This is a genomic window from Brevibacillus sp. MS2.2, from assembly GCF_013284345.1.
GTDB classification, from domain to species: domain Bacteria; phylum Bacillota; class Bacilli; order Brevibacillales; family Brevibacillaceae; genus Brevibacillus; species Brevibacillus brevis_C.
Genome location: NZ_JABSUZ010000033.1, coordinates 1 through 57,671 on the forward strand (window position 1 = coordinate 1; position 57,671 = coordinate 57,671).

General features: G+C 49.9%; 45 protein-coding genes, 2 pseudogenes and 1 riboswitch (1 of these 48 running past the window's edge). Of the genes and pseudogenes, 33 read left to right on the top strand and 14 right to left on the bottom strand.

Annotation, left to right across the window (positions count from 1 at the left end; translation table 11 throughout):
• Positions 1–441: pseudogene (locus HP568_RS23415) on the top strand (YjiH family protein); the annotation flags it as partial.
• A gap of 59 nt (positions 442–500) precedes the next feature.
• The gene (locus HP568_RS23420) at positions 501–1,139 is read left to right on the top strand and encodes a pyridoxamine 5'-phosphate oxidase family protein (protein ID WP_048034045.1); all 639 of its coding nucleotides are present in this window, start codon (positions 501–503) and stop codon (positions 1,137–1,139) included.
• Positions 1,140–1,194: 55 nt separating this feature from the next.
• Here HP568_RS23420 and HP568_RS23425 read toward each other — a convergent pair whose 3' ends face one another.
• The 3 genes from HP568_RS23425 to HP568_RS23435 are packed head-to-tail and all read right to left on the bottom strand — an operon-like array spanning position 1,195 to position 4,703.
• The gene (locus tag HP568_RS23425) at positions 1,195–2,622 is read right to left on the bottom strand and encodes an eCIS core domain-containing protein (protein WP_173630377.1); all 1,428 of its coding nucleotides are present in this window, start codon (positions 2,620–2,622) and stop codon (positions 1,195–1,197) included.
• A gap of 2 nt (positions 2,623–2,624) precedes the next feature.
• Positions 2,625–4,298 (bottom strand): MORN repeat-containing protein, encoded by a 1,674-nt coding sequence (locus tag HP568_RS23430; protein WP_173630378.1) that lies wholly within the window; start codon positions 4,296–4,298, stop codon positions 2,625–2,627.
• A gap of 18 nt (positions 4,299–4,316) precedes the next feature.
• The gene (locus tag HP568_RS23435) at positions 4,317–4,703 is read right to left on the bottom strand and encodes a DUF4280 domain-containing protein (protein WP_007721356.1); all 387 of its coding nucleotides are present in this window, start codon (positions 4,701–4,703) and stop codon (positions 4,317–4,319) included.
• A 170-nt stretch (positions 4,704–4,873) separates the two neighbouring features.
• Here HP568_RS23435 and HP568_RS23440 point away from each other — a divergent pair, with 170 nt between their 5' ends.
• The 20 genes from HP568_RS23440 to HP568_RS23535 all read left to right on the top strand — a co-directional run bounded on the left by HP568_RS23440 (position 4,874) and on the right by HP568_RS23535 (position 32,825).
• The gene (locus HP568_RS23440; RefSeq protein ID WP_173630379.1) at positions 4,874–7,630 is read left to right on the top strand and encodes an adenylate/guanylate cyclase domain-containing protein; all 2,757 of its coding nucleotides are present in this window, start codon (positions 4,874–4,876) and stop codon (positions 7,628–7,630) included.
• A gap of 18 nt (positions 7,631–7,648) precedes the next feature.
• Complete coding sequence (locus HP568_RS23445; protein ID WP_173630380.1) at positions 7,649–9,805, top strand: ATP-binding protein; 2,157 nt, start codon at positions 7,649–7,651, stop codon at positions 9,803–9,805.
• Positions 9,806–9,937: 132 nt separating this feature from the next.
• Positions 9,938–10,492, top strand: a complete 555-nt coding sequence (locus HP568_RS23450) for a Pvc16 family protein (RefSeq protein WP_375154944.1) — start codon at positions 9,938–9,940, stop codon at positions 10,490–10,492.
• Entirely contained in the window at positions 10,492–11,298 is an 807-nt protein-coding gene (locus tag HP568_RS23455) for a hypothetical protein (protein WP_048034040.1), read from the top strand. Before HP568_RS23450 ends, HP568_RS23455 begins: the two co-directional genes overlap by 1 nt.
• A gap of 181 nt (positions 11,299–11,479) precedes the next feature.
• Positions 11,480–13,237, top strand: coding sequence for a phage tail sheath subtilisin-like domain-containing protein (locus HP568_RS23460; RefSeq protein ID WP_048034039.1), 1,758 nt, complete (start codon positions 11,480–11,482; stop codon positions 13,235–13,237).
• Positions 13,238–13,277: 40 nt separating this feature from the next.
• Positions 13,278–13,709 (top strand): phage tail protein, encoded by a 432-nt coding sequence (locus HP568_RS23465; protein WP_007721341.1) that lies wholly within the window; start codon positions 13,278–13,280, stop codon positions 13,707–13,709.
• 86 nt (positions 13,710–13,795) lie between these two features.
• Positions 13,796–14,173: a hypothetical protein gene (locus HP568_RS23470; RefSeq protein WP_007721338.1), complete on the top strand. Its 378-nt coding sequence runs from the start codon at positions 13,796–13,798 to the stop codon at positions 14,171–14,173.
• Positions 14,170–14,361 carry a DUF6760 family protein gene (locus HP568_RS23475; RefSeq protein ID WP_007721336.1) on the top strand — a complete coding sequence of 64 codons (192 nt, stop codon included), beginning with the start codon at positions 14,170–14,172 and terminating at the stop codon, positions 14,359–14,361. Before HP568_RS23470 ends, HP568_RS23475 begins: the two co-directional genes overlap by 4 nt.
• A gap of 5 nt (positions 14,362–14,366) precedes the next feature.
• Positions 14,367–14,831: a phage tail protein gene (locus HP568_RS23480; RefSeq protein WP_048034038.1), complete on the top strand. Its 465-nt coding sequence runs from the start codon at positions 14,367–14,369 to the stop codon at positions 14,829–14,831.
• A gap of 33 nt (positions 14,832–14,864) precedes the next feature.
• Positions 14,865–18,842 (top strand): hypothetical protein, encoded by a 3,978-nt coding sequence (locus tag HP568_RS23485; protein ID WP_173630381.1) that lies wholly within the window; start codon positions 14,865–14,867, stop codon positions 18,840–18,842.
• A gap of 57 nt (positions 18,843–18,899) precedes the next feature.
• Positions 18,900–19,535: a CIS tube protein gene (locus tag HP568_RS23490; RefSeq protein WP_173630382.1), complete on the top strand. Its 636-nt coding sequence runs from the start codon at positions 18,900–18,902 to the stop codon at positions 19,533–19,535.
• Between the two features lie 7 nt (positions 19,536–19,542).
• A complete protein-coding gene (locus HP568_RS23495; protein ID WP_173630383.1) occupies positions 19,543–20,658 on the top strand; it encodes a phage late control D family protein in 1,116 nt (371 codons plus the stop codon).
• Positions 20,655–21,380, top strand: coding sequence for a phage baseplate assembly protein V (locus HP568_RS23500; protein WP_048034034.1), 726 nt, complete (start codon positions 20,655–20,657; stop codon positions 21,378–21,380). Before HP568_RS23495 ends, HP568_RS23500 begins: the two co-directional genes overlap by 4 nt.
• Before the next feature lie 16 nt (positions 21,381–21,396).
• Positions 21,397–21,798, top strand: coding sequence for a GPW/gp25 family protein (locus HP568_RS23505; RefSeq protein ID WP_048034033.1), 402 nt, complete (start codon positions 21,397–21,399; stop codon positions 21,796–21,798).
• A 48-nt stretch (positions 21,799–21,846) separates the two neighbouring features.
• The gene (locus HP568_RS23510) at positions 21,847–24,921 is read left to right on the top strand and encodes a putative baseplate assembly protein (RefSeq protein WP_173630384.1); all 3,075 of its coding nucleotides are present in this window, start codon (positions 21,847–21,849) and stop codon (positions 24,919–24,921) included.
• Between the two features lie 17 nt (positions 24,922–24,938).
• Entirely contained in the window at positions 24,939–27,182 is a 2,244-nt protein-coding gene (locus HP568_RS23515) for a putative baseplate assembly protein (protein ID WP_173630385.1), read from the top strand.
• 33 nt (positions 27,183–27,215) lie between these two features.
• On the top strand, positions 27,216–29,315 hold the full coding sequence (locus tag HP568_RS23520) for a phage tail protein I (RefSeq protein WP_217366741.1): 2,100 nt from the start codon (positions 27,216–27,218) through the stop codon (positions 29,313–29,315).
• 36 nt (positions 29,316–29,351) lie between these two features.
• A complete protein-coding gene (locus tag HP568_RS23525) occupies positions 29,352–30,989 on the top strand; it encodes a hypothetical protein (protein ID WP_173630387.1) in 1,638 nt (545 codons plus the stop codon).
• Between the two features lie 78 nt (positions 30,990–31,067).
• Positions 31,068–31,892, top strand: coding sequence for an aldo/keto reductase (locus HP568_RS23530; RefSeq protein WP_173630388.1), 825 nt, complete (start codon positions 31,068–31,070; stop codon positions 31,890–31,892).
• Positions 31,893–32,078: 186 nt separating this feature from the next.
• Positions 32,079–32,825, top strand: a complete 747-nt coding sequence (locus tag HP568_RS23535; RefSeq protein ID WP_017250488.1) for an IclR family transcriptional regulator — start codon at positions 32,079–32,081, stop codon at positions 32,823–32,825.
• Positions 32,826–32,896: 71 nt separating this feature from the next.
• Here the strand turns inward: HP568_RS23535 and HP568_RS23540 are convergent, their stop codons facing one another.
• Complete coding sequence (locus tag HP568_RS23540; protein ID WP_173630389.1) at positions 32,897–33,862, bottom strand: NAD(P)-dependent alcohol dehydrogenase; 966 nt, start codon at positions 33,860–33,862, stop codon at positions 32,897–32,899.
• Positions 33,863–34,040: 178 nt separating this feature from the next.
• Here HP568_RS23540 and HP568_RS23545 point away from each other — a divergent pair, with 178 nt between their 5' ends.
• From HP568_RS23545 to uvrA, 3 genes are all read left to right on the top strand, one after another.
• Entirely contained in the window at positions 34,041–34,673 is a 633-nt protein-coding gene (locus HP568_RS23545) for a TetR/AcrR family transcriptional regulator (protein WP_173630390.1), read from the top strand.
• A 9-nt stretch (positions 34,674–34,682) separates the two neighbouring features.
• Positions 34,683–35,186, top strand: a complete 504-nt coding sequence (locus HP568_RS23550; RefSeq protein ID WP_173630391.1) for a DUF4188 domain-containing protein — start codon at positions 34,683–34,685, stop codon at positions 35,184–35,186.
• Between the two features lie 301 nt (positions 35,187–35,487).
• Positions 35,488–37,929 (top strand): excinuclease ABC subunit UvrA, encoded by a 2,442-nt coding sequence (uvrA, locus tag HP568_RS23555; protein WP_173630392.1) that lies wholly within the window; start codon positions 35,488–35,490, stop codon positions 37,927–37,929.
• 60 nt (positions 37,930–37,989) lie between these two features.
• Here the strand turns inward: uvrA and HP568_RS23560 are convergent, their stop codons facing one another.
• From HP568_RS23560 to acnA, 4 genes and pseudogenes are all read right to left on the bottom strand, one after another.
• Positions 37,990–38,313 carry a DUF3892 domain-containing protein gene (locus tag HP568_RS23560; protein WP_048034023.1) on the bottom strand — a complete coding sequence of 108 codons (324 nt, stop codon included), beginning with the start codon at positions 38,311–38,313 and terminating at the stop codon, positions 37,990–37,992.
• Between the two features lie 36 nt (positions 38,314–38,349).
• A pseudogene (locus HP568_RS23565) lies at positions 38,350–39,941 on the bottom strand (alkaline phosphatase family protein).
• Positions 39,942–40,022: 81 nt separating this feature from the next.
• Entirely contained in the window at positions 40,023–41,207 is a 1,185-nt protein-coding gene (gene alr, locus HP568_RS23570) for an alanine racemase (protein WP_173630393.1), read from the bottom strand.
• Between the two features lie 248 nt (positions 41,208–41,455).
• Positions 41,456–44,185, bottom strand: coding sequence for an aconitate hydratase AcnA (gene acnA / locus HP568_RS23575; protein ID WP_048034021.1), 2,730 nt, complete (start codon positions 44,183–44,185; stop codon positions 41,456–41,458).
• A 287-nt stretch (positions 44,186–44,472) separates the two neighbouring features.
• Here acnA and HP568_RS23580 point away from each other — a divergent pair, with 287 nt between their 5' ends.
• From HP568_RS23580 to HP568_RS23590, 3 genes are read left to right on the top strand one after another with little or no spacing between them, the layout of a single operon-like run.
• Complete coding sequence (locus tag HP568_RS23580) at positions 44,473–46,230, top strand: ABC transporter ATP-binding protein (RefSeq protein WP_173630394.1); 1,758 nt, start codon at positions 44,473–44,475, stop codon at positions 46,228–46,230.
• A 3-nt stretch (positions 46,231–46,233) separates the two neighbouring features.
• A complete protein-coding gene (locus HP568_RS23585; RefSeq protein ID WP_173630395.1) occupies positions 46,234–46,908 on the top strand; it encodes a response regulator transcription factor in 675 nt (224 codons plus the stop codon).
• Positions 46,905–47,963, top strand: coding sequence for a sensor histidine kinase (locus HP568_RS23590; protein ID WP_173630396.1), 1,059 nt, complete (start codon positions 46,905–46,907; stop codon positions 47,961–47,963). The genes HP568_RS23585 and HP568_RS23590 overlap by 4 nt, the downstream gene beginning before the upstream one ends.
• Positions 47,964–48,025: 62 nt before the next feature.
• Here HP568_RS23590 and HP568_RS23595 read toward each other — a convergent pair whose 3' ends face one another.
• The 5 genes from HP568_RS23595 to HP568_RS23615 form a co-directional block, all read right to left on the bottom strand.
• A complete protein-coding gene (locus HP568_RS23595) occupies positions 48,026–49,051 on the bottom strand; it encodes a ThiF family adenylyltransferase (protein WP_173630397.1) in 1,026 nt (341 codons plus the stop codon).
• Positions 49,052–49,055: 4 nt separating this feature from the next.
• Positions 49,056–49,763, bottom strand: coding sequence for a molybdopterin converting factor subunit 1 (gene moaD, locus HP568_RS23600; protein WP_173630398.1), 708 nt, complete (start codon positions 49,761–49,763; stop codon positions 49,056–49,058).
• Positions 49,764–49,866: 103 nt separating this feature from the next.
• Positions 49,867–50,685, bottom strand: coding sequence for an SPL family radical SAM protein (locus tag HP568_RS23605; RefSeq protein ID WP_048034016.1), 819 nt, complete (start codon positions 50,683–50,685; stop codon positions 49,867–49,869).
• A gap of 12 nt (positions 50,686–50,697) precedes the next feature.
• On the bottom strand, positions 50,698–51,411 hold the full coding sequence (locus HP568_RS23610) for a 2OG-Fe(II) oxygenase (RefSeq protein WP_173630399.1): 714 nt from the start codon (positions 51,409–51,411) through the stop codon (positions 50,698–50,700).
• The gene (locus tag HP568_RS23615) at positions 51,404–51,943 is read right to left on the bottom strand and encodes a methylated-DNA--[protein]-cysteine S-methyltransferase (RefSeq protein WP_173630400.1); all 540 of its coding nucleotides are present in this window, start codon (positions 51,941–51,943) and stop codon (positions 51,404–51,406) included. The genes HP568_RS23610 and HP568_RS23615 overlap by 8 nt, the downstream gene beginning before the upstream one ends.
• A 172-nt stretch (positions 51,944–52,115) precedes the next feature.
• On the opposite strand from HP568_RS23615, the gene moaC reads away from it, so the two are divergent.
• The 5 genes from moaC (at position 52,116) to HP568_RS23640 (ending at position 57,328) form a co-directional block, all read left to right on the top strand.
• A complete protein-coding gene (gene moaC, locus HP568_RS23620; protein WP_173630401.1) occupies positions 52,116–52,598 on the top strand; it encodes a cyclic pyranopterin monophosphate synthase MoaC in 483 nt (160 codons plus the stop codon).
• 3 nt (positions 52,599–52,601) lie between these two features.
• Positions 52,602–53,858, top strand: a complete 1,257-nt coding sequence (locus HP568_RS23625; RefSeq protein WP_173630402.1) for an MFS transporter — start codon at positions 52,602–52,604, stop codon at positions 53,856–53,858.
• Positions 53,859–53,918: 60 nt separating this feature from the next.
• Positions 53,919–54,034, top strand: a riboswitch (SAM riboswitch).
• 84 nt (positions 54,035–54,118) lie between these two features.
• Positions 54,119–55,300 carry a pyridoxal phosphate-dependent aminotransferase gene (locus HP568_RS23630; RefSeq protein ID WP_048034012.1) on the top strand — a complete coding sequence of 394 codons (1,182 nt, stop codon included), beginning with the start codon at positions 54,119–54,121 and terminating at the stop codon, positions 55,298–55,300.
• Between the two features lie 153 nt (positions 55,301–55,453).
• Positions 55,454–55,924, top strand: coding sequence for a hypothetical protein (locus HP568_RS23635; RefSeq protein WP_047071893.1), 471 nt, complete (start codon positions 55,454–55,456; stop codon positions 55,922–55,924).
• A gap of 195 nt (positions 55,925–56,119) precedes the next feature.
• On the top strand, positions 56,120–57,328 hold the full coding sequence (locus HP568_RS23640) for an aminotransferase-like domain-containing protein (protein WP_173630403.1): 1,209 nt from the start codon (positions 56,120–56,122) through the stop codon (positions 57,326–57,328).
• A gap of 55 nt (positions 57,329–57,383) precedes the next feature.
• Here the strand turns inward: HP568_RS23640 and HP568_RS23645 are convergent, their stop codons facing one another.
• Positions 57,384–57,671, bottom strand: partial view of an alpha/beta fold hydrolase gene (locus HP568_RS23645; protein ID WP_173630404.1) — the end only. 531 nt of this gene lie beyond the right edge of the window; only the last 288 of its 819 coding nucleotides appear in the window; its start codon lies beyond the right edge, outside the window; it ends in the stop codon at positions 57,384–57,386.

The following is a 57,671-nucleotide window of genomic DNA, read 5'->3' on the forward strand; positions in this document are numbered from 1 at the left end:
CCGCTAACACGGAACATTTGGGAGAACTTGCGGGATGGCTTCATCATGACCATGAGTATTCTCCCGTCCATCATGTCGGTCGGTTTACTCGGGTTGGTGCTGGCCGAATTTACCCCTTTGTTTGACTGGCTTGGTTACTTGTTTTATCCGATTACATGGCTCTTGCAAATTCCAGAGCCGATGCTGGCTGCAAAAGCGTCAGCGATCGAAATTGCCGAGATGTTTTTGCCAGCTCTGCTTGTAGTGAAGGCACCGCTAGTCACCAAGTTTGTGATTGCGGTCGTTTCGGTTTCTTCCATTCTGTTCTTTTCAGCGACAATTCCTTGCATTTTGTCCACGGAGATTCCGATTAGTATTCCAAAGCTTCTGGTGATTTGGGTAGAGCGTACGATTCTAACCCTGCTGCTTGTGACCCCTCTAGCCTTCCTGCTTCTGCCATAAGCAAGAAAAGTGGTATGATGGTGGCAGGTTCGAACAAGCAGAGGAAAGAAGGGGTAGTCATGTCAGGATTCGGAATATTCCGTGACGTGGTCACGTCAGAGCAGCAACTGCGCGAAATGGTCGGAGAGCCAAGTCGTCTCGTACAGAACAAGGCGATAACCCAGCTAGATGACCATAGCCGCAATTATATTGCCCAATCGCCATTTCTCATCTTGGCCACAGCAGACAAAGATGGCCATTGCGATGCTTCGCCACGTGGAGATGCGCCTGGCTTTGTGCATGTCATCGATGATCACCATCTCGTCATCCCTGAGCGCCCGGGAAACAAGCGGATGGACTCCATCACGAACATTTTGGTCAACCCGCATATTGGGCTTATCTTTTTGATTCCTACGCTGGAAGAGACGTTCCGCGTGAACGGCAAGGCTTGCATTATTCGCGATGAAGAAATACTGGCGAAGATGGCGGTAAACGGAAAGGTGCCTACGCTTGGGATCGGCGTAAAGGTAGAGGAGTGCTTCGTCCACTGTGCGAAGGCATTTATGCGCTCCGGTCTATGGAAGCCGGAGTCATGGCCAGCAGAGGGGACGACTCCTAATGTGGCGCAAATGCTGGCGGACCATGTGAAGCTTCCCGGTGTGACGGCAAAAGAAGTGGCAGAGGGCTTGCAAGACAGCTATACGAAGCGGTTGTACTAATCATGTCAAAGAGAAAAGGCAGCCATCCATTCAGCGTGGCTGCCTTTTTGTCATGTTATTCGCGAACAGGATCATCAACCAGCCACCCTGCACCGATTTCACCCAAGTAGTAACACTCCAGCGAATACGCTTGCATATTCGAATAGCGGATGTGTTCAGGGATAATGAATGCGGGATTTACGCCACCAGTTCCACCTGTGGGTGTACCTTTGGTGATGCCGCGGAAAATGACCTTGATATTATAGTTCGGGAGATTGTACATGTTACTCAGTCTTTGAATAACTCTTTGCTTGAGATCGCCTAGCTCCTGAGCGGCTCTGTTTTCAGCGGTTGTGTAAGGCCAAGGGTTTTCAGGATGGTACTTTTGAATGACGATCACATATTCATCGAATTGATCCGTATCACGCCGTTTGTCCAATTGAACGATTGCTTCGTGAATGCGGGCGTTAATTTGTAAATCATCATGGGAGCTGATCGTCTTGATCTCCGTAGCAACGCGTTTATTCTTGTATAAATTGCTGGAATTATCCTCGTCCATCATGTGGACTCCCGCGTCGTCATCGCTGTCCTGCTTCTCCAAATAGGTGTAATCGATGTCAGGATCGTTATCCTTATATTGACCGAAATAGGGCGTGATCTCCTTTCCGAAAAGACGCTGTGCTTCTTCCAACTCTGTATAGTTCCCGCCTGTAACCGAGAAAATGTCGGAAATTTTGGAGTGCAGACTGTAGCTGTACCGCACTTTGTCAAAGTAAGACAAGTAGTTTGTCTGGTCAAAAAGTTCATTGATTGTTCCTTCATGCAAATCATTGGTTTTCGCCACATGTTTCTTCCACATTCTGCGTGCATCTAACAAGGCTTCGTCCCAAGTGCCTTGGATAATCGGGGATGATACAGAACGAGTAGCATCCGTACCTGTGCCATCTGTCATGGTACCTGTGGCTGCCAGTGACCCATAGCGATCAGCTTCAGCTTCGAGAGAGGGATCGTCATTGATGGGCAGGCTAGCATCCAGAACGTTCGCCTTTACCCGCCCTTGTCGTTGCTGGACCACATGTGTCAGCTCGTGACCGAGTAGCTGCTGACCGCTTTGCGTTTCCGGCTGATAGGTGCCGGGAGCGAAGTGAATGTCATTCCCTTGGGCGAAGGCAACAGCTCCGATTTGGGAGGCGACAGACGATTCTGGATGAATCTGTACCTCTGAAAAATCAGTGTGGAATGCCTGCTCCATTTTTGCTTGGACGGAATCGGGGAGTGAGCGACCGCTGTCGGAAGAGAGATTCTCCGATTTTTGCAAGGGAGTCCTTGATAACATGCGCTGCACCGCCTGATTACCAAGAGTCTTTTGCAGAGAAAGGATGTGGGAAGAGTGACTCGCCTTTCTTTGGACCTGGCTCGGTTGGAGCATGGGCTTGGAAACAGGTGCTTTCGGTTTTTCGTGAGTCGCATCCATAGACGGCTTGCTAGATTCATAGCGTCGCATTTTTACACCCCCTCTGCTTTTGTCACGTCCAATTGAACGGGTTCCTTTTGCTGTGCTTGATAGAAATAGAGATACAGATACGGGTCGACCAAATCGCTCATGATTGCTCCGGTACGATTCGTGTACGTGGTCGACGTCTTGGGCAAAATGGCAGATTTGCTGTCGAGCTCGTTCCGATCTTCTTTGACGATCGAGATGATCTGTGGGTGATAGACGTGGACGGCAGTGACAATCTGCTTGCTAGGGTGTCCTGGCGCTGGTTCAAGTGTAAAAGCCATGTTCATTTCACGATACCCAAGTTTTTGCGGCGATAAGGTGGTATCCTTCGCTGGTGGAACTTCGGGTGCTTTTTGATCGGCAGGAGGAGGGACAGCAACTTCGACTTCCTTCGGCGTGTCATCGTCGGGTTTGCCCATAATCTCTTCCAGCTTGCTTCTGGAGATGCCAATGAATCCTGGCAAATAAATACGACCTTCACGGAAGTACCCCTTGTACAGCGGCAAGCCTTCCTTGTCGTAGAGTACCCCGATGCCGTCGTAGGCACCTGCCCGAAATTGCCCTTGATACAACAGAGCGTCTTCGGCAGAACGAAGCTCTCCCGTTCCGTGATAATGCCCTTCTGCAAAACCGCCTTTATACAGCGTTACGCCACTTGCATCTCTCAGCTCGCCCTGCCCGTGATACACGCCCAGCAAAAAATCACCTTGATAGACGATGCTGCCACTGGTGGAGAATTTGGTTCCGGCTCCATTGAAGTGCCCATTTCGAAAATGACCTTCATACACGAGCTTGCCATCCCGATCAAAAAGACTCCCGGCCCCGTTGTATCTGCCGTCCAAAAATTGCCCTTTATATTGCACGAGCCCGTTTTCGTAGTAATCAGTACCTTCGCCGCCGTAGAAGCCATTGTCAAACAGTCCGTCATAAAGCAGCTTTCCATCCTTTGTAAAAAGTCGGCCAGCTCCGTTGTACACGCCGTTTTTAAAGGCCCCCTCGTATTTGCTTGCGCCGTTTGTGTACAATTCCTGACCGGCTCCATCCAGCTTCCCATTTTTGAATTCTCCCTGAAAAACGATTTGCTGGTTGTCGTTGTACAACGCCCCCTGACCAGTGTAAACGCCATTTTCAAATCCGCCTTGATAGACGAGAACGCCTTTCCGGTATCCTTTGCCTAAGCCTTGCGGAGTGCCACTTTTGAACTCGCCATTGTAAATGAGCTTCCCTTTGTCGTCATAGAGCTCGCCTTTTCCGTCATAGAGACCATCCACGAGCTGGCCAGAATAGATCATCGTGCCTTCCGGGTTGTAGATGATCGCCAGACCCGTGTCGGAAATTTGTTGATTGGGAGTTTTTAGATGAATGACGATAGGACGTTGCAAAAAGCGGTTAAGCGCATCGGGAGGATTGATGAACAGGAAGTAGGCCAGGACAAGGAGCAGTAGTCCTGTCAAAATGAGAAAGCGTTTGGCGATGTAAAAACGGCCGATATGCACGTAATCGTTGAGTGAAGTTTCTTTTTTGGTGAACAGTCCGGCAATGCCGTTCTTGATCCAATCGAGGGCTTGCTTGGGGAGGGCGGCTCCTTTTTTGATCCAATCCTGCACCCATTTTTTGAGCGGATTGGTGAGTGGTTCTACAATGGTTTGTTCCGTTAGCTTTTGGAGTTGTTTGTCCATATGTTTCCTCCCTATCTGTCAGGGAACCTGAATCGTCGCTTGTCCGGGGTTCGTGATCTGAATGACGCCACCCCAGCTACACATGAGCTTGGAGGTTTGATTGAGGGCGGGCATGTTGGCCACGAGAACAGTAGGGGAGCCAGGAACCCAAGGGGCGGCGGTGACAGGAACACAGGGGACCGGAGTGAAAACGCCCAGCTTCGCCGCTGTGGCTGCTGCGACCTGAGGGTTGGACATCGTATTGCACATCCCGAATGGAAGGACGTTTACCATTGGTTTATTGTCCATAATGTTTGCGATCGGCATACTGGTTGTGACGCGATTCACCGGGAGCACCATGAGTGAGCTGGGAGCAGCACCGAAGCTGCACTGTAGCATGGCTCCTCCGCAGACGAGTTGTCCCATGAAGCCAACTCCTTTTCATAAGTCATCTGGTAAGATATTGAAAATCAATCTGTATAGTAGTATAAATGTCAAATAGAGAAGATGTATAGCGAAATTTGTAATTTTTAGTATAATGTTGCTTGGTATCATTTTCGAAAATACGTTTTCGAGAGATGGGAGAACCGCAAACGATGGGAAATAACAAGAAGGTTTCCTGGTTGACCGGACTGCTGATTGTATTTGTTGGGATCGGCTTGCTGCTCGCTTGGAACATGGATAGGAGCGGGAAGCAGGACGAACCGTTTCAAGGGATCGACAGCATCGCGGTCAATCGTGAAAAGGATGTCGTCCTCATAACGGATGGACACCAAAAGCTGACTAGCCTGTACCCCGATCGGACGCTAAGGTATCAGCAAGTACTGGAGCAAAATCCAGAAGAGGGCTTGGAAAATTTCACAGAGGTAGCCATCGACGAAGAAGGATATGCATACGTGTTGATTACAAAGCTGGATAGCTTTGGCTTGCGGACCGTATCCGAGAGAATCGTGCGAATGGCGCCAGATGGAGAAATTGTACAAGTCGTGTATGAAGATGCATACGGAGCGAACAGCTCGTACAAGCGAATTGGCAAGGTACGCTCCCTGCAAGTCGAGAAAGATCGCCTTTATTTTTATGTTTATCAACATCCTGAAGTAATTGCCTATCAATTTGCACCCTCTGATTCATCCCCCACACAACTCTATCAAATCCAATTGCCTAATGAAGTATACGTCAATGAAATCACAGGAGTAGACCCACGGCATACCTATGTCACTACCAAGCGTGGAGAGTTTTTCCAGGTCGATGTTCCCCAAGGAAGCAGGGAAGCACAAGTAAAAGGTCCGCTCTACATTCACTCCGAACGCTCGGAAAAGAATCGTACCGTCCCCGATCATGTCAAAGTGGGGCCAGCAGGTCGTCTTCTTTTCTACAATTCTGATCAAAATGTCATTGAACGCTTCGATCCCGCACACCCAGATGAAATCGCCTTGATGGTGCCTTCCAAAACATTCGAGGAGATCAAGTCGAGCGATAGCAGTGCCTTAACGGCGTTTGCTGTAACTCCCCAATATGAGATCGTAGTCGCCACAGATAGTCAACTCGCCTTCCTGGATCAACAGGGAAATGTAATGACCAAGCTCACGTCCCCGTCTGTATCCGAAAAAGACCGCTTGAAGGAATGGACCTGGTGGGCAGGATTGGGTGTGGAAATTCTCCTGTTCTGTGTCATTCAGTTTCTGCTGTTTCGCCTCTTCCGGATTCCGTTGATTATCAAGCAAACGATTGTGATAGCCCCACTTATTGTTGTCCCTGTATTCCTTCAACTGGAGGGAACGAAGCTGACCTTCTCGTTTATGGAGCAGGAGAATCAAACCGATCTTCGTCTCCAAGCCTATGTTATTTCTACGCTGATCGAAGGGGACAAGCTGGATGGAATCAATGGAGCGATTGATTACATGAATGCGGACTATCAAGCCGTACAGGCCAACCTGAAAAAACTGGAGGTCCCAGATGATGTGAATGTGAACAGGGGGCTGTACAAAACGATTTATAAATACAAAGATGGCGAATTGTTTCTCATGATGGATGACAATGACAGCGCAGAAGTGTTTGAAAATGTGTCCATTGATGACGAGTTCCGCAGTGTGGTCATGAAACGGGAGATCGTCTCGGGTAAAGCCCAGGATCGGACAGGCTACTGGATGTACGCGATGGCCCCGATCTACAACTCCGCAGGCAAGCTATCGGGTGTGTTGGAGCTGGGCAGAGAAATGAACGGGGTCCGCATACAGCACAACGAAATGTCCCGTGAGCTCGGCCGTGGAGCTGCGCTGGTCTGGTCAATTTGTGCGAGTCTATTCTTCCTTTTCTCGTGGCTGACATACCGAAACATCCGCAATCTGCAAACGAACGTCTCTGATATGGGAAAAGGCGACTACAGTGTGGTGGCCAGGGTTCGCTCCATGGATGAAATTCAAAAGCTGGCAGAAAGCTTCAACCAAATGGCAAAGCGCATTCGTCAGTACATCTCGAATATTACGAGGATGAGCGAGGCGAACAATCGCTTTGTACCGCAGCAGTTTATCCATTTTCTTGGGAAGGAAAGCATACTCGACGTGGAGCTGGGTGATCAGGTGGAGCGGGAAATGGCCGTCATGCGCATGAGTCTTCAATCGTTTCAAGCCATCTCTCATCGTCTGCGACCAGAGACGACCTTCCGCGTCATCAATGCGTTTCTCAAGCGGTTTGCTCCGATTGTGAACGAAAATCAAGGGATGATTACCGAATATCTCGATCCCGGCGTGCTTGCTGTTTATCCAAAAGAGGCGAAAGACGCGCTGGATGCGGCCGTACAAATGCGCCGTACGTTAGCGGACTATAACGAGCAACGGGCGGAAAAAGGGTACGATCCGATTGAATTGCGGGTTGCTCTGCATCACGGTCCGCTCATGCTCGGAATTATAGGTGAGGCGACGCGTCTGGAGGCTGCGATCATATCGGATCACGTCCGCGTGGTGGAGAAAATGGAAAAGATGGCGGAAACGCTCGGGGCCTGCATCCTGATGTCCGATTCGCTGTTTGCCGAGATGGGAGAGAGCACGCCGTACCGATATCGTGATTTAGGCTGGGTACACATCGAGGGAGAGGCTCAGCCGATGCATTTGTACGACGTATACGAGGGGGATGCTGACCAGATTCGTGCGCACAAGGATGAGACGAAGGAATTGTTTGAGCAGGCGATTGCGATGTATCAAAATGGGAGGTTTCACGATGCGCGCTCCGCTTTTCTGTCCGTCATCAAGCAAAACCGCTGGGATCAGGCGGCGCGACAGTATTTCTACCTATGTGACGAATACGCCCAAAAAGGGGCCGAACGAGATTGGTCTGGCGAGTTGAAAATATCGTAGGAGCGGTGAAAAAGCGAAATGACGAGTCCCGAACCGAATCACAACCAGTGGAACTATTACGAAGAGATGCTTCAATGGCTGGATATTCATCTGATGCGCTTGCTGGCTGTACGAGCACAGCAGGGGGATGATTATCCGCTTGATCAAATGAGGGGGGTGATTGTCACAGAGGAAGAAGTCGTGCAATTGCTTGAGGCAGCCCCGCCAGCAACGCAGCTATGGGAGGCTTTCACAGAGCGGGTGGCAGCATGCGAGGAACGATTGGATGCCCTGCACATGCAAGAAGCGGGCAGCATACCGATTCTGGCAGTAGCAGACGCTTTTTCACTCAACCGCTTCGAGTTGGGATGTTTATTTCTTTGCCTGGCAGTCGAACTGGATCGGAAGTACGAAAAACTGTTTGGCTACCTCCTCGATGATATTACGTGCAAGTCACCTACTCCCGAATTGGCGATGCAGCTATTTTGCCGGACAGCCACCGAGAGAATAGAGGCCTGGACAGCGTTTGCGCAAAAAAGCAAGCTGGGCCGACTACTGCTTTTTACCGAGGGGGACATGGGGGGCAGCGGATCTTGGCTCTCTCGGCCGTTAAAGCTGGATGAACGTATGCTGCACTTTTTGACGACAAGAAATGGAGGTGATGCCAGTCTGCCGCCGTGGCTATCCTGGAGCTTGCCAGATCAAGAGCTGGAACCGTTGGTAGGAGAGAACGCGATTCATTTGCAGGAGCGTTTTGAAACATTGTGGGAAACGGCAGGAGCAGATTCAGAGCAGCTTCTCCTGCATTTGCATGGTCCAACTGGCGTTGGCAAAAGGCATCGAGTCAAGCATCTGTTTCATCGCGTCAGGCGACCAGTGCTGTTCGTCGATGCAGAGCGCTTGATCCGGGAGGAAGCTTTTTCACGAAGATTACAGCAGGTCTTGCGGGAGGTGCAGCTACGACGGGGTGTGCTGTGCTTGCACCAGTTCGAGGTTTTTCTGACAGAAGAGGTACAAACTGCTGGGCGCAAGCAACTGGTGATGGATGAACTCGAAAGCTTTTTAGGCCCGATTGCCATCGTGGCGAAAAGTCAATGGAAGCCGGAAAATGCTCTAGGGCAGCGGATTTGGCTGGAAATGGAGGTGGCTAATCCAGATGAAACGGAAAGGAGGCGATTATGGGAGACGGGCAGTGCAGGCATGAGCTTTTCTCAAGAGATTGACGTAGGTGTTTTGGCTGGAAAATTCAAGCTGAATGCCGGGCAAATCAACCAGGCGCTTCACAGAGCAAATGAGATGGCGATGCAGACGAAAGACAGGATCATTACGAAAACGCATCTCCACGAAGCTTGCTTCCTGCAAATGAGACATGCGCTAGAAAAGCATGCCACGCGTCTGAGACCCAAATACAACTGGGAAGATCTGATTTTGCCAGAGGAGCAACTGACTTTGTTGCGGAACGCCTGCAATCAGGTGACCTATCGAAATGTCGTTTTGGGAGAGTGGGGCTTTGGACGAAAGCTCTCTTATGGCAAGGGCGTCAGCATGTTGTTTGCAGGTCCTCCGGGTACGGGCAAGACGATGTCGGCGGAAGTCGTGGCGAACGAACTGGGTCTGGAGCTTTTTAAAATAGACCTGTCGCAAGTGATTAGCAAGTACATTGGGGAGACGGAAAAAAACCTCCACCACATCTTCTCGGAAGCGAGAATCGGCAATGCCATCCTCTTCTTCGATGAAGCCGATGCCCTCTTTGGCAAGCGCTCAGAAGTGAAAGATTCGCATGACAAATACGCGAATGTGGAAACGGCCTACTTGCTGCAAAAGATGGAGGAGTACGAGGGGGTCTCCATTTTGGCGACGAATCTCCTGCAAAATTTTGACGAGGCCTTCATGCGCAGAATCAACTACGTGGTGAAGTTTCCTTTTCCCGAACCGTTCTATCGCGAAGAAATATGGCGCAGCATATTCCCGGCCGATACGCCGCGAGCTGCTGACATCGATTTTGAGTTTCTCGCGTCGAAGCTGCACATTGCTGGGGGCGGGATCAAAAATGTGGTTCTCGCTGCCTCTTTCTTGGCTGCATCGGAAGGCACGCCTGTTTCCATGAGTCATTTGATTGCGGCTGCAAAGCAGGAGTTAAAAAAGACGGGTAAGCTGCTATTGAAAGAGGATTTGGGGGAGTATGCCAACGGGTAGTGCGTATCGAGGGGAATATATAATTTTACAAAAATAGATAAAAATTCATGTAAAACCATTAATTTCAATGTTATGATAGGGATATTCTGTCAAATAATGTCGAGGTGAACGGGGATCAGCCAGTACACCGCCATTGCTGAAGTAGGGGAGTCGCTGCTCGCTCTTTTGCGAAAAGAGATGACGCCGGAGCCGATTAGCCAACCGGAGTTGATTGGTCTAAGCTCGCCTGCTCAGTCAGGAGATTTAGCGTTAGCCTTGTTTTTATACGAAATCCGGGAAAGTCAGGAGAGGCAGCACATGATGATCAGTGAAGGTACTGATCAGCTGCGATATCCCCCAATGACGGTCAATCTATCCTACATATTGACCGCCCATTCCCCAGCAGAACAGCATACCCGCATGCTGGACGAGCATCGCATCCTCGGGCGTGCCATGCAGGTTCTCTACGACAACGCCATTTTGCGTGGCGATCAGCTTCAAGGCTCCCTTGCCAACATGGATACAGAGCTTCGTGTCGTCGTGGAGCAGCCTCCCGTTGATAAACTCATCCAACTCTTTCCACATGTTCCGTACAAGCTATCCATCGGCTACTCGGTAGGGCCGGTTCACATCGATTCAACCCGAGTTCGTTCAACGAAGCGTGTACTGGAACGAGATATTCGCATACGAGGGGAAGGTCATGGTTAATGGATCAGCATTTCCGGGTGCGTATTCGTTCCGTCTTCTCGTATGCCGTCCGTCTGGTGGACATGTATACAAGAGGAGCCCCTTTTCGATCGAGCTTGTCTGTTCGCTTGGCAAATCATCCACAAGTCCCCGTATGCAAAGGGGACGGATGGTATATCTTTTCTGACTTGCCTGATGGGATTTACACGCTCACCATAAGCAGCCGGGAGTATATCGATCGCTCCGTGTCCTTTTCCGTGATCACTGGGCGCACATCTTACACGGAGTCAGTCATCTACTTGCATCCGAGTCCAGCCTATCCATTTCGGGCAGGAGACTCCCTTATTCGAGGGAGAGCTTGTGTGGAGGATGGTTCCCCAGTTGGCGGTGCCTATGTGCAAGCTGTCATCTCTTATGAGCGAGATGCCCCGGTGAGATTGGCCGAGGACGCAGACAAAGAGGCTACGGAGCTAATCGTAGCCAGTAAAAAGGGTCAAGTCGATTTGGCTGACGCTTTTCTTCTCGAAACACCCACATGTAAAGGGACGATCATTCGTTTTGCAAGTCCCCCAAAAGGTCGGGTTTATCCCTTGACCGAACCTCTTTCTTTTGCCTACCCAAGAGGCACTGTCTTACTCCCACTGCTCGAAACGTATTGTGACGACAGAGGGGAATTCGTAGTTGCCCTTCCATTGTTTCTGGAAAAAACTCATGCTGGTATAAAAATTGAAGTGCGGCGGGAAGAAGCCGCTGGTTTTGCCGAGCTTTCCATTCAAGCCGGTACGACCCAATCCATAGGTATCATCCAATTGAACAGACCCAAATAGGGTGATCCGGCAGTTGTTTGGCTTTGGTCCATGACATCCTGCTGCCTGATTATAGAGCAAGACTCACGTATCAAAACGGCATTTTTATAAGTGGTAAAGCAAGTGATGAAATTATTCGGAGGGAGGGACTGATTGCAGGTTTCTGCTGCTGATACATGCGGAACTCTCCAATCAGGTTACGATGCCAGAGTACTTATCACCAGGGGTGTATGTCGAGGAATTTGATAGTGGCCCCGTTCCCATGGAGGGAGCGAGTACGAGCACGGCCGGCTTTATCGGGTTGGCGCAAAAAGGACCCGTTGCGGGATTGCCTGAGCTGATTACAGGTGTTAATGATTTCCGCAAATTGTTCGGTTCCTATTTGTCTGAGAATGCGTTTGGCGAATACCGCTATCTCGCCTATGCGGTGGATCACTTCTTTCTGAATGGAGGCTCTCGTTGCTATGTGATGCGGGTAGCGCCAGCAGATGCGAAGCCGGCTTCCAATGAAGGCAACAGCGAAGGGGCTGTCCTTCGGATTACTGCCAAAAATCCGGGGGCATGGGGAAATCAGATTCGCGTTCATTTGATTCCGTCGAGCAAGGCAAAAACGCAGATTTACGAGCAACTAGGCGAAGCTCCTAAGTACCGTGTGAAAAACAGTGCAGGCTTTCAACCAGGTGATGTCGTTTCTTTCTATGACGGTGAAACCAAACAGTACAGTGAAGTGGTTTCATCCCAAGACAATGTGATCGAGCTGTCAGTTGTGCTTACAGGAGACGTCATCGATAACAATCTGCTGCCGGTCAAAATTTTGTCCACATGCGAATTCACGGTGCAAGTTTTCTACAACGATGAGGCAGAAGAGTTCGACAAATGCTCGCTCAATGTTTCTGCTGCCAATCATGTCAGCAAGCTGTTGTCCAAGAGCAATATCGTAGAGGTCGAAGCGGGAGCTGCCCCAGCGAGCCCGGAAGTCATACCGCCTTTTACCGTCATTTCAGGGATGGCGGAAGAAACCCAATCCGAGGGCGGAAAGACGGAATTCGGTCTGTATCAAATCTCTTTGGCAGGGGGCAGTGACGGTTCTGTCGCCAATCTGTCAGCGGGCGAATACATGGGGGAGGATCATGGACCCGGCAAACGTACCGGAATCCAAGCCTTCATCGATAATGACGAAGTGAGCATTATGGCCATTCCTGGCGTGACAGACCCGAATGTGCAGCTCGCGCTTGTGGCTCATTGTGAAAACTTGAAAAGCCGCTTCGCCATCCTCGATATCCCACGCGACAAGAAAAAAGTAAGCGATGTGTTGACGCATCGCAATATTTTCGATACGCAATACGCAGCCATCTACAATCCTTGGCTCCAAGTGTTCGATCCGCTGGACAAGCGTAACATCTACATTCCGCCATCAGGCTCCATGGCTGGTATTTATGCGCGCTCGGACAATACCCGCGGCGTCCACAAGGCCCCGGCAAACGAGGTCGTGCGCGGCTGCACAGGACTGGATTGCCAGTACAATACGGGCGAGCAGGATATTTTGAATCCGAAGGGAGTCAACCTGATTCGCGCATTTACAGGTCAAGGAATTCGCGTCTGGGGTGCACGGACGATGTCATCCAATGGGCTATGGAAGTACATAAACGTGCGCCGTCTGTTCATTTTCCTCGAAGAATCGATCAAAAACGGGACAAACTGGGTGGTATTTGAACCAAATGACGAGAGGCTGTGGGCCCGCGTCCAACGCACGATCGATTCTTTCCTGACGCGTGTCTGGCGAGATGGCGCATTGATGGGCTCAAGCCCGCAGGAAGCCTTTTACATCCAAATCGGAAGAAGCACGATGACGCAGGATGATATCGACAATGGCAGATTGATCTGCGTGATTGGTGTAGCACCTGTCAAACCAGCAGAGTTCGTCATCTTCCGTATTACGCAAAAAACATCTGATCAGTAATAATTCACGAGGAAAAACAGTGTGAAGAAAGGGGTACAGTATGGCAGATCGCAAGGATCCATACCGCAAGTTTCGGTATCGGGTAGAGATGGACGGCATTCAGCAGGCAGGCTTCAGTGAGGTATCGGGCTTTGATGCGTCTGTGGACGTAGTCGAGTATCGCGAAGGCAATGAAGTGATTACACCGCGCAAGCTCCCGGGCTTGGCGAAGTACGGAAATATCACGCTGAAATGGGGCGTGACGGATTCGATGGATTTGTACAACTGGATGCAGGACACCATCCAGGGCAAGGTCGCACGAAAAACGGTAACGATCATTGCTATCAATGAGGCCGGGGATGATGTCGCTACATGGAAGGTCATTGAAGCATGGCCGACCAAATACACGGCTCCTGATTTTAACGGTACGTCCTCAGAGGTAGCGATTGAACAGTTGGAAATTGCCCACGAAGGAATGACACGTACGAAATAATAGAAGATCCCGACGCCAAAGAGTGGCAAGGAAAAGGCTTTTCTTTGTCACTCTTGCTGGCCTAGGGTGATGAGGAGGATGACACCATGGCATTTAAAACGGAATACGAATTTGAGCTCCCGCGCGGCTATGTGGATGAAGAAGGAAACCTGCACAAGCGGGGCGTCATGCGCTTGGCGACGGCTGCCGACGAAATTTTGCCGATGCGTGATCCGCGTGTCCAGCAAAATCCCGGCTACTTGACGATTATTTTGCTGACGAGAGTGATTACGAAGCTGGGAGATGTACGGGGAATTGACACAAGAGTGGTAGAACGGCTATTTACGGCGGATCTCGCGTATCTGCAAAACTTGTACCGACAGATCAATGAATTGGACAGCTCGATGTTCAAGACATCTTGCCCGAAATGCGAGCATGAATTTCAGGTAGACATGGCTTTTTCAGGGGCGCTGGAGGGAGTATGAGTGGATACCCCGTCGACAAGATCTATGAAGAAGCCGCCTTCATCGCCTACTATTTTCACTGGCCTCACGACGAGATCATGTCGATGGAACACAAGGAACGGCGCCGCTGGTGCGAGGAGATATCCGCGATCAATCGCAAGCAAAATGACGAACCCGAAAATGTTTTTGATGTGTTTAAGCGGAGGTGATTCAGGTGTTCGCCAATGAGAATCCGTATTACACCAACCTCCGATTTCGTGTGGACTTTCTTCCGTTTGGATTGGAGATGGATGGCATCTGGGTCGCTGGATTTAGTGAAGTGTCCGGTTTGGCCGTCGAAACAGAGCTGGAGGAGTACCAGGAGGGCGGCGTGAATCATTTCGTCCACAAGCTGCCGAAACGCAGCAAGTTTCCCAACCTGGTCTTCAAACGAGGATTTGTGAGATCAAACGAGCTGTGGCGATGGTATGAGGACTTCCACTTTGGCCCGCCAGAAAAGCGCAAGCGCAAGCAGGGGGCGATCATTCTTATGGACCCAAACGGAAATGACGTGGGGGCTTGGGCATTTGAAGGGGCGTATCCGGTTAAGTGGGTTGGACCGGAGTTCCGGGCCACGCATGGAGAAGTGGCCATTGAGACATTGGAAATCGTGCACCACGGCTTAAAAGCGTATTTTTAAGCCTTATCCCGTCTGCAAGGAGCAAAAGAAACGATGATAACGATCAAGGCGCTCCTACCTTCGCGTCGTCCATCACTGCTGCCAAGGGCGTCCAGCCAAGGCTTTGCACAAAGCATCATGCAGAAGTATCGGCACGAGGAAGGTCGAGATCCCGCCTACCTTGCTTTGATCCATCGTGATTTTTCGCCGAGTATCGGAGGGCAGGAAAACCACTTTCATCAAGCCTTTATTCATGTACACATGCAGGTACAAGTGGACTCCTACCTCGGATTGAATCGAGAAATGCTGCCGAACGGACAGGCTGGCGTCCCAGGGACAAAAGAGCGTGCGGTGATCATCCAAGCATCGGGACCAGGACGAAAAGTACGACCAGCTACTTTGATGCATGAGCTTTTGCGGAAGTGGGAGTCATCCAAATTAATCGAGAAGGTCTACCTGCCTCGGATCACCGTTGTCTCGAATGGAAGAGATAGATATCGCTCGTCCAGTTATGTTCAGTCTTCGGTTCAGCGAGCAAGCTTACTTGAAAAATCACAACCACTGGGACGGTTCAGCGAGCAGATAAGCACGGTCGATTTTGCTTCGCCTCTTTTGAAAGCACTAGTTTCAGACAACAAGGAAGCCGTACGTGAAAGATTTTGGACGCTTGGGACTTCCTATGGTTCGCCGGGATTTTTGGTACACACGGCGCGAATTGGTGAGCCTGGTGGACTCAAGACCATGCAAAAAGCACGTGAGCGGATACGGCTCGAATCAGCGACAAGAGTAGCTGCGATCTCGATTTCACGTGTCGGAGCGACGGGTTTTGCAGCTAGCCGATTCGAACGGTTTGGGGTTCGCGATTTTTTGCAGTTGATCGGTAGAGGGATGGAATCAAAGGTTGGGACGTGGTCTTTTCCTGTTTTGCTAAAAAGAGCAGAAGGACGGGCTACAAGCTTACCTTTGGATCGCTCGGTATGGACAGAGAAAGTCGGAATGGACGGCAGAGAATTCGTAAGACAAATCGAAAGCCAAATCATTCATGAAAGTACACGTTGGTCTGTAGCTTCCCATCAGACTGAGCTTTGGGGGCGTTGGTGGGGAAATTTGAGTCTGTACTGGCGGGAAAGTCGAGCAACTTGGCTGCCTAGGACGATGACCACGAATCTACGGCCACGTGTTTTACAGCCAATTGTTTTCGCGAGTAGCCGTCAACATCCGCAAGCGAAAAGCGAGTGGATGCTAGAAACGCTGTCTGAAGTCTCTTCTAGCTCATTGGAACGGAAGATACTTCAAAGCATTGAGGCTTCGAAGATGTTCTCGTCCGTATTGCCTGGTATGCTTCATCGAGCGGATGCCAATAGGAACAAACAACTGGTTCATTTAGCTCAACAGTTTTCGACGGCAGAAAGAGAACGTGGGCTAGCAGTGCTTGGTTCTCGACAGAGGTTGAAGCAGATAGAGAGCGGGCGGGAAGAACAGTCGAGCACTTTGGTGTATTGGTTGCGTCAGCTTGTCATAAGTCGAGAGCGACAAGCAACTGTGCTTGCATCTCGGGTAGAGCAGGAGCAACTGGGTAGCATTACATTTCACCCTTTGCAACTGCTTTCTTCCGAATCCATCGCAACAAGGAATCAGTTGACATTACAGGAAGCTAGGTTGAACGAGATTGTCAGGGAGCAGTGGGAGCAGTCCATTCGCTTGAGATCAAGCCATGGGCAAACTCATCCGGGCAAAAGGAGCATGATCCCGGTTGCCTCGCGTGCTTCGTATCAGCAGTCTGACATGCTACAGCATGAGTGGTGGACGGGTTTGGCGTTACACGTTTTACACCCCATCTCCCGAATAGTTCCGCTTCTCTCGCAGTCAGTTGTCAGGAAGTCGATCGCTGCTTATTGGATACAGAGCTTCCAGTCAGCCAATGCTCCTGTTTTCTTTGAAAAACGAGGATGGTTGAACCAGCCTTGGATCAACGAATATCTTGAAACTCATAACGAAATCGAGCGTGAGCCAGCCGGTATAGCTAGTACTGCACGGTTTGTATGGAATCGCTTCGTGCCTGTCTTCCATACGAATCGCCAACACTGGCAGACGCTACAAAATCGTATCGCAAGCTCTACCCGTCAAGAGACGAACGAGAAGTCTGTGATGGCGTGGGTGCATCTTCAACAGCTCAGAGCAAGGGAGCTCCTGGCTATTAGCACTCATGCAAGGAACCTTCTGAATGAGCCGGAGAACCAATCTCCGTATCCTGCGGCATTAAATACGCCTAGTAGATGGTTGATGCACCTGCGGAATGTTCTGACCAAAGAGAGCGCATCCCAAGGCATCTCTCAACCATTTTCCCAGCCAACCATTCATTTTCTGCAAAATATGCACCTTATACAGATGTCATACGAGTTGGTACGTCAGCTACTATTGCTTCAGGGTGGGAAGGACAAGCAGACAGATTTTGCTTTCTCTTTCTCCAAGAATCAAGAAAAGTTCAGCCTGCTCGAACGAATAGCGACGATCTCGATGGTACACGAGCATGAGCATCGTCCAATACGGAACACCGTCTTCCTAAAAAATGAACAGAGTACAAGTCGAGCATTCGTTCATACTCATCGCCATGAGCGGGAAGCCGTATTCCTCAGGCAGAACCGCTTTGATTCTGCAATACGTCGTGCCACAGAGTGGATTGGACTTGGAGAAGCCGATCATCAGCGATTGTACGACACGTCTGTGAAGCCGTTGTCTATCACAGAGAACGCCTCTGATAGAAAATCAATGCGACGGATAGCTGCTGGATGGAGTGCGGAACTAGGACTCACGATCCTCTTACAAAAAAGCGCGAAGCTCGCAGCGATGAGCGAGTTTGCAAAGATAGGCGCAACAAGCACAAGTGGGAAAGCTCCCCCGAGCAGTGAAAAGCAATCGAATGATCAGTCAAGGTCTCGCATGGGCGATAGCAATTCATTACGAGAAAGCCGTCAATCCCGTGAAAGCCGCTCCCGCTTCTTGCAGCAGACCACCAGCTTTTGGACAAGCTCAGTTGCCCTACGTGCTCACGCTTATCTTCAAGTCATGGAGCAAATCAGAAAGGCTATCCAGACTGATTTTCGGACGGCAGCATATGTCCCAAATAACCATCACTCACTCTCGGCTGTTCTGAACCGACACGATACACAAATGGTTGTTCAGAAACGATGGGGACCACTCGCTAGCCATGTGCATGGTCAAAGCATAGGGATGCTCGACAGTTCCGTTCACGAGAACAGAAGCAAACGTGCAGCAGAGCGACTACCACAAAAAGGTCGAGTCAACAGCTTGGAGCCATTTTCTCACCACCGTCCAATCAAATCTGGTTCATTTGCGAGAGAAAAATCCATTGATTTTGTCTTGGATAGATTGCATTCACGACAGCGTAGTAGCCGCAGCCGTTTTCAACAAAGCAACCATGAGCAGATTCTGACAGTCAATTCGAAGGCACAGACGATTAAACAGCTAACTCGTAATGAGGCACAGGAGGTCGAGATTCAAGACGCTCGACTCACCCCCCTGCAAAGACCAAGGCTATTCAATCTGGGGTCAACACCAATGGCCACGGGAAAAGTGAAACAGGCGGAAAAAAACACATCCCTAACACTTGTTCCAAAGTCAATGGTTGCCATGACAATGCAGCCTCCACTCCTGCAACGAAAGCAACAAGCTCAAAGAGCGCCTGGGGAATCCGAGCAGCGCTCCCTGTCTGAAAACACAACCCATATTCATCGACAAGCGTTACGCACAGTGGACAGTCACGAAAGCCCTGCTGCTACGGTTCAGTCACCGCCATCTATGGATTATCTGCGAAAAAGCAACCAGTCTCAAGAAACCGCCCTGCAGCAGACGACAACACTTCCACTCCAACGACAAGTCGATCTACACGTGCAAGAGAGGGCTGGCAATCAGACGTCGTTATCTCCACAAGAGGTAGATCGATTGATGGATAAAATGATGAAGGAGCTGGACAAGCGCCTTACTCAAGAGCGGCAGCGACGAGGTCTATAAGCAGGAATCGCCGCATTCACAGACGACTATTTCTTCGGTAAAGAGAGGCAAAAGCCAATGATGGGTCAGGAGAAAAAGGCCAAGATTTTAGTGGATCGCAACGGGCAAGGAGACTTCAAGGAGAGTATTTCCGTTCTCTTTAACCCTTCGGAATACAAGGTAGATGCTTCCAATAACTACTCTTGGCAAAAGATATTGGGGCAATCGGTACCAGTCGGAATGTTCACGAGCGGTGATATCGAGACATTATCGGTCGACTTGTTTTTTGATACATACGAGGCTGGAGTGGATGTGCGTGCCTTCACGAATCAGGTGCTGGGATTGATGGCCGTAGAAAAGAAAATCAGTACGCCACCCCTTTGCAAATTCGTCTGGGACAGCTTTCAATTCACCGGTGTTGTCGAGAAGGTTTCGCAGCGGTTTACGATGTTTCTCGACCAAGGGACACCGGTAAGAGCTACGTTAGGCGTCACCTTTAAAGGCACGAGCGTGAAAAAGTCTACGGACGATATCGGGGCTGCAAGAGAAAAGGTCGCACAACAAACAGTCAATCAAGGAGACCAGTTGTATTTGATGGCGTATCGCTCGTACAGTGATGCGTCGAAATGGCGAAACATTGCGAACGCCAATCAGATCGACAATCCCAGACTGCTAAAACCGGCTAGTACCCTGCATGTGCCACTTGTGAGGTGACGAGAGCATGAGCGAATTGAAATTGACGACAGACCGCCATACCTTCGATGACCTGCGCCAAACGTACAACAACTTTCATTCCCCAGCCTTGGAAATACTCGTTGGAGGGAAAAAACTGATCAGCCAAGTAGGTGTCGCCATTACCAAAGCGACGATCAATTCCAGCTTGGAAGGCAAAGCGGATACGTTCTCGTTTTCGGTAATCAATGCTTTTGATACGGCAAAGTGGGAATTTCGCTGGGCAGATGATTATTTGGTTCCTGGCAACGAAATCGAGATTCAGTTGGGCTATGGAACCGAGCTATCCAGCCTCTTTTACGGGCATATTACAGCCGTTTCGTTTGCCTGTGAGGAGACGCCAACTATTACGGTAAAAGGGATGGATAAATCGTTCCTGCTTATGGTCGATAACAAGTCTACTTCCTGGAATAAAAAGAAATACAGCGATGTCGTGAAAGAGCTGGGACAGAAATACGGCTTGTCGACACATGTGGATGATACGGTTCATACAATCGAGACCATTACAAAGACGGTCTCCGAGACTGACTTTCAATTTTTAAATCGTCTTGCAAAAATTTGTAACTACGACTTTTTTATCGTCGGGAAGAACTTATATTTCCGTAAGCCACTGAGCAACATGACGCCGGTCCTCACCTTGATCTGGGGAGTTTCCTTGCGCAGCTTTTCCGTTGATGTCAACATTGCTTCCCAAGCTTCCTCCTATACGGTGAGATGGGTAGACAATGACAAAACAACGGTGCTCCAGGAAGCAAAAGCAACAAGCACAGATATCGGGAAGCTCGGGACCAATTCGAAGACAAGCGCTGATCTGCTGAAAGCAATCGGTGATTATTTTGATAAATACGAGTCTACGAAAAAGCTGGACTCACCTGAGGAAATAAAAGCAGTTGCCAAAGCACGCTTGAATAAACTCGCCATGAACCTTCTCGATGGCAACTGTGAAGCAGTTGGTCTGCCAGAAATTCGTGCTGGCCGCTATATCATGCTAGAGGGCATGGGGAAAAAACTGAGTCAGCCTTATTACATCACATCTGTCACACATACCATCGATGTGGCATCTGGCTATGTTACGACGTTTCATGTGAAGGGAAATACGATATGAGCTTTGATCATTGGTTCTACCAGGATGAAATAACAGAAGAAGAACGGGCAAGAATCCACGGTGTCATTGTCGGTATTGTAACGAACAATGAAGACCCGGAAAAGCTCTCTCGTGTGAAGCTGAAGCTGCCTCTGGTTGATAATGAGCGGGAGACGGATTGGGTGCGAATCGCCACGCTTTTTGCAGGAAAAGATCGCGGCAGCCTGTTTATTCCAGAGGTAGGCGACGAGGTGCTGGTCGCGTTTCACTGGGGAGATGTACGCGAGCCGTTTGTAATCGGGATGCTCTGGAATCAGGAAAACAAAGGTCCGGAAATGGCAGAAAAAAACAACATCCGAAAAATCACGACCCGTGCAGGCCACGAAGTGATTTTTGGCGATGATCCGAATGACGGGAAGATCACGATTGCCACGAAAAAAGGACAACAGGTGGAGCTGTCGGACAAGGATGAAAGCATTGTGCTTACGGAGAGCGGTGGAAACAACCAAATCTCCATCAAAGGCGGCAGCACGGGCGAGGTTACGGTGAAGAGCGGCTCAAGTACGATCACGTTGAATGCAAAAGGGCAAGTAACCATTCAGTCAGACACATCGCTGACAATCAAGTCCACGCAGTTGAATCTGGAGGCGCAGGGAGCCATGTCGATTAAAGCAGGAGCGTCCCTAAACATCAAATCTGACGGAATTGTTGCCGTCAACGGTTCGGTGATCAAATTGAATTAATTCATGGGGGGATTCCATGCAGCAGCCATTCGGTGAAAAAGGATGGAAGTTCCCTATTCAGGTGGATCAGGCTACAGGTCGTATTCGTTTGTCCGATTACGAGGATGACATCGCAGAAGCCATTCGCATCATTCTTTCCACAGCAAAGGGAGAGCGTGTGATGCGACCGAAATTCGGGAGCGGATTGCAAGGCTTCATGTTTGATGGTACGGACGGAACGAGCCTGGCTTTGCTCCAGTCGGACATCGCAGAAGCGATCATGATCTGGGAACCGCGTGTGCGGGATGTGCAGGTGGAGGCCAAGGTCGACAAGACTCATTCTGAAATGGTGAACGTTACGATCAGCTATACGGTACGTGCGACAAACAAAGGCTATCAGTTGTTGTATCCTGTCCATCGTCTCGGTCCACGTGGATAGCGCAAGAGTCCCAGCCGCGTGAAGAAAAAAGGAAGGGAGGTGGGTAACGTGAAACCACCTTTGGTCGATCCGCGGGACATGCAAGCAGTCATCCGAAAAATGCGCGAAATGGTGCCATTCTATACCCCGGAGTGGCGATTCACTCCAGAAGATCCTGATGCGGGTACGGCTTTATTTCTCCTTTTCGCAGACATGCTGATGAATAATCGTGAGCGTTTGAACCAAGTGCCCGAGCGAAATTTTATCGCTTTTCTCAATATGCTCGGTGTCGGAATGGCTCAGGCACGACCGGCAGAAACCTTCTTGACATTTGAATTGAGTACAGGTGTGCAAAAGCCAGTTTGGATTCCGGCGGGCACAAAAGTTTCGGGGAAGTCTGCCCTTGGCGATGAAGTGGTTTTCGAAACAGATCAGCCTATGCTGGCTACCCCCTCTCTCCCGACAGATCTGTTGTTTTCCAATGGCAGTCGAGACTTTTTAACAGATGTAACGAGTTGGCTTGGAACAAATGCCCCCCTCTCTCTCTTGGACTGCAAGGCTTTGCCTAATCATCAGGAGCATTGCTGGTATTTGGGACATGAGGACTTGTTTTGTTTAGGAGATCGTGCTTCGATCCAACTCACGATGGTTTCCAATCAGGAACGCTATTTGGAATCCTTGCTGACAGAGAAGCTGGCGAATCCAGAGCTGGTCGAGTGGACGTATCTGTCAGAGGGCGAATGGATTTTGTTCGACAAGATCGAGGCTGATCAAAATCGACTGCGCTTGGAAAAAAAGCAGCGGAAAAAATGGGAGTCTAGCCAAGTGCAAGGAATCGAAAATCGTTGGCTCCGTTGTAGAGTGAAGCCAGATAGGATTCATGAATGGATGAAAAATGGCGGGAGCACCTCTCTGACCCAAATCCAGATGAAGACGGATTTTTTGCCAACAGACGATTCGAACGGCCTTGCACCCGACATGCTTTTTTCCAATGATGTGCAGGTTTCCGGGAGTGGTTGCCTTGCATTTGGCGAGCAGCTCGCACCGTATGGCATGTTTTTTTTGTCCTGTGAAGAGGCGTTGACGAAGCCTGGTAGTACAGTCGCCCTGCGTTTTCGGATGAAAACGGTGCCTTATCCCGCTACGCATCTCTCACAACCGGAACCGAAATGGAAATGGATCATGAAGGAATCTTCCTTTGACCCTCCTGCGACGACACCCGTCACGATCAGCAAGGTGGTATGGGAATACTGGAATGGCAGCGGATGGATAGTGCTCCTGTCAGGAGAGGATCGTGAGAAGCTGTTTGCTGGCAGCGATTCGGATGAAGAGATTGAGGTTGCCTTTACGTGTCCAGATGATTTGCAGCCGACAACCGTCCAATCACAGTTAGGTTATTGGATTCGTGTGAGAATTCTTCAGGTGGAAGGCTTATATGGCCCGAATCCTGTATACATGGCCCCATGGCTGGAAGACATGCGCCTGACCTACTCGTACCGAGAGTCGCTGCAACAACCGGAAGTGATTCTCATACAGAACGACTTGGATTGGCAGCACCCTGTCAGTACAGGCCATCATCAGGCTAGCTTCCAGCCGTTTTGGCCGTCCGAATGCCTGCATCCCTCCGTCTACTTTGGATTTGAGCAGCCGCCTTTACAAGGACCGCTCTCTTTCTACTTTTCTTTTCTACCTATGGAAGAATCCCTGGGTGCTACTCCGGTTGTGCAATGGGAATACAAGCGCAAAGAAACAGGAACAACGTCGTGGGCCAAGCTGCAAACGATTGATCAGACCGCTGGTTTTACGGAAAGTGGTACCGTCCGATTCGCTGGTCCTTTTGATATGGAAAAAAGCAAAATGTTTGAGCGGGAGCGTTATTGGATTCGCGCCGTCAACGTAGACAATCGTCTTGGAGGAGGCGCTTTGGATGCAAGACTTCCTGTGCTAAGCGGCTTTTATCCGAATACGATACGAGCCATTCAACAGGAGACGATTCGCAATGAAATGGCAGAGCGGATAACAGAGGGGCCACAAGCCGAGTACAGACTCATCCGCCCTCCCGTCATGGGCGAAGAGGTATGGGTAGATGAAACAGGCTTCTTTTTACCGAGTGAACGAAAGAGCTGGTTGGAACATCCAGAAAATCGGGTGGAACTTCTTTATGATTCTGAGGGAAACGAGCAAAAATGCTGGGTTCTCTGGAAGCGAGTAGAGCATCTGCACGATTCTGGCCCGGATGATCGCCATTACTGCTTGGAGAGCGCTACCGGAAAAATTTTGTTTGGCGATGGTCGACACGGGAGGGAGCTTCCTCAATCCGGACTCGGTTCCGTGAGGGTGACGTATAAGGTTGGAGGGGGAACAGCAGGGAATCTTCCTGCTGGGCAGTTGAATCAACTGGAACAATCGATTCCATTTGTCCAAGCTGTCAGCAATCCGGTGCCTGCGATTGGGGGAAGTGATCGGGAGTTGCTGACGGAAGCCTTACAGCGCGGTCCTCAAACAATCAAGCATCGCTATCGAGCTGTGACGGCTGAAGATTTCGAATGGCTCGTCCGTGAAGCGCATCCGGAGATACCCAAAGTGAAGTGTTTGCCGAATCGGAACAGCCGCCTGCAAAGAGAAGCAGGGCATGTCACTGTGATCGTATTGCCCGCAGCGGGCTGCTTCGGTACGCAATTTTTGGAGCTTCGGCGTTCTGTCACGAACTACTTGCTTACACATGCGGCAGCGACGGTAGCCTCTCCCGAGCGGATTCATGTCAGGGAGCCTGTCTACTTGGAAATTGCAGTGACGGCAGAGCTGGCAGTGGGGGCTTTGGACGAAATCGTTGAGGTGGAGCTGGAGACACTCGGCAAGCTCGCACGATTCCTTGACCCGATAACAGGAAATCTGCACGGTGGGGGTTGGGAAATAGGCCAGCGTGTGCATCCTTCGCTCTTATTTGCGTTGTTGAAATCCGTAAAGGGCGTCCGCTTTGTGGATCATCTGACCTTGGCTGTATTTCGAACGGAAAATGGGCAACGAAAGGAAATACTCGCTTCTGAATACGAAACGATCGTACATGGGATTGTCACAGAGGGAGCCCATCGAATCAGCGTCCGCGTTCACGAAGGCCAGGCTTTCTTCCCACCCAAACATTGAAAAAGGAAGTGCGCGCTATGCTTCCATCCAAGAATCTGGATGATCGCCACTTTGAGGAGATCGTCGAACAAGCAAAAAACGCGATCCCCAAGCTGCAGCCAGAGTGGGGTGATCACCGTCATCACGATCCGGGCATTACGCTTTTGGAGATGTTCGCGTGGTTGATGGAAATGCAGCAATACTATCTCAACCGGATCACAGAAAAGAACGAACGCAAATTTTTGCAGCTCATGGGTGTACACCCAAAGAACCAGTCATGTGCGACGACGGATGTAACGTTTTTCGACGTGTCAGAAGAAGCGATCCTTCCGGAGAAGACGAGATTGTTCGCGGGGAATCTTCCTTTCGAGACGGAACATTCGCTTGTTCTGGTACCAGCCAGCCTGGAGCGTGTTCTGGTTCATACAGAAAGCGGGACGACCGATGTGAGTTCATCCAATGCGCATAACGGTGTTTCCTACTACGCATTTGGTCAGGAACCAAAGATAGGGAACAAGATTTATTTAGGCTTTGATCGGCCATTGCCAGTGGGGAGGGCAGTCTCCATCGGTTTGCGCCTGTTTGAAGACTATCCTGTCCCAATCGTCCCGCTTACGCCCACATCGCTTTTCGTTCCATCGGCCACTCTCGAGTGGGAGTATTATGGACAAAACGAAGGCATGAAAGAAACGGGTTGGAGTCCGTTGCCACGAGTCTCGGATGAAACGATGAATCTCTCCTTTTCGGGACGAGTCCTAATTGAGTTGGAAGGGACAATGAAGCCAATCATGCTTTACCCCGCCAATGATCGGCCTCGATTCTGGCTCTGTGCGACATTGCGTGCAGGTCGATTCGAATTGGCTCCTCGCATGGAAAAAATCGAGCTAAACACCGTGAACGCCATCCAACGCGAAACCTTCAGCCAAGTGTGGGAGTACGATGGAACGGGTCAAGTGGATCAGCAGATCGTCCTTGTAAGCTCGTTACTATATGAAGGCACAGTAGAGGTTCAATGCAAACAGGGGCATGATTGGCAAAGTGGATGGAATCAAGATGAACCAGACCAAGCTGATACAGGTGTATTTTCATATCGCGTTTCGCGGGACCCAGAACAGGGCGCAACGATGATTCGGTTTGGGAGTGCAATGCCTGAGGGCCGCAGAAATATTCGGGTCATCGCCTATCGGAGTGACTTTGCAGGGCAGCGGTTGATTGGAGAAAGCAGTGGATTGCCACATCAAGTGTTTCGGCTGAATGTCCAATCGATCTTGCCAGAAACGTTTGTCATTCAGGTGGCAAGTCAGGTCGAAGGCTGTCCGTTTCCGGTCTGGGAAGACTGGTCGCTGGTCACTGATTTTGACCGATCGGGGCCAAAGGATCGCCATTTTATGCTGTATGATGCGGACGGAGCAGAGATTGCGTTTGGTAACAATGAGCACGGAGCCATTCCTGAAAGGCTGGAAGGCATGGCGGGCATTCGGATCATATCTTGTCAGACAGGCCAAGGTGCGAAGGGGAATGTACAGGGTGGCCAAATTACTCGGTTCCTCCCGCTTGCCCAGCAGCGAACCCACGCGCAGGTGACCAATCCCCGTCCAGCCAGTGGGGGAAGCGAGCGCGAAACGATCGATCAAGCCAAACGCAGGATGAGAATGGAATGGAAAAAACCACAGCGGGCCATTACAGCAGAAGATTATGAGGCCATTGCGCTAGCGACTCCCGGGTTGCGAGTGGCCCGCGCGAAGGCAATCCCCCTGTATAAAGTAGGGGAAATGGGAGTATCCGAGCAAAGTGCAGCCGCTCAAATGACCGTCGTCATCGTCCCGTTCAGCGACCAGCCGACACCACTGCCAAGTGAAGGCTCCTTAAGGACCGTTCGCCACCAATTGGAACAGCGAAGGCTGCTGACGACAGAAGTCCATGTGGCCGCTCCCGCCTATATCAAAGTGACCGTTTTCTCCACAATCGTGGTAGAGCCTGCGTTTGCAGACAAAAAGCAGATCGTGCTACAGGCACTGAAGCAGTATTTAACACCATTGAATGTCCAAGATTCTTCGACTTTTCAAGGAAAAGGATGGGAATTTGGACGGCCTGTTTATAAAAGCGATCTCTACGAGGTATTAAACCAGATCGAGGGTGTGCTGTACGTGACGGATTTGTGGGTTTCCGCGGAGGGCACAGGCATCATCAGGGATGAAGGGGGAGATATTCAGATACCACTTCATGCGCTGGTGTACTCAGGAGAGCATGTTCTGGAGCTCATTGTGGATAGAGAAAGATAGACGGGAACAAACGGAGGAGTGGGCGTGGATACAATGAATCGTTTCTTTTCCCTGAACAATCCGTCCGATTGGCAGCGGGGGGTCTGGTATAACCTTCACGTCTCCAACGAGGGGATCGCGCTGAACAAATCGCCCGAATATGTGATCGATCATGTGCATCTGGCTGGGACGACACATCACTCTCGCCTCTTGGATTTTGCCATTGCACGGGTTGGCTCGTTGCTTTGGTTGGATGAAAGCGGTCATATCACGCATTGCGATGACAGCAACAACTTCAAGGAGACTGTGTTTCGCGCTGGACGCGGGCTGTTTTCCAAAGACTCGTTTCTCGTCGCTAACGATAAATACGTGTACATTATCGACCCCGAAGCGAGGAGAAAAGTCGGAGCGTATTCCATAGCCAACGGCCAGTGCGTTTGGAGCTGGGAAGAGGGGGAGGGACAGCAGCTTTTTCCTTTGGATGCAGGGTTGGATGAAGAAGGACATCTTTACATCACGACACCCGTGGGCGTAGATCGAGACGACGAACGGAAGGAAATCGCGGCGGGAACACAAGTCGTCGTCCTTCGATTGAATCGGGCAGGTAAGATTGACGCTACATACACACATACGGAATTGAAAGTAACAGAGACAGCGACCCTTTGTGAGATCAGGCGAAAAAGGTTGTTTCGCCTGTCCGTTGCCGAAGCAGGCAAGGTATATCTATTTTGGACACAGACGAATCAAGTGTTTCGGTTCTCTTCGAAAGGCTCCGATGTGTGCACGCTGGCGATCCCGCCAGGAACCAAGCCCACGGGATTTGCAGTGGGTTCAGGTCCTATTCTCTACGTGGGTGATAGTCGTTCCATCGATTCGGCTCATGATCATACCCGATTCATTTTGCGTTTTCAACCGACGGGAGAAGCACTTGCGCCATTGACCAACTATCACGGACGTGCAGACAAGCTCGTTTTTGACAATCAGCAGCGGCTGTATGTTTGGGACGCACAGAAAAATGTTCTGACCATGTTGAGACTCGTCTCGCGGACGTCCAACCTGGATGAGACAGGAATACCGATGGGCATCTACTTCTCTCGTGCATTGGATAGCGCGGAATTTGAAACGGTGTGGCATAAAATCAAGCTGGATGCAGACATACCGGAAGAAACGCAATTACTCATCTCGACGTTTTCTTCTGATCGAAAAGAGCATGTGATTCATGGAGCCGTCCACAATCTGGATGACTTTTTGCTGGCAGACGACACGGACTGGAAAACCAAGCTGCAAAGGACGGCCAATCTATGGTCGGAGCCGGTAATCAACGCCTCAGATGCGTTGTTTCATTCAGCAAAAGGCCGTTATTTATGGCTCAAAATCGAATGGCTCGGTACTGACCGCCATTCCCCGTTGCTCAGGCAAATGCGGATTTACTCGCCGCGCGACACCTTTTTGCGTTATCTACCAGCGACTTATCAAAGTGATCCTGCCAGTGCTGATTTTTTGGAGCGTTTCCTCTCCCTTTTTGGGACGTTTTACTTGGAGCTGGAGGAACAGATTGATACCATCTCGCGGTTGTTCGATCCTGATACGACACCCGGAGAGTTCGTCCCTTGGCTCGCTTCCTGGTTGGGGATGGGCAGGGACGAGCATTGGACAGAGGCGCAGCGACGAGAGCTGATTCGCCGCGCACCGGAGCTGTATGCAGAGCGGGGCACTCGTGCGGGCTTGGAAAAGATGGTAGAGCTGTATACCGGGGAGCGCCCGATGATCGTTGAGTATTTTCAAATCAGGGACATGAAGGCGATCCCGGAGCTGCACGAGCTGATCTCTTCCTTGTACATGGATCATCCGTACCAATTTTGCCTGATCGTTTCGCAGGAATGCGCGAAAACAGAACGGGAGCAGTCGGTTCTGCAAAAGATTTTGGAAGATCAAAAGCCTGCTTTTACAGAGGCAAAGCTCATCGTTCTGCGCCCGGGCATCTACGCCGACATCCATAGCTACGTGGGGATTAATTCTTATTTGACGGAGCCATCGTTCCTTACACTTGATCAAAATTTATCCATGCCACACAACACGGTGCTAAGCGGGAACGACCGTAGCAGACGAATCGATTATGACACCAGGATTGGCCTGGATGCAGAGCTGGAGTAAGAAGCCGAGATTTTTACGCAAAGTGAGGTGTTCGAGATGAAGAATCTGCGTTATTTTCCACATGAACGGAATGTGTATTTCAAAGGGAAGCTGTTGACCGTCAGAGATTTCGAATCAGAACAGCGCTATTTCAATGACAAACGCCGACTCACCAATCGATTGCTTCACGGGGGTGGAGTGGTATGCGGTTTGCAGGTGATCGCTGTGGACGAAAAGCAGATTTCGGTTGAAGCTGGAGTCGCTCTAGATTATCTCGGGAGGGAAATCGTGCTTCCTGAGCCTGTGAAGCTGAAGCTGTCCATGATGGAAGGCTTTAGCAACAACGACTATGCGAAAAATGTGTACGTCTGCTTAGCCTATGATGAAAAAGGCAAGGAACAGGTCTTCTCCGTCTCTGAAACCGTCGAGCAGGAAATGGCTGAATACAACCGAGTGGCAGAAGGATATCGGCTTTTTATCAAAGAGGAGGCACCACATCCTGCTTCCATCGAAGGGGTGCAACTGGTAGAGCAAAGAGTGCTGCTCTATGCAGATCCACAGGTGCGCATCTGGCAGGCTACCCCACGATACGTCAATCCGGGTGAAGTATTTTCATTGCAGTTGCACGTCGAGAAGACGGTACAAACGTCACGCGTACAGTTCCAATACAAGCTGGCTGCACCAGGGCTGACAGTCATGGAAAGCAGTGATGGTAGTGTATCCTTCTTAGAGCCTGTTGACGCAAAAGAGACGGATTATGTCGTCTCCATTCCGATCAAGGCTGGCCGGGATCGCGGTACGGTAGAGCTGGCAGTGCTGGGTGGCAAGGCAGAGGTTCGACTCGGCGATCGCTTGCTGCATACCGATCTCGTTTCTGTAGGGAAAATCGAAATCACGTCAGACGATCTGGTAGAGCGGCTCGTGTCCGATTACTACAGTCGCAAGCTGGATCAGGTGACACATGCGAACGAACAGCCTTTTCTTTATTTGGCAAAAGTATGCTTGCTGCAAATGAATGCGACCTATGTGATTGAGAAGGTTGTTCCTGTTCCGTTTGGGGAGTACGTGTATACACCAGCACTTTTGCAAAAGCTTGCGTTGCGTGCGCAGAAGGGAAACCCAGTCGAGCAAGGCTCTCATGCAGATTCCTTTCGGGTGACCACGCGCGTGAAAGAAATAGCGGCAGGTGATAAGCCGCAGTTCGATGTGAGCTACGATAAACTGGCGTCTGTCTACCAGTTTGAGCTTGGACTGCCCCGGCCTGGAAAGGCAAATGAACAAGTAGCAACAGGTGTGGTAGAAATACCGATTGAGCCGTACTTGTCCAACTGGCCGTTTGGGGTCAAGATCGGCAATCGTTATTTTTCGGAGGAGCTCAAGCACTCCCTCGGGAAAGGCAACGTGTATGTCAGTGCAGGAATCGAGGATTTTCATGCAGATGTGATCGATGAGTTGCTTTCCCAACATGAGCAAGTGATGTACGGGCATAGCAGTGTGTTTGATGATTCGGAGTATGCGACAGATGCAGCGCATTTTGCCGTAGGGGTCATCGTTTATCCGCAGAAAGGAACGTTTCGGATCGGTGTTCAGGTGAAGGGACCTGTTCAGACAGAACGGGTAAGGATCAGATGGTGGGCGATCAAACCGCTGGCAGCAGGGACAGAGGACGTGGTGTTTCAAGATTCGCAAGAGTAGCAAGGTTTTCCTCATTTTGTAAATATGCTACACTATCTGAATGTAAGTACATATCAGCGTAAGACGGGAGGAGATCCAATGGCAACACATATCACAGATCATTCCGTTTTGAACAACGGGGTGAAGATGCCCTGGCTGGGTCTGGGGGTCTGGAAGGCAAAAGACGGAAACGAAACGTTGGCCGTCCGATCCGCGATTGAGGCGGGTTATCGCAGTATAGACACGGCAGCTATCTACGGCAACGAAGCCGGAGTAGGCGAAGGAATCCGTCAAGCCGGGATTGCTCGCGATCAATTGTTCATCACGACAAAGGTGTGGAATGCGGATCAAGGCTACGAGTCAACGCTGAAGGCTTTTGATGAAAGTATGAAAAAATTGGGTACCGATACGCTGGATTTGTACCTGATTCACTGGCCCGTAAAAGACAAGTATGTCGATACATGGAGGGCCTTGGAAAAGCTGTACCGCGATGGATATGTACGTGCGATTGGCGTCAGTAATTTTCATAGCCACCACCTCGAGGATTTACGCCAACATAGCGAGATCATTCCAGTTGTCAACCAAGTCGAGTATCATCCATTGCTTACTCAAAAAGAATTGCATGCGTATTGCAAAGAGCACCAAATTCAACTAGAAGCATGGAGCCCGTTGATGCAAGGAAATCTCGATCATCCTCTCTTGGTAGAATTGGGACAAAAATATGGCAAGTCGCCTGCACAAATTGTGCTTCGCTGGGATTTGGAAAACCAAGTGGTCACGATTCCTAAGTCGATCACACCAGAGCGGATTCGCCAGAACGCAGATGTTTTTGACTTCACCCTCAGTGCAGAGGATGTAGAAAAAATCACTGCCCTAAATGACAACAAGCGTTTTGGGCCAGACCCAGATGATTTTGATTTTTAAAGGGACACGGATAACGCATAAACGGGGAGCCGCAACAGGTCGGCTACCCTTTTTTCATTCCTGTCTTTGTGCGGACCTCGGATTCGCTCTTTACTATGCTTTATTTTTTCGTATACTGAAAAGTAGCATATTCGTTTCATCAGATGAAACGATCGGAACAAAGTAGGAAGCAGGTGTCAAACACTTATGGAAGAAGAACAAAAAGCAAACGTTCGAGCAGTCGATCGGGCTTTGGATATCCTGCTCTGTTTTACGGACGCTACGGATCTAGGCCTGAGTGAGATAGCGAGTCGACTCTCCTTGCATAAAAGTACCGTGCATCGTTTGCTGGCAACGCTAGAGAACAAAGGATTTCTGATACGAGATGTTCAGACAGAGAAGTATCGACTTGGGTTTCGGGTTTGGGAGTTATCCGCCAATTTGTCGCAAAACGATGATCCAGCCATATTGCTACTGCCAGAGATGGAGCGACTGCGGGATTTGGTGGAGGAAACGATCAGTTTGTACGTACGAGATGGAAACGAGCGGATACGCGTACAGGCAGTCCAGAGCAAGCAACCGATTCGCAGGGTGGCGCCAATCGGGGCGCGTATGCCACTCACGGTGGGGGCATCCAGCAAAGTACTTGTTGCATATGCAGAGCCTTTCATTTTGCAGGAAGTTATCAGCGACCCGAATTGGCCTGACTATGTGAACAAGGAGTCTTTTATTGAGCAATTGGATCAAATCAGGAAGCAAGGCTTCGCGACAAGTGTGGAGGAACGGGAGCTGGGGACGGCAGCCGTTGCCGTCCCGATATTCAACCGCAACGGACAATTGGTAGCGTCTATTGCGGCGTCAGGTCCTTCTAACCGTCTGACTCCTGAAAAAATGAGCCAATATGCACCTTACATCATGGAAGCAGCCTATCGGATGGGAAAAATGATGAAATAACGAAGAAGCCAATCAAAACACAAAGAGAATGTGTTTTGGTTGGCTTTATTTATTGAACGATCGATGCGTAATCATTGGCGCACGGTTAACACCACGTTGCCTTTCTTATGCCCCAGCTCCACATAAGAGTGGGCCTCCGCTGCTTGCTCTAGCGGATAAATGCGATCGATGACGGCACGCAGCTTGCCGGCCTCGATTAGCTCCTTTACATACCTCAAGTCGTCCGCTTTTTCGTTCGCGGTTCCACCAATCACCTTCTTACCACTCGTCATGTTCGTCCATAACCCGCGAACGATTGGCAAAGGGCTGAAATGGACCGCTCGCAGGTAGTAACCGTTCGGTGTCAGTCGCTCGACGCATGCCTGAAACGGACTCTTTCCGACCGTATCGAAAATGATATCGTAGACCGCAGTCTCGTCCTCGAAGTTTTCTTTTGTATAATCGATGATTCGGTCGGCCCCCAACGATCTTACCAGCTCCACATTCGATGTGCTGCATACTCCGGTCACTTCCGCACCGAAATGCTTGGCGAGCTGTACCGCATACGTCCCGACACTGCCAGAAGCACCGTATATGAGCACACGCCTGCCGTGCTGGATATTGCCCTTCCGGAGAAATTGCAAGGCAGTATAGGCACCGACCGGAACCGCGGCTGCTTCCTCAAACGTCATGTTCGCAGGCTTCAGTGTAATACAACCGTTCTCAGGTAAGCATTTGTATTCGGCATACGCGCCGAAGCCGTTTCCGCAGGCAGCATAGACGGCATCCCCCGGTTTAAACTGAGAAACACCACTGCCCGTTGATTCGACAACCCCGGCTAATTCGAAGCCGAGAATCTTGATTTTCCTCGGCTTCCACAGACCATTAAACAGACGTGCCAGGAAAGGATCTGCCTTGCGTAAACGCCAATCCCCCGCTGCGGCAGTTGCAGCATAGACTTTGATTAATACCTCGTCGTCCTTCGGTACCGGTTTGGCGACATCCCGGAGCTGTAGGACATGGGGCGGCCCGTATTGCTCGTATACGATCGCTTTCATCTCTTCGCCCTCCAATTAGCCTTGGCTGTTTTCCTATTTTATACGGAGTCATTTGATTAAAGTTTTCATTTTTTTGAATAGGAGAGCTGTTTTTTTCTTACTCAAATAAAAAACTTTACTTAAGTTAACTTATATACTATGATAAACACAAGCAGAAATATGGAAAAAGGAGTACAAGATGGCAGAAGCATTATCACTACGCGAGAAAAAGAAAGCAAAAACCAAATTCGCCCTTCTGGACGCTGCCCTGGAGCTAATAGGCGACGGGAGCTTCCGGAATGTACTGGTGGATGACATTTGTGAACGAGCAGAGGTGTCGAAGGTCACATTCTTTAAATTTTTCCCGCAAAAGGAAGAGCTCTTGATTTATTACATGAGCATATGGCAAGCAGAGTGCTTTGTTGAGTTGCGGAGTACTGGCAAGAGGGGCTGGGAAGGCGTGCGGCATATTTTTGCCAAGGTTACGCGCGATAGCCAGAAGCAACCAGGAATTATGCTTAGCCTTATCAGCTTTTTAGCCGAGCAAAAAATGCACCCGTGTGTCCCGCTCTTATCTGAAGCTGAATTGTATTTGCGCTTCCCCAAGGAAGAGGAGAGAGAAGAGATTAGAGCTACTAATCTGCATCAAATATTGCAAAAGTGCGTGCAAGAAGCAGCCGAAGATGGTCAGCTTGCCCTTCATCTGTCGGAGGAGAAGGCCGTAATTCTGTTATTCTCGATGTTTTACGGAGCTTATCTGACGGCACATTTGTTTCATGTGTCTGATTATATGGCGTGTTACGAGCTGCACCTCAATTCTTTGATAAGGTAGGGGAGTCGGATGGCAAAAGTAGTTCCGGGGCGTTTTACAGCACAAATGGAAGGACCTTTCGTCGTATTTATCATCGGGATGCGAATCAACCGTATGCTTGCGGTTCACAAGTGGATGCCAGTAGCCAACGCCATGGGAGGCATGATGCGAGAATTGTATCAGCACCCGGAGCTCGGATTGTTAGGTCACACTTCGCATTTTAATCTGCGTGAAATCACTCAAATCCAGTACTGGCGGTCCTATGAGCATCTGGAAAATTATGCAAGAAAAAGCCACAATCATCTGAGCGCGTGGAGGAAGTTCAACCAAGCGGTTGGAACGGATGGAACGGTGGGGATTTTTCACGAGACGTACTTGGTCGATGCGGGAAAATACGAATGTCTTTACGGAAATATGCCTGTCTGGGGATTGGCCAAGGCAGGTGAGCATCTACCGGCAGTGGGAAAAAGGGAGACGGCACGCCGCCGTTTGGGCGGTGAGAATGAGCCAGCGGTTCCTACTCCTACACAATAAGAGAAGATACCTCAGAAGCTATTATATTTTTGTTGCAAACTAGCGGCCCTTTCTTCCTTTTAGAGCGATGCAGCATTGGACCAATCGTCCAACTGTTGCAAGCTCTAAGGAAGAAGAGGGCCGTTTTGTTCGAGAAAAACATTAAAGCTCCCTGACGTAATGCTTCGTGTTTCTAACAGTAGTCAAAGGGGCATTTTTGCAATAACCTTGGCACTTGCATGAATGTTGTAAAGTTGATCATGCAGGTCAGTCTTCGTTATTGAAAGGGACTGACATTTCAATCATGAAGGAGGTTTTTTGCATGAAAGACTTGATTCGCATTCGGGGAGCAAGAGAAAACAACTTGAAAAACATTTCTCTCGAGATTCCCAAGCATCGTCTCGTAGTGGTAACCGGACCATCTGGATCGGGTAAATCGACGCTAGCACTTGATATTCTGCAACGAGAATGCCAACGACAATATATGGAGTCCAGTGGAATGTCATCTGAATCACTAGCGAAGCCTCGTGTGGATTCGATCGAAGGACTGTCTCCCTCCATTGCGATCAGTCAACATGTGACCAACCGTAATCCCAGATCGACAGTTGGAACCGTCACAGACATGTATACCTATCTGCGGACAGTCTATGAAAAGAAGGGGGAGAGACGATGCCAGAAGTGTCACGCACCAATAGCACCTCCTGCCAATGGGGGAGAAACAGAAGTCGTCACGTGCCCGGTATGTGCCTATGTCCATCTCCCTCTGACCAAAGCAGATTTTTCGTTTAATACCCCCCAAGGTGCTTGCCCGACTTGCAGTGGATTGGGAACGGTCGTCGATATTGATGTGGAAGCCGTGTTTGATGAAACAAAGAGCATTCGGGAAGGAGCTATTACTTTTTGGTACGAGGCGATTAATGAATATCAGGCTAGCGTGCTTGCGGCGGCAGGAAAACACTACGGCTTGCCGATGAATCTGCCATTGAACGCGTACAACGAAGCGCAGTGGGATCTGCTCAAATATGGCGTGGAGAGCGAGGAGTTTTCTAAACACTTCCCTTCTGTTCAGCCCCCGAAAACGGTAGGGAAGGGAAGGTTTAAAGGTGTCATCACAGGCATGTGGCAACGATATAGAGAAAAAGATGGACAATCTGGTGAAGCTGCTTACTTTCTGACCCAACCTTGTCACGACTGCCATGGTGAGAGGTTAAAGGAGGAGAGTCGGCTCGTTACAGTCGAAGGCAGGACACTGCCGAGCCTATCGAAGAGCTCGTTGGAGGAGCTGGGGGACTGGGTGGAGAGTGTGCATGTACGAGCTGCCCGTGAAGGAGACTCGATTTTGGAGGCTGTTCTACATGATTTGCTCATCAAGATCAGGCGCGTCATCCATGTGGGGCTGGGCTACTTGACCCTCGATCGACAGGCCATCTCCCTTTCTGGCGGTGAAGCACAGAGATTGCGGCTCGCTTCCATTCTCGGCTCTGGCTTGACTGGCGTTCTTTATTTGCTGGATGAACCAACCTCAGGTCTACATCCAAAGGACACGGATGGACTCGTGAAGGTCATGAAGGAGCTGCGTGATTTGGGCAACACGGTGCTGCTCATCGAGCATGACCAACGAGTCATTCAAGAAGCGGATCACGTGATTGATGTGGGGCCAGGAGCAGGACGTTTTGGCGGCGAAATCGTCGGGCAAGGTTCGCTGAAAGAATTGCTGAACCAACCGCATTCTGTCACAGGCCGCTACTTGAAAGAACAGAGAGTACTGTCGTCCAAAGAGCGCAACGGAACAGGTGAGTGGATCACGATTGAAGGGGCAACGTTGCACAATTTGCGCGATGTGACGGTATCGTTCCCACTGGGAAGGCTGGTAGCAGTCTCAGGTGTCTCTGGCTCGGGTAAGTCGACACTCGTCTACGATTTGCTGGCAGCGGCTGCCGAGAAGCGCACCGGAAAAGCAGCAGGATGCCGTGCGATTACGGGACTCGAAGCCATTCAAAGCGTCATTACAGTGGATCAGTCGCCGCTATCACGCATGCAACGCTCCAATGTCTCCACGTACGTCGACTTGTATACGCTGTTGCGGAAAATATACGCTGCCTTGCCAGCAGCCAAAAAGCGTGGTTTGGATGCCAAGCACTTTTCATTCAATACGCCGGGCGGAAGATGTGAGCGCTGCGAGGGACTGGGGCGAGTGGAAGTGGACATGCATTTTCTATCCAACTTGCAGGTCGTCTGCCCGGATTGCCGCGGAAAACGATTTCGTCCAGAGGTCTTGGAGGTAACGTACCAAGGCTATACCATTTCCGATATCTTGATGCTTAGTATGGAGGAGAGCCTCTCCCTGTTCAACGAGCAAAAGAAGATGAGGCAATTGCTGATCCTGCTGTGTGAAGTAGGACTCGGCTACTTGCAATGGGGACAGTCCGTGACGACCTTGTCTGGTGGTGAAGGACAACGGTTGAAGCTGGCTAGGGAACTGAGTGCATCTTCGACAGGGCATACGCTGTATCTACTGGATGAGCCATCGACAGGATTGCATCCGATTGACGTCGAGAAGCTCCATGTACTCTTGAGCAAATTGGTCGACGCTGGAAATACCGTGATTATGGTCGAGCACAACACAGAACTGATCGCTGCTTCTGATTGGGTGATTGATATGGGACCAGGAGGGGGGACCTCTGGAGGGAACGTGGTTGCGAGTGGAACGCCAAAAGAAGTAGCTGCTACGAGAGAATCGATTACCGGAAAGTTTATCCACTAATCCAATACGCGTCGATACAAAAAGGTCGCCCCGTTTCTGCTGTGGGCGACCTTTTTGCCGTCAAAAGTCAGGAAGACGATCCAAATTGTTTTCCTTGATCCCGTCTGGCTCACTCCGCAGAATGTCTCTCCCATACTTATGAAACACGTCTACATGAGCCAACTTGCCAGCCTTTGCGTCGTTGAGTGCAGTGATATAGTCGAGCTCACGACCGGAGTCTGTTTTAAAGGCGATCAAGTCTCCATCGTCGTTTTTTCTGACGGCCACGATTTGCTCTTTTCCTGTATTCGTCAGTGGACTGTTATCATCGTTTTCCTGGATCGCCTGTTGTTCTCCAGCATTTTTGTAGTCTTCATAAATTTGTTCAAAGCTCCGTTGATCCATGCATCATTCCTCCTCATCAGTAAATAGTTGCCTCACTCATTCGGTTGTCAGGCGCAGCAGCCAGTCTTTCAAGTCAACGATACGCAAAGTTTTCGGCCCCGTGGTGGTCCCGGTTACTACCAGTGGAACGAGTGAGTCCACCTCGTGCAAGGAACCGTGTGCCGCTCCGCCGATATGGGTTGGAGAACTTTCCGTAATGAGCTCATGCCCAGGCCGAACAGTAACGACCACATATCTGCCTTCATGCGAATTCAGCGCACCGTAGAGCCTCGCCAAAACGTCCGGGTATTTCCCATACGTGATCCGGTTGTTCTTGATGGTCATATCGAGCAGACGCGGATCACCATCGAAGGTCCATGTTTGACCATATGGATCAGTATAGGGACCGTTTGGCTGGTAGGAAAACTGTCGGCTGATTTTGCCTGCTGTTACGACAATCTTTTCGTCTTCCTTACGCGCAATGATGTCCAGCTTAGGTTCACGTTGCAAGCGTTTTACAATATCGGATAACGGAATACGCGAGTCTAAGGCATAAATATAGGCCATTCGTTCGTTGGTCGAAATCACGACTTGGTCAGCAGGGGTGACAGGCTTACTGATTTTGGCTATTTGATAGTCGGTCAATAAGCTGCGCAAGTCAATGGTAGCGGCCTTGCGATCATCCAGAACAGCGCTCTGGCCACTGTCCCCATGACGATCCACCGCGCTTCTTTGATTGCCTTATCCCACGAGCCAAATGCATCGAATACGCCTTGAAGTGCCTTATCCGCTTTTTCAATCCCTTCGATCGTAGCGGGTCCTTTCTTATGTACTTCCATATCATTTTCCGGCAAGTAGGTGATGGTTAGAGGGGGGAGCTTCTTGTGGGCGATAAGATAGGCAGCCTCCTGCGCGGAAAACTCATCATTCATCCCGTATTTTCGCCAAATGCGCTTTTCACTCTTTTGATTCGGATCAAGCTGGGCAAATGCCGCATACGACATCAGTTTGGGTCCGGTCACATTTATCTCGCTCGGCAAACGTGTGCCGAAATCAATGAGACGGGGGATTTGTAAGGAGTGCGGCGTTTTGCCTCGCCATAGAATCGCATTGATGGAGGCGGTATCCTTGCCTTTTTCCGCCAATTCTTCATGAATGGTTTTCGTATGCGGATTGAGCTGGGCTAGGTTTAATTGATGAAGGATATCTAGCAGCACTTGTGGCTGATCGATCTTGAGCCCCTCTTTGGGACCATACCCGTAATAAATCATCCGCTTTTCCTTGTTGCTGAACCAGGATAATCCCGGTACATGATGCTCATTGGCATACGTCCCTGTAAGGAGGGTGCTGTCGATGGTTACCGACATGGTGGGAAATGAGCTCACAACTTGCGGGTAATAGCGCCCGTTTGCAAGCAAATAACCCAAAGCGGGAGCTCGGCCTTGCCGGATCGCTTCTTGCAGTGGTTTGTCCATTAACGAATCAATGAGAATGAGCAGGACAGGCTTTTGTGATTCATTTCTCTCAGCTAAGGGTTGAGCCTTAAGGCTATGCGGACGAATTTGGGAAGCTGAGTCTGGCTTGCAGCTGATCACAGTCAGACTCAGCGCCAACAGGAGAAGGATGGTGTATGTGAATCGCGACTTCATGTTTCCATTCCTTTTTTTTGCGAATTTGGTTTTCCTTATTTTTTGTTTTCGCGGAAAAATTATTCTCCAAGCCTGCCCCATTTAACCTTCCGGCAACAGATGAGAGATCTCTACAACGACCCCTTTTTCAAAAAACAAGCGAGGGATGCGATTACTGAGGGTGGCAACGACTTCATAGTTGATCGTCCCGAGCATTTCGGCAATCTCATCGACAGGAATCTCGAGGTTTCCTTGCTTTCCGTAAATCACGACCTCATCGCCTTGCTTTCCATTCCCGCCTTCTCCCAAGCTGACCATCATCTGATCCATCGTCACTCGCCCCGCGATCGGCAACCGTCTGCTTCGATAGAGGACGAATCCACGGTTAGAGAGTGCGCGCGAATAACCGTCGGCATAACCGATTGGAATCGTCCCGATGACCTCTCCGCGCTTTGCTATGTATGTAGCACCATAACTGATGGTAAACGGTGGCGTCAGCATTGTCTTTACATAGGAGAAGCGCGATTTCAAGCTGAGAGCCGGAACGAGCTTCACACGATTGAGTTGTCGGATATAAGCGGATGGATACAGCCCGTACATGCCGATTCCGAGGCGGATCATATCGGCACTGAATTCGGGAAAAGCAATGGTAGCAGCGGTGTTGCACATGTGTACAGTCGGAAGCTCGAACCCTTTTTCCTTCAGATAGCGAAGATACTGAACAAATAACTCGTGTTGCGCTTTGGTCAATCTCTGATCAGGCTCATCCGCAGTGGAAAAATGAGTGAAGATTCCGGTCCATGCAAGGGAAGAGCTTGACGTTAACGCTTTTACGACTGAAAGCAACCCAGATTTTGTTCGTACGCCCAATCGGCCCATGCCGGTGTCTACATTGATATGGATATTTAGACGATTGGAGAAAGCCGTTGATTTGACAATTTTATCTGCTTTTTTGATCCAATCGGCCTGAAACGCGGACAGCTCAATATTCCAGGCGACCGCCTCTTTGATACGTGAAAGGGGAGTGAATCCCAGCACGAGTATAGGTGCTACAATGCCCGCCTTTCGTAAGACGATGCCTTCTTCCAGGATGGCGACTGCGAGGGAAGTAGCCCCGTACTCGAGGGCATGGCGTGCTACTCCGACAGAACCATGTCCATAGGCATTCGCTTTTACAACCGCCATGATTTTCGTCTGTTCAGGAATATGCCGGCGTATCGCCCGAATGTTTTTCTTGATGGCATCGAGATTTACCTCAATCCAGGTTTCGCGAAACAACTGTTTCATCACGAATCCCTCCCTTTTTCTGGGAAACACTTCCCTCTTCCATGCGTATTCACCGCATCTCCCACTTAAGCGTGGCCCATCAGGAAGAGAAAACAAAAAGCAGGCCATCGGTGATCCTGCAAACGACAACCACAACGACAATCATGCGTCTGGTTGGAAACGTAAAAAAAGAGCAGACTGCCGAATTCTCGGAGTCTGCTCTTTTCGTTGGGTGGGTGCTGATACGAACTTATTTTTTATTCGTTTGCTTACGCAGTTACTGGTTTACCTTCATCCAGCAATTGACGCAGAACCGTTTGCAGGATACCACCATTGCGGTAGTAGTCTACGTCTACCATGGAATCGAGGCGCACGATTACTTCGAATTCGAAAGTGCTGCCGTCTTTCTTCGTCGCTTCTACTTTTACGCGTTGGCCAGGTTGAACATCATCGGAGAGGCCCACAATGTTGAAGGACTCAGTACCGTCGATGCCAAGGGACTTCCAGCTTTGGTCACCAGCGAATTGCAGAGGCAGAACGCCCATACCAACCAGGTTAGCACGGTGGATACGCTCGAAGCTCTCAGCGATAACCGCTTTGATACCCAAGAGGAATGTACCTTTTGCTGCCCAGTCACGGGAAGAACCAGTACCGTACTCTTTACCAGCCAGTACAACGAGTGGAGTACCGTCTGCTTGATACTTCATGGAAGCATCGTAGATGGACATTACTTCGTCAGTTGGCAAGTATTTGGTTACGCCACCTTCAGTTCCAGGAGCTACTTGGTTGCGGATACGGATGTTTGCAAATGTACCGCGCATCATTACATCGTGGCTACCACGACGAGCACCGTAGGAGTTGAAGTCTTTGCGTTCTACGCCGTTAGCTTGCAGATACAGACCTGCTGGGCTAGTTGGCGAGATGTTACCAGCTGGGGAGATATGGTCAGTTGTCACAGAATCACCGAAGAGTGCGATGGTGTTCGCTGCTTTGATGTCTGCGATTTTAGCGATTTCTCCAGCCAGGTTTTGGAAGAATGGCGGCTCTTGGATGTACGTGGATTTTTCATCCCACTCGTACAGGTCGCCAGTTGGAACGTCGATTTTATTCCAAGCTTCGTTTTGCGTGAACACTTGGCCGTACTCAGCGCGGAACAGAGCAGGATTCATCGCTTTGTCCATTGCAGCTGCGATCTCTTGTGGAGTTGGCCAGATGTCTTTCAGGAATACAGGTTGACCGTCTTTGCCAGTGCCGATTGGCTCTGTAGCCAGGTCGATATCTACAGTACCTGCCAGTGCATAGGCGATAACCAATGGAGGAGAAGCGAGGTAGTTCGCTTTTACCTGTGCATGGATACGACCTTCGAAGTTACGGTTACCGGAGAGTACCGCTGCAACTGTCAGATCTTCGTCTGCGATAGCTTTGCTGGTTTCCTCTGGCAATGGACCGGAGTTACCGATGCAAGTGGTGCAACCATAACCTACTACGTTGAATCCGATAGCATCCAAGGAGTCGATCAGACCAGCGTCAGTCAGGTATTGCGTAACTACGCGGGAACCTGGAGCCAGGGAGCTTTTTACGAAAGCAGGCTTTTTCAGGCCTTTTTCCACAGCTTTTTTCGCCAGGATACCTGCACCCAGCATTACGCTAGGATTTGATGTATTGGTACAGGAAGTGATCGCTGCGATTACAACCGAACCAGTTTTCAGCGTAGCTTTTTCACCGTTTGCATAAGCAACTGGTGCGCTAGCTGCGATTTTCTCTTCGGAGAGACCAAATCCGCCTTTGTCGATCGGCGTACGGAGGCTGTTATTGAAGGATTCCTTCATAGCAGTCAGTTCTACGCGGTCTTGAGGACGTTTTGGACCAGCCAAGCTAGGTACGACAGTGGACAGATCCAGTTCCAATGTTTCGGAGAATACTGGGTCAACAGTCTCGTCAGTACGGAAGAGGCCTTGTGCTTTGGTGTAAGTTTCAACCAAGGAGATGAGGTCTTCTTCGCGACCGGTTTGACGCATGTAGTTGAGTGTCTCAGCATCTACTGGGAAGAAGCCCATTGTAGCGCCGTACTCAGGTGCCATGTTTGCTACGGTAGCGCGGTCAGCCAGCGAGATGTTGGACAGGCCTGGTCCGTAGAACTCCACGAATTTACCTACAACGCCTTTTTTACGCAGCATTTGTGTAACAGTCAGAGCGAGGTCAGTTGCAGTTGCACCAGCATTCAGTGTGCCAGTCAGTTTGAAACCAACTACTTCTGGGGTTACGAAATACAGAGGTTGGCCGAGCATTCCTGCTTCTGCCTCGATACCACCAACACCCCATCCAAGAACACCAAGACCGTTGATCATAGTGGTGTGGGAGTCAGTACCTACGAGAGAGTCAGGGAAAGCAACCAATTCGCCATCTACTTCACGAGTAGCGATTACAGTTGCGAGGTACTCCAAGTTTACTTGGTGAACGATACCAGTAGCTGGAGGAACCGCACGGAAGTTGTCAAACGCAGTTTGTGCCCAACGCAGGAAGCGGTAGCGCTCTTGGTTGCGTTCGAATTCCAATTTCATGTTGTTGTCCAGAGCGGACGCGTTACCGAAATCGTCAACCATGACGGAGTGGTCGATAACGAGGTCAACTGGAACCAACGGGTTGATTCGTTTTGGATCTCCACCAGCGCGCTTCATCGCGATGCGCATCGCTGCCAAGTCAACTACAGCCGGTACACCGGTGAAGTCTTGAAGAACGATACGAGCTGGCATGAGAGGTACTTCTTGGTTTTCGTCGCGGCCTTTTGTCCAGGTCGCCAATTGTTGTACGTGTTCTTTCGTGATCGCGCGGCCGTCGAACTGACGGACAGCAGCCTCGAGCAGAACTTTAATGGAGAACGGCAGTTTGGAAACATCGCCCAATCCTTGTTCTTCCAACCCTTGCAGGCGATAGTAAGCAAAAGACTTGTCGCCTACTTGCAGGGAAGACTTTACTTTGTAAGCATCTTTGTTAGCCAATGTATACAACCTCCCTATAATAACTTGGAGTTTCATCTGATGAAACTTTGTTTCGTTTCTTCATTACGAACCTATTATATACGATTTGTTTCCCGGCTTCTACCCCAAATTCATCATTTATATACAAAAATCATAGGTAAAGAAAATTGGATCACGAACGTCTTCTTACTAGAAAGAAGAAAATTGCACGCACTTCAATATTATCCCGTTTATATTTCGTTTACATTCATGCAGTATCTTATCACTTGGAAGTGAATGAGTGGAGGAAAAAGGGGAGAAATGAACGAATGGAACAAACCAATAGTGTAGCGAAATGGGGAAACTGGCGGCCTTTCTTTCGATTAATAAGGGAAACAAAGCCATCCAAGCTAAAAATCGGTGTCGCGTTGTTCATGAGCATCGCCACCACGCTGGTGAGCTTAGTGATTCCGCTGTTTACGAAGGATTTGGTGGACAGCTTTTCCCTATCTACGATCACGACACCACAAATCATTCTTTTGATTGTTGCCTTTATCGCACAGGCCATTGCGGGAGGGCTGTCCATCTACTTATTAAATCATGTCGGCGAGAGTGTGGTGGCCTCACTCCGTGAAAGACTCTGGAAAAAGCTGCTCATCCTGCCGATCTCTTATTATGATAGCAACCGGACTGGTGAGACGATCAGTCGAATGACCAACGATACAGGTGTCGTGAAAAGCCTGATTAGTGATCATCTGTCCAGCTTTTTCACAGGATTAATCACGATCATTGGTTCTGTGGTGACTTTGCTCTACCTCGATTGGCAAATGACGTTAACCATGCTCGTTGCTGTGCCGCTGTGCATCGGGATTCTCATACCGCTTGGCAGTCAAATGTACAAAATTTCGAAAGGTCTGCAAGATGAGACCGCCAGCTTTACGACGATTATGAATCAAGTGCTCCAAGAGATGCGGCTCGTCAAATCTTCCAATGCCGAAACCCACGAACTGGGAATGGGAACAAAGGCAATCGGGAATCTATTCCGATTCGGGCTGAGAGAAGGAAGAGTCCAAGCGGTCATTGGACCGTTAATGTCCTTTATCCTGATGGTGCTGCTCGTGGTTGTGATCGGCTATGGTGGCATGCGCGTGTCCACGGGAGCATTGACAGCTGGTGAGCTGGTCGCATTTATTTTGTATCTGGTGCAAATTGTCATACCGCTGGGGCAATTCACACAGTTTTTCACCTCCTTGCAAAAAGCCATGGGGGCAACTGAAAGAATCATTGCGACACTGGACGCCGAAGAAGAAGATCTTTTGACAGGACGGACGCTTGAAAATGCTGGCCTGCCCATTCATTTGAACCATGTGAGCTTTGCGTATGAGAACGGGGAAACGATACTCGATGATGTCAGCTTTACGATTGGGGCCGGAAAAGTAAATGCGATTGTCGGACCGAGTGGCAGCGGCAAGACGACGTTGTTTTCCCTGGTTGAAAGGTACTACCAGCCACTGAGTGGAGAAATTAGGCTGGGCAATGATCCCATCACAGATTTTTCCTTGAAGTCGTGGAGAAGCCAAATCGGCTACGTGTCCCAGGAAAGTCCATTGATTGCCGGAACCATCCGAGAAAATATTTGTTACGGGATTTCACGGACGATTAGTGACGAGGAACTGAAGCAAGCAGCAGAGATGGCCTATGCGGATCAATTTATTGAAGAATTGCCGAATGGCTATGAGACAGAAGTAGGGGAGCGAGGCATGAAGCTATCAGGAGGACAACGCCAACGAATCGGCATTGCCCGAGCACTGCTTCGGGACCCGCAAATCTTGATGCTGGATGAAGCGACCTCTAGCTTGGACAGCAATTCCGAGATGATCGTCCAGAAGGCGTTGCAAAATTTGATGAAGGGACGCACCACCCTCGTGATTGCCCATCGGTTGTCGACCGTGGTGGAAGCAGATCAAATCATCTTTTTGGAAAAGGGAAAAATCACAGGAATGGGTACACATGAAGAGCTTTTTCAAACACATGGAATGTACCGGGAATTGGCTAGTCAGCAATTGCTCGTAAAAGAGAGGGTGTAAAACGTGACCACGATTATGGTAGTCGACGACGATCCGCATATTCGCGAGCTCGTCAGCGTCTTCTTGCGCAATGAAGGCTTTACGATAGTGGAAGCCGCAGACGGACAGGAGGCACTGGACAAATTGGAGTCGGTTGCCGCACAACTGGTGATTCTTGACATCATGATGCCGAACATGGACGGCTGGGAGCTGTGTCGAAAGCTTCGCAAGTATTATGATTTTCCCTTGCTCATGCTGACTGCAAAGGGTGAGACGTCGCAAAAAATCAAAGGCTTCGAGCTAGGGACAGATGATTATTTGGTGAAGCCGTTTGATCCGCAGGAGCTGGTCGTCCGGGTAAAAGCGCTGCTCAAGCGTTACCGGATTGCCGCTTCGCATCAGGTTCAAGCAGGGCGGCTGCTACTTGATCGTAAAACGTTTGCAGTCGCCAGTGGGACGAAAACATGGACCATTCCACTCAAGGAGTTCGAGCTGTTGTTCAAACTCGCCAGCTATCCCGGGCAGACCATTTCCCGCGAGCAGCTGATCGAACAAATATGGGGCTATGATTTTGAAGGAAATGAGCGTACGGTAGACGTGCATATCAACCGATTGCGAGAGCGTTTTCCGGAAGCGATGTACGGCTTTTTGATCCGGACGGTCCGGGGACTTGGTTATCGTTTGGAGATTGTTGTATGAAAATGAGGCGACAAAAACATTCCCATGCTTTGCTGAAACTCGTAGGCGTGGTGGGCATATGTGCTGTTTTTGCCTTGTGCGGATTGGGTGCATACGCGATTACCTCGCTCTTTTATGGCTATATGGACTATCATCCCAATGATTTTGTAAAAGTGTTGGTCCATTCCGTTTTGAACTGCATATTGTTCATTGGGGTAGGCATGATCATTTCTTTTTTCACTATGCCAAGGCATCGAGGCAGGTTTCAACCATTGATTGATGCACTCAGACGGATTGCCATGGGGGATTTTCGGGTCAATCTCGATATCAAGCTGGCGCACGAATGGGGGGAGCTGGTGGATGGCATCAACCACGTGGCGGAGCAATTAAATGAAATGGAGAAGCTGCGGCAGGAGTTCATCTCCAATGTTTCCCACGAAATTCAATCGCCTTTGACGTCGATCAGCGGGTTTGCTCGGGCTCTGCATAATGAAAGACTAAGCCCAGAAGAGCGTCATCGTTACTTGGAGATTATCGAGTCGGAAAGCAAACGGTTGTCCAAGATCAGTGACAACCTGCTTAAGCTCACTGCGTTAGAGGGCATCCAGCATGAGTTGGAGCGGAAGCCGTATCGGTTGGACACGCAGCTACGCGCAATCATCCTCGCATGCGAGCCGCAATGGATGGCGAAAGAGATTGAAATGGACATAGACTTGGAAAAAGTTGAAATCGTCGCCGACGAAGATATGCTGAGTCAAGTCTGGACCAACTTGCTTGGCAACAGCATCAAATTCACGGAGGCAGGCGGGAAAATTAGCGTAAAGCTGGAGACGGTAAACGGAGAAGTGCTCGTGAAAATAATCGACTCGGGAATCGGGATATCCAAAGAAAATCGGGAGCGCATTTTCGAAAGGTTTTTCAAGGCGGACCCATCGCGGAACCGAGCCAATTCGGGCAGTGGCCTGGGCCTGGCAATCGTGAAAAAAATAATCGATTTGCATCATGCCACAATCGCCGTTGAGAGTGAAGTCGGGAAAGGTACCACGTTTACGATTACATTTGTTCAATCAGCATAAAAAAGCTGCCCCTTCGTCCGGGTTGACGGTCTGGGACAGCTTTTTTCATGACGAGTAACCAGTTACGCGCCGATATATTTGGCATGGAGCGAACGTGCCAGGCTGATGTCATCTGTGCCTTGCACGAGTACGCGACCATCCGGGAAAATGACGAGCGTGTACGTATCAACACGGAAACGCAGTAAAAACTTGTTTTGCTCGATTTGTCCCAAAGGGGAAAGTCGATCAGCCAATGCATTCAAATCAAGTGTCATTGCAGTGGCGGGCGAGATTTGTACGGTGTCTCGACCGCAAAGCGAAACGGCTTGTCCATCCTGGGTATCCGGCTGCAAAAACGAAAATTGCTTGTGCCCACATGTCGGACAGTCGTCTCGGCGGGCATTGACCACCTTGATTTGCTGATGGCGGTTATGCCAAATCTCAAAGTGCTCCAGATTCGGATTGAGCTCATCCGTTGCGCCTACTAACAGCTTGAATGCTTCGGTTGCCTGATAGGAGGCGACGATGTGAATGATTGGTCCGATGACGCCAGCCGTGTCACACGTAGGCATCTCACCCGGGTTCGGCGCTTCAGGGAAAAGACAGCGCAAGCAAGGTGTGATCCCCGGTCGAATCGCGGTAAATGTTCCGGTCGCACTCACGGCGCCACCGTATACCCACGGGATGCTATGTTTAACGCAAACATCGTTCACGAGATATCTCACCTGAAAATTATCCGTCGCATCCAGAACAAGATCGACATCTGCCAGCAATTCCTCCGCATTGTAAGCGGTGAGGTCTGCAACAATCGGATCGATGGTGACGGCTGAGTTGATCTTTGTCAGCTTGGCGTGAGCGGCGATTGCTTTTGGCAAATGTTCGGCTGCATCGGATTCGTCGTAGAGCATTTGACGCTGTAAGTTGCTCGGCTCGACGAAGTCGCGGTCAATGATGCGGACAAAACCTACTCCAGCACGGACCATATGATTGGAAAGAACGGTTCCGAGCGCTCCCATGCCGACGATCGCTACACGGCTTTGCCCGAGCTTTTCTTGTCCACTGCGCCCGATTGGATGAAACAATATCTGACGGGAATAGCGAGTATCCAAGGCGTTACTCCACCTTTCCTTCTGGCATCGCAAGCGGATTCCATGGTCCTTGCTGATGTCCCTTCCATTCGCTGCCATCTTCCCACATTTCTTTTTTCCAAATGGGGACGATCTGTTTAAGTCGCTCGATGGCATAACGGCCTGCTTCAAACGATTCATTGCGATGCGCTGTTGCAACGGCACAAACAACCGCAATCTCTTCCACAGCCAAATGACCGATACGATGGTGCATCGCGACATGCGCTCCCGGCCAGCGTTCCTCGATCTCTGCTGCGACCTGCTTCATTTTTTCAACAGCCATAGGGGCATAAGCTTCATAGGACAAATACACGGTGCGCTGACCATGGGTAAATTCCCGAACAGTTCCGACAAAAGTAAGGATTGCGCCTGCATGCGGGTTGCTCACCAGACGAACGAGCTTGTCCGCAGAAATCGGCTCCTCGGTAATGGCAAAGCGCGGGTCTTCTTCTCCGCCGCTTACAGGAGGTAAGAGGGCAATCTCGTCTGCGGCTGAAATGATCTGATTTTTCGCTGCATATTCATGATTGATGGAGACAAAGCAACTGCCTAAAAGCGCAGAGAGCGCAGGATATTCTTTTTCCACTGCTTGCAGAAGATCGCTAACGGTCGCGCCTTCAGATAGGGTCAACTGTACTTCCCGGGCATTCGCACGTTCAGCGAGTCCGGCAAATAACAAGATCGTAATGGTCAAGATAATTCCTCATTTCCCTGGATGATACTACTCTCTAGGCTAGACGATATCATAAACCGATCAAAGTTGCCAATGAATGGGGTGTTACAATCAGCGGTTACTTCTAAGGGGCGAAGCCTTCCTGACTCAAATAGATCTGATCCGGGGGGAAAATACGTACTAGCCGATCATAGACGATTCGATAGGCGGAAGGATCATACCATTGTTCCAGTCCAAGCTCTTCATAGAGTGCGGGTATGCCGTTTCTTTTCGTTCGGTTACCGCCGCTGCCATCTCCCATATAAAAATCGTCGACACAGACACGTGTGACCAAGGGGCGCAAAATCTCCGGGAATGACTCACTGCTAGGTAAAACAGGGGCAATTGTTGCTTGTGTAGGGATGCCTGCTTCCGCCAAGCGTTGGAGTGTTTTGAGTCTCGCTTGAATGGGGGGAGCCTGTGGGCTAAAGTGCCTGCGAATCTCCTCCAAATCGGTCTCGACAGTCATGCTGACGCGGACGCGATCCCCCAGCAGGAGCAACAAATCGGCATCCCGCCAAACCAAGGGGCTTCTCGTCTGCACCAGCAAAAAATCGGGTGGATTCTCTACCATGACTTCGAGTAAAGACCTCGTTACCTTTTCCGTTTGTTCGACGGGCTGATAAGGGTCTGTACTCGAAGACATGAAGATGGTCACCTTTCCTTTTTTCTTTGCCCGCATTAGCTCCTTGCGCAATAAGTCGGCAGCTTGCTGCTTAATGTCAACCCACGTGCCCCATTGCTCGTTGCGAAACAAAGAGACAGGCATTTGCCGAACATAGCAATAGGAGCAGGCGAAAGAACAGCCCGTATACGGATTGAGCGAATGGGTGTAATCCGCAAGAAATCCGCTTCCTTTATTGAGGAGGGTTTTCGGCATTTTATAGGAAAGGATGCTTTTCATATTGGGCGTTCCTCACTTTGCATCATGAAAAATAATCCCGAGGCTGTAGCGCGTGCCCGAGGTAATCGTGCTGACACCGTGGCGCAGTGTGTTTTTATAGTAGCCTCGCGTTCCCTGCACAGGACGATAGGATGTCGGGAAAATCAGGCCAGCGCCTTGCTCCAAGGTTATCACATGTCCCCGGCTCTGCGCGCGCGGCCGTTGCTCCATCAGCAGAAATTCTCCGCCCCTGTAGTCCGTCTCCTTCTGATTCAAGGCAAAAACCACTTGAAACGGGAAGAACACCTCCCCGTACATATCCTGGTGTAAACAATTGTAGCCGCCCGTTTCGTATTTCAAAATCAATGGAGTGGAGCGTAGCTGACCCTGATCGTGACATTGCGCCAAAAATTCAGGGAGGGTGGCAGGATAGATGGCTTCGCGTCCAAGCATTTCCAGCCACCGATTCGCAGTCTGCGCAAGCATTGGATAGAAGCCTTCGCGAAGCTCCTGCAAGAGCAAGGGAAGGGGCGCCTGATAATAACGATACTCCCCTTCACCGAAACGGTACCGTGCCATCTGGATCGTATTGCGAAAAAGGTCATCCTGTCCATACGTAGCGATTAATTCTTTGCACGCATCTGCACTTATTAAGGAAGGAAAAGCAGCATACCCTTGTTCGTCCAGCTCCTGTTGTATGGAATGCCAGTCAAGTGCAGCGATCCTTTCTGTCACCGATTTAGCCATGCTTCACACTCCGATTCGTCTTTTTCTCCAAATCAAGCAGAGTTGTCTTCATGGGCAATCCACCACGATAGCCAGTTAGTGAACCGTTTTTACCGACAACGCGGTGGCAAGGGATTGTAATGAGAACCGGATTGGCACCGATTGCGGCACCGACAGCACGAACAGCAGCAGGCTTTTCAATGATGTTCGCAATGTCGGTGTACGATGCCGTTTGACCGTATGGGATTTGGCGCAGTGCCTCCCAGACAGCGAGCTGAAAAGGCGTTCCAGACAGGTCGCAATCCATGGAAAAATGCTCGCGCGTTCCCTGCAAATATTCCATCAGTTCTGTTGTAAAAGGCTTTAGCCATTGATCGTCTTGCACCAATGCACTTTGTGGGCGATGCTTTTTAACCCACGATTCCAATTCGGCAAAAGGCTGGTTGACCGAGCCAATATAACAAAGCCCGGCAGCCGTAGCAGCCAAATAAATGGTCCAATCACCATGCACTAGCATTGACCAACGTACCGTCTGATCCTTCATCGTTTCCATTTCCATACGCCTCCTTTGAACTGTGTACGCACAGTATAACCTCCAGCACCTGCTCTTCGTACGTTTTAAGGAGTGGATGAGCAAGATAACGAAACAAGTCCTCTACATTCCCATTGCTTTTATCCAGCGGCGGGAGTAAGGTAGGAGGAGATAGAGGAGGAACGATGCGAGTATGGCTGATCAATTAACACATTTTAATGAACAAAATCGAGCGCGGATGGTGGACGTGTCTGAAAAGGACGTCACAAAACGGGTGGCTGTAGCCGAGAGCCAAATCAGCATGAAACCCGAAACCCTCGCCCGAATCCGCGAAGGTCGAATCGAAAAGGGCGATGTACTCGCCGTTGCGCAGGTAGCAGGTGTCATGGCTGCCAAAAAGACGTGGGAAATCATCCCGATGTGTCATCCGCTGCCATTGACTGGCATCGACATACAATTTGCTTTTGTAGATGAAACGACGCTTGCGATTACAGGAACCGTGAAGACGACAGGGAAAACAGGCGTCGAGATGGAGGCGTTGACCGCTGTCAGCGTAGCGGCTTTGACGGTGTATGACATGTGCAAAGCCATGGATAAAGAAATGATAATCGGTCCAACCAGTCTGCAATCCAAAACAGGCGGAAAAAGCGGCGATTTCCATCGGGGAGAGAAGTAAGGCATGAGGCAAAAGTGGGAATCCTATCCGAGCAGCATTCGTTTATTGGCGATTGCTGCCGTCATTTTTTCTACCGGAATGGCGTGTATTTGGCCGCTAGTCACGATCTATATTCACAACCATCTCGGAAAGCCGCTGACTGTAGCCGGCTTCTTGTTGCTTTTAAATCAAGGCGCATTCTTGATCGGGAGTATTGTCGGCGGGATGATGTTTGACCGCTGGGGCAAAATGCGCACCATCATTGTCGGTTCCATTGGCGTTATTCTGATATCGATCGGCTTAGGTGTTACGCAAGATTTTACGATTTATGTTGCCTTGCTTCTGCTGAATGGACTTTTTTACGGAACACTTTCTCCTGTGATGAATGCACTGGCCGTAGTGTTATGGCCGGACGGAGGACGGAAAGGAATCAATCTGATTTATGTCTCCCTCAATGTGGGGGTAGCTGCCGGTTCTGCGTTGGGCGGCTTCTTGGCAAGTGTGTCATTTGCCTGGACGTTTTTCGGTAATGCCATTTCGCAAGTGGTCGTTCTCGCCATGTTCATGCTCATTTTGCCGCGTCAGTTAAAAAGGGTGGAACAACAAAGCCAAAACTCGACGACTGGACAAAGCATGCCTGAGCAAGCAACTGGTGATGTGCTGCGACAACCACAGCAAGAGTCAAAGGTGGTATGGGGGGCTTTGCTGCTATTATGCGGGGGGCTATTAATTAGCTGGATTGTCTATGTACAGTGGACGACGGTGCTGTCGACTTACATGCAATCCCTGGGCATTACACTCCGTCAATACAGTCTGTTGTGGACGCTGAATGGCGGCTTGATCCTGTTCGGTCAGCCGTTGATTGCGTGGGTCATTCGACGCTTTGCCCGTACGCTAAAGGCACAAATGCTCTTGGGCGCTTATATTTTTGCCTTGTCGATGCTGATTTTGTCTCAATCAACGGCTTATGCAGGCTTTGTGGCAGGCATGTTCATCATGACGCTGGGAGAAATGCTCGTGTGGCCAGCGGTGCCGGCTGTTGCTGCACAGTTTACGCCAGAGGGACGAGAAGGCTTCATTCAAGGGCTGATTGCAGGGACTGGATCAGCTGGACGGATGCTCGGACCATTGCTTGGCGCATTCATTTTCCAATCGATTCATGCGCAGGGACTATTGTTCGTGATGGCAGGCTTGTCGTTGGTGTCTGTCGCATTCTTTGCCTTCCACACCTCTTTTCAAAAAAGAAGGCATCAAGTACCCGTACAGAATCAAGCATCTTGACACGGTATACGTGCTCAAGTAGTATGATATAGACGAAAAAACAGTATATTCCGTGTGTTTGACTTATTCAGAGAGGTGGAGGGACTGGCCCTATGAAGCCCGGCAGCGGATCTGTTCCATGTGATGGACAGATGCTGTGCCAATTCCAGCAGGATTTTTTTCCTGACAGATAAGGACGTGACCAAGCTGATCTCCCCCTTTTTCTGTATGGAAAAAGGGGGTTTTACTGTATTGGGCCCCAAGAAAGGAATGGAAGAAAGATGCGCATTCAACCCTCCGACATGATTGATCGACTCCCTACCCAGTTTTTTGCGACCCTGGTGGCAAAAGTAAACAAGGTCATTGCGCAAGGCCATGACGTCATTAACCTGGGGCAGGGCAATCCCGATTTGCCGACACCGCCGCACATTATTGAGGAATTACAGGCACAAGCGGCACAACCACTCCATCACAAATATCCGCCTTTTCAGGGACGCGTGGAACTGAAGCAGGCAGTGGCTCATTGGTATAAGCAAGAATTTGATGTGGACCTCGATCCGGAGGAAGAAGTAGCGATATTGTTCGGCAGCAAAACCGGACTCGTAGAGATTTGCCAAGTACTCATGAACGCAGGCGATGTTGCACTGGTTCCAGATCCAGGCTATCCGGATTATTGGTCGGGGGTTGCTGTCGTAAACGGACGGATGGTCATGATGCCGCTGAAGGCGGAAAATGACTTCTTGCCAGACTACAGCCAGCTCTCCCAAGCTGATTTGGATCGAGCGAAACTGATGTTTCTCAACTATCCGAACAATCCGACAGCAGTCAACGCACCACTCGAGTTTTATGAGGAAACGATTCGTTTTGCGCGAAAACATGAAATCGTCGTCTGCCACGACTTCGCCTACGGGGCGATCAGCTATGACGGGAAAAAGCCGGTCAGCTTCATGCAGGTTCCGGGAGCAAAAGAAGTGGGCGTAGAATTCTATACGTTGTCTAAAACGTACAACATGGCAGGCTGGCGTGTTGGTGCCATGGTAGGGAATCGCGAGCTGGTTCGTCTGATCAATCTCATTCAGGACCATTACTTCGTCAGTCTGTTCGGAGCGGTACAGATGGCGGCAGCCAAAGCGATGACGGAGTCGCAGCAGTGCGTTCGCGACCTCGTGGCTGTCTACGAAAGCCGCCGCAATGCCTTGTACTCCAATCTGCATCGGATTGGCTGGCAGGCTCCACCATCACAAGGTTCGTTTTTTGCTTGGCTTCCTGTTCCAAGCGGCTTCACATCCGTGGAGTTCTCTGACCTGCTTTTGGAAAAAGCGCATGTTGTCGTAGCGCCGGGAAATGGCTTTGGTCCGACAGGTGAGGGCTATGTGAGAGCGGCTTTGTTATCCAATGAAGATCGTCTCGCAGAAGCGGTCCAACGGATTGAGCGGTTAGGGTTATTTACGAAAACCAAATAAAAGCGAGTCAAATTGGCCACACTACCATATAAATGGAGTGTGGTTTTTTCTTCTAGAATAAAAATCATTCTCATTATTGACAGATAATGATTTTCATTATACGATGTCATTGTTGTTAATGATAATTAGTCTCAGCGAGAGCGGGAGGGTACCATGCGCTATCAGATTAACGGTTACACGGATATGTATACGGTGATCGCCAACGAGCGGAAAATCGGCGGAGCCATTGAAGCAGGCCAGATTCGCTTGCGGACTGGAGAAGTTTACGCCAATGCTGTTCTCACTCGGTTGGAAATGTCAGGTGCGCATTTTTGCTCGATCGGATTTGTAACAGAAGAAGGCAAAAGACTGATTGTCCATGTGAATGATATCAGCATGATCGCTGATGCTCGTCACGTTAACGTTTGTGAGCTGACGAACGAATGCATGAGAGTGGAGAAGTCCGCAGAGAGACTGAAGCGATTGAAGCGTCTCTGTGAACTGAATGAAGGCAGCTGTACGCCGACCTTCCAGGAAGAGGCGTTACTGTTGGCAAGCGATATTGGTATGGAAGAAGCGTCCGCGCATGTAGACCTCTCTTTCCTCCCACACACAGAGAAACCACGTGTGTTCCGAATTGCCTAGGAAGATATAGCCCATACATATGGACCCCTTTTCGTTTGATACGAAGAGGGGTTTTTTGCATGAAGTGTGTCAAGACTAACGATTGAACAACCGCTCGACATAGTCAAAACCTATCCACTCATAGCTACCAAGGATTGGACTTACGAGAGGGAGAGTGATAAAACAAGGATAAGCAAAATCAAGGGGGAACGGAACATGGAGTACTCATTTTCAAAATCTGTTGAAGCACTATCCTCCTCGGCTGTCCGGGAAATCTTGAAGCTGACCCAAGGCAATCAAGTGCTCTCGCTCGCAGGTGGACTGCCAGCAGAGGATTCTTTTCCAATCGCAGAGATGCGCGAAGCGTTCAACCGCGCATTCGAACAAGGAGCAAAAGCTCTTCAGTACGGATTGACTGATGGTTACTTGCCGCTTCGTGAGTGGATTGCATCCCGCATGAAGCAAAAGCATATGAACGTCGGTTCAGATAATATGATCATCACTACGGGCTCTCAGCAAGCAGTAGACTTGTTGTGCCGTGTATATTTAGACGAAGGCGATGTCGTTCTCGTAGAAAACCCTACTTATTTGGCAGCCGTTCAGTTGTTCCAATTTCGGGGAATCAAAGCGATTCCCGTAGACGGTGATGCCGATGGGATGGATCTGGACGATCTGGCGAAAAAAATAGCCCAGTATCGTCCGAAAATGGTGTACGTCATTCCTACCTTTGCCAATCCGACAGGAAAGGTATGGAGCCTCGAACGCCGTCTCGGATTGCTTCGTCAATGTAAGGCCCAAAACATTCTCATTCTGGAAGACGATCCATATGGAGAGATCCAATTCGATGGGGAAGCACCGTATCGCTCGATTTTCTCACTGGATGAGCATCCGACTGATTCCTGTGTGGTGTACACCAGTACCTTTTCCAAAATTGTCGCGCCAGGCTTGCGTACTGGATGGGCCATTGGAGATACACGCGTGATTCAAATGATGGTGAAGGCGAAGCAAGCTGTTGATTTGCAGTCGAGCACAATTGATCAGTACGCTTTGTATGAGCTTTTGTCCCGCTTTGATCTGGAGAGTCACATTGAGAAAATCCGCGAGTCCTACAAGGCGCGCATGGAATGGATGCATGAGCTCTTGGTTGCGCAAAACTGGGAGGGTGTACAGTGGGAAAAACCAAGGGGCGGGATGTTCCTCTGGGTGAATCTTCCAGAGCACGTTGATGCAGAGAAGCTGCTGGCCCGCTCCGTACAGGAAGGCGTGGCATTCGTACCAGGAAAGCCGTTTTATGCAGCAGAGCCGCAATTCAATACGATGCGCTTAAACTATACACTTCTGAACCGGGAAGACACAGAGCTTGCCATTTCACGACTGGGCAAAGCATTCCATGCGTACAGCGAATCTTTGGTGACAAATGTTTAATGGAAGAAAAAAGACAACCATTCTCATGGAGCTGGTTGTCTTTTTTCATGCATGTTTACAGGGAGAGCTCTCTTTGGGCCCGATCCAGCCATTCATTCACAAGCTCTGTAAACAGAAGCGGCTGCTCAATCTGCAAGTTGTGTCCGGCACAATCGAGTGCGGCAAATGAAGAGCGGGGATAGCCTTCGATGATATCCCAAATATCGCGATAGCCGACTGAATGATCTTGTTTGCCCACAACAAAAAGACTCGGGTGGGGGAAGGGGGCCGTATCCAATGGGAAGGACACGCCGTATGACTGTCTGATTTTACTGAGGAAAGAAGGGTCGGACAGCATGTAGCC

Bases quoted from the DNA above. Each gene is read 5' to 3' on its own strand.
- HP568_RS23420 (WP_048034045.1), top strand. From the start codon at position 501: ATGTCAGGATTCGGAATATTCCGTGACGTGGTCACGTCAGAGCAGCAA.
- HP568_RS23425 (WP_173630377.1), bottom strand. From the start codon at position 2,622: ATGCGACGCTATGAATCTAGCAAGCCGTCTATGGATGCGACTCACGAA.
- HP568_RS23430 (WP_173630378.1), bottom strand. From the start codon at position 4,298: ATGGACAAACAACTCCAAAAGCTAACGGAACAAACCATTGTAGAACCA.
- HP568_RS23435 (WP_007721356.1), bottom strand. From the start codon at position 4,703: ATGGGACAACTCGTCTGCGGAGGAGCCATGCTACAGTGCAGCTTCGGT.
- HP568_RS23440 (WP_173630379.1), top strand. From the start codon at position 4,874: ATGGGAAATAACAAGAAGGTTTCCTGGTTGACCGGACTGCTGATTGTA.
- HP568_RS23445 (WP_173630380.1), top strand. From the start codon at position 7,649: ATGACGAGTCCCGAACCGAATCACAACCAGTGGAACTATTACGAAGAG.
- HP568_RS23455 (WP_048034040.1), top strand. From the start codon at position 10,492: ATGGATCAGCATTTCCGGGTGCGTATTCGTTCCGTCTTCTCGTATGCC.
- HP568_RS23460 (WP_048034039.1), top strand. From the start codon at position 11,480: ATGCCAGAGTACTTATCACCAGGGGTGTATGTCGAGGAATTTGATAGT.
- HP568_RS23465 (WP_007721341.1), top strand. From the start codon at position 13,278: ATGGCAGATCGCAAGGATCCATACCGCAAGTTTCGGTATCGGGTAGAG.
- HP568_RS23470 (WP_007721338.1), top strand. From the start codon at position 13,796: ATGGCATTTAAAACGGAATACGAATTTGAGCTCCCGCGCGGCTATGTG.
- HP568_RS23475 (WP_007721336.1), top strand. From the start codon at position 14,170: ATGAGTGGATACCCCGTCGACAAGATCTATGAAGAAGCCGCCTTCATC.
- HP568_RS23485 (WP_173630381.1), top strand. From the start codon at position 14,865: ATGATAACGATCAAGGCGCTCCTACCTTCGCGTCGTCCATCACTGCTG.
- HP568_RS23490 (WP_173630382.1), top strand. From the start codon at position 18,900: ATGATGGGTCAGGAGAAAAAGGCCAAGATTTTAGTGGATCGCAACGGG.
- HP568_RS23495 (WP_173630383.1), top strand. From the start codon at position 19,543: ATGAGCGAATTGAAATTGACGACAGACCGCCATACCTTCGATGACCTG.
- HP568_RS23500 (WP_048034034.1), top strand. From the start codon at position 20,655: ATGAGCTTTGATCATTGGTTCTACCAGGATGAAATAACAGAAGAAGAA.
- HP568_RS23505 (WP_048034033.1), top strand. From the start codon at position 21,397: ATGCAGCAGCCATTCGGTGAAAAAGGATGGAAGTTCCCTATTCAGGTG.
- HP568_RS23515 (WP_173630385.1), top strand. From the start codon at position 24,939: ATGCTTCCATCCAAGAATCTGGATGATCGCCACTTTGAGGAGATCGTC.
- HP568_RS23520 (WP_217366741.1), top strand. From the start codon at position 27,216: ATGAATCGTTTCTTTTCCCTGAACAATCCGTCCGATTGGCAGCGGGGG.
- HP568_RS23525 (WP_173630387.1), top strand. From the start codon at position 29,352: ATGAAGAATCTGCGTTATTTTCCACATGAACGGAATGTGTATTTCAAA.
- HP568_RS23530 (WP_173630388.1), top strand. From the start codon at position 31,068: ATGGCAACACATATCACAGATCATTCCGTTTTGAACAACGGGGTGAAG.
- HP568_RS23535 (WP_017250488.1), top strand. From the start codon at position 32,079: ATGGAAGAAGAACAAAAAGCAAACGTTCGAGCAGTCGATCGGGCTTTG.
- HP568_RS23540 (WP_173630389.1), bottom strand. From the start codon at position 33,862: ATGAAAGCGATCGTATACGAGCAATACGGGCCGCCCCATGTCCTACAG.
- HP568_RS23545 (WP_173630390.1), top strand. From the start codon at position 34,041: ATGGCAGAAGCATTATCACTACGCGAGAAAAAGAAAGCAAAAACCAAA.
- HP568_RS23550 (WP_173630391.1), top strand. From the start codon at position 34,683: ATGGCAAAAGTAGTTCCGGGGCGTTTTACAGCACAAATGGAAGGACCT.
- uvrA (WP_173630392.1), top strand. From the start codon at position 35,488: ATGAAAGACTTGATTCGCATTCGGGGAGCAAGAGAAAACAACTTGAAA.
- HP568_RS23560 (WP_048034023.1), bottom strand. From the start codon at position 38,313: ATGGATCAACGGAGCTTTGAACAAATTTATGAAGACTACAAAAATGCT.
- alr (WP_173630393.1), bottom strand. From the start codon at position 41,207: ATGAAACAGTTGTTTCGCGAAACCTGGATTGAGGTAAATCTCGATGCC.
- HP568_RS23580 (WP_173630394.1), top strand. From the start codon at position 44,473: ATGGAACAAACCAATAGTGTAGCGAAATGGGGAAACTGGCGGCCTTTC.
- HP568_RS23590 (WP_173630396.1), top strand. From the start codon at position 46,905: ATGAAAATGAGGCGACAAAAACATTCCCATGCTTTGCTGAAACTCGTA.
- HP568_RS23605 (WP_048034016.1), bottom strand. From the start codon at position 50,685: ATGAAAAGCATCCTTTCCTATAAAATGCCGAAAACCCTCCTCAATAAA.
- HP568_RS23610 (WP_173630399.1), bottom strand. From the start codon at position 51,411: ATGGCTAAATCGGTGACAGAAAGGATCGCTGCACTTGACTGGCATTCC.
- HP568_RS23615 (WP_173630400.1), bottom strand. From the start codon at position 51,943: ATGGAAACGATGAAGGATCAGACGGTACGTTGGTCAATGCTAGTGCAT.
- moaC (WP_173630401.1), top strand. From the start codon at position 52,116: ATGGCTGATCAATTAACACATTTTAATGAACAAAATCGAGCGCGGATG.
- HP568_RS23625 (WP_173630402.1), top strand. From the start codon at position 52,602: ATGAGGCAAAAGTGGGAATCCTATCCGAGCAGCATTCGTTTATTGGCG.
- HP568_RS23630 (WP_048034012.1), top strand. From the start codon at position 54,119: ATGCGCATTCAACCCTCCGACATGATTGATCGACTCCCTACCCAGTTT.
- HP568_RS23635 (WP_047071893.1), top strand. From the start codon at position 55,454: ATGCGCTATCAGATTAACGGTTACACGGATATGTATACGGTGATCGCC.
- HP568_RS23640 (WP_173630403.1), top strand. From the start codon at position 56,120: ATGGAGTACTCATTTTCAAAATCTGTTGAAGCACTATCCTCCTCGGCT.